The sequence below is a fragment of the Rouxiella badensis genome, assembly GCF_002093665.1.
In the GTDB taxonomy this organism is placed as follows: domain Bacteria; phylum Pseudomonadota; class Gammaproteobacteria; order Enterobacterales; family Enterobacteriaceae; genus Rouxiella; species Rouxiella badensis.
In genome coordinates, this window is record NZ_MRWE01000033.1 from 1 (window position 1) to 57,671 (window position 57,671).

The 57,671-nt window shown below is 53.6% G+C and carries 41 protein-coding genes (1 of these 41 running past the window's edge); 29 read left to right on the forward strand and 12 right to left on the reverse strand.

Annotated elements, in window-relative coordinates; all coding sequences use genetic code 11:
- Window positions 1-241 precede the first annotated feature (241 nt).
- A complete protein-coding gene (locus BS640_RS17300) occupies window positions 242-1,453 on the forward strand; it encodes a conjugal transfer protein TraF (RefSeq protein WP_051040055.1) in 1,212 nt (403 codons plus the stop codon).
- Between the two features lie 115 nt (window positions 1,454-1,568).
- Here the strand turns inward: BS640_RS17300 and BS640_RS17305 are convergent, their stop codons facing one another.
- Window positions 1,569-1,835, reverse strand: a complete 267-nt coding sequence (locus tag BS640_RS17305) for a GrxA family glutaredoxin (RefSeq protein ID WP_017491253.1) — start codon at window positions 1,833-1,835, stop codon at window positions 1,569-1,571.
- Between the two features lie 336 nt (window positions 1,836-2,171).
- Between BS640_RS17305 and nfsA the strand changes: the two genes are divergently transcribed.
- From nfsA to rlmC, 8 genes are all read left to right on the forward strand, one after another.
- The gene (nfsA, locus tag BS640_RS17310) at window positions 2,172-2,894 is read left to right on the forward strand and encodes an oxygen-insensitive NADPH nitroreductase (RefSeq protein WP_017491252.1); all 723 of its coding nucleotides are present in this window, start codon (window positions 2,172-2,174) and stop codon (window positions 2,892-2,894) included.
- Between the two features lie 18 nt (window positions 2,895-2,912).
- Window positions 2,913-3,815: a 30S ribosomal protein S6--L-glutamate ligase gene (gene rimK, locus BS640_RS17315; RefSeq protein ID WP_084912993.1), complete on the forward strand. Its 903-nt coding sequence runs from the start codon at window positions 2,913-2,915 to the stop codon at window positions 3,813-3,815.
- A 235-nt stretch (window positions 3,816-4,050) separates the two neighbouring features.
- Entirely contained in the window at window positions 4,051-4,533 is a 483-nt protein-coding gene (locus BS640_RS17320) for a type III secretion system chaperone family protein (protein ID WP_017491250.1), read from the forward strand.
- A 542-nt stretch (window positions 4,534-5,075) separates the two neighbouring features.
- Window positions 5,076-6,182, forward strand: a complete 1,107-nt coding sequence (potF, locus tag BS640_RS17325) for a spermidine/putrescine ABC transporter substrate-binding protein PotF (RefSeq protein WP_084912994.1) — start codon at window positions 5,076-5,078, stop codon at window positions 6,180-6,182.
- A gap of 223 nt (window positions 6,183-6,405) precedes the next feature.
- Window positions 6,406-7,569 carry a putrescine ABC transporter ATP-binding subunit PotG gene (potG, locus tag BS640_RS17330; RefSeq protein WP_017491248.1) on the forward strand — a complete coding sequence of 388 codons (1,164 nt, stop codon included), beginning with the start codon at window positions 6,406-6,408 and terminating at the stop codon, window positions 7,567-7,569.
- A gap of 16 nt (window positions 7,570-7,585) precedes the next feature.
- Window positions 7,586-8,539: a putrescine ABC transporter permease PotH gene (gene potH, locus BS640_RS17335; protein WP_017491247.1), complete on the forward strand. Its 954-nt coding sequence runs from the start codon at window positions 7,586-7,588 to the stop codon at window positions 8,537-8,539.
- Entirely contained in the window at window positions 8,536-9,381 is an 846-nt protein-coding gene (gene potI, locus BS640_RS17340; protein ID WP_017491246.1) for a putrescine ABC transporter permease PotI, read from the forward strand. Before potH ends, potI begins: the two co-directional genes overlap by 4 nt.
- Window positions 9,382-9,525: 144 nt before the next feature.
- Window positions 9,526-10,653, forward strand: a complete 1,128-nt coding sequence (rlmC, locus tag BS640_RS17345; protein ID WP_084912995.1) for a 23S rRNA (uracil(747)-C(5))-methyltransferase RlmC — start codon at window positions 9,526-9,528, stop codon at window positions 10,651-10,653.
- 56 nt (window positions 10,654-10,709) lie between these two features.
- On the opposite strand, the gene BS640_RS17350 is transcribed toward rlmC, so the two are convergent.
- Window positions 10,710-10,886: a GhoT/OrtT family toxin gene (locus tag BS640_RS17350; RefSeq protein ID WP_017491244.1), complete on the reverse strand. Its 177-nt coding sequence runs from the start codon at window positions 10,884-10,886 to the stop codon at window positions 10,710-10,712.
- Between the two features lie 324 nt (window positions 10,887-11,210).
- Here BS640_RS17350 and fliZ point away from each other — a divergent pair, with 324 nt between their 5' ends.
- Window positions 11,211-11,747 (forward strand): flagella biosynthesis regulatory protein FliZ, encoded by a 537-nt coding sequence (gene fliZ, locus BS640_RS17355; protein ID WP_051040054.1) that lies wholly within the window; start codon window positions 11,211-11,213, stop codon window positions 11,745-11,747.
- Window positions 11,748-11,956: 209 nt separating this feature from the next.
- On the forward strand, window positions 11,957-12,943 hold the full coding sequence (locus tag BS640_RS17360; protein WP_225741580.1) for a D-cysteine desulfhydrase: 987 nt from the start codon (window positions 11,957-11,959) through the stop codon (window positions 12,941-12,943).
- A 64-nt stretch (window positions 12,944-13,007) separates the two neighbouring features.
- On the opposite strand, the gene BS640_RS17365 is transcribed toward BS640_RS17360, so the two are convergent.
- Complete coding sequence (locus BS640_RS17365; RefSeq protein WP_017491241.1) at window positions 13,008-14,312, reverse strand: Nramp family divalent metal transporter; 1,305 nt, start codon at window positions 14,310-14,312, stop codon at window positions 13,008-13,010.
- 370 nt (window positions 14,313-14,682) lie between these two features.
- On the opposite strand from BS640_RS17365, the gene BS640_RS17370 reads away from it, so the two are divergent.
- From BS640_RS17370 to tcyN, 6 genes are all read left to right on the forward strand, one after another.
- A complete protein-coding gene (locus tag BS640_RS17370) occupies window positions 14,683-16,503 on the forward strand; it encodes a beta-glucoside-specific PTS transporter subunit IIABC (protein WP_017491240.1) in 1,821 nt (606 codons plus the stop codon).
- On the forward strand, window positions 16,503-17,966 hold the full coding sequence (locus tag BS640_RS17375) for a glycoside hydrolase family 1 protein (protein ID WP_084912996.1): 1,464 nt from the start codon (window positions 16,503-16,505) through the stop codon (window positions 17,964-17,966). Before BS640_RS17370 ends, BS640_RS17375 begins: the two co-directional genes overlap by 1 nt.
- A 27-nt stretch (window positions 17,967-17,993) precedes the next feature.
- Window positions 17,994-18,824, forward strand: a complete 831-nt coding sequence (locus BS640_RS17380; protein ID WP_084912997.1) for a PRD domain-containing protein — start codon at window positions 17,994-17,996, stop codon at window positions 18,822-18,824.
- A 202-nt stretch (window positions 18,825-19,026) separates the two neighbouring features.
- The gene (gene tcyJ, locus BS640_RS17385) at window positions 19,027-19,830 is read left to right on the forward strand and encodes a cystine ABC transporter substrate-binding protein (protein ID WP_017491237.1); all 804 of its coding nucleotides are present in this window, start codon (window positions 19,027-19,029) and stop codon (window positions 19,828-19,830) included.
- 12 nt (window positions 19,831-19,842) lie between these two features.
- Window positions 19,843-20,511 carry a cystine ABC transporter permease gene (gene tcyL / locus BS640_RS17390; protein ID WP_026110447.1) on the forward strand — a complete coding sequence of 223 codons (669 nt, stop codon included), beginning with the start codon at window positions 19,843-19,845 and terminating at the stop codon, window positions 20,509-20,511.
- Entirely contained in the window at window positions 20,508-21,260 is a 753-nt protein-coding gene (gene tcyN / locus BS640_RS17395) for an L-cystine ABC transporter ATP-binding protein TcyN (protein ID WP_017491235.1), read from the forward strand. The genes tcyL and tcyN overlap by 4 nt, the downstream gene beginning before the upstream one ends.
- A 97-nt stretch (window positions 21,261-21,357) precedes the next feature.
- Here the strand turns inward: tcyN and katG are convergent, their stop codons facing one another.
- Entirely contained in the window at window positions 21,358-23,574 is a 2,217-nt protein-coding gene (gene katG, locus BS640_RS17400; RefSeq protein ID WP_017491234.1) for a catalase/peroxidase HPI, read from the reverse strand.
- 266 nt (window positions 23,575-23,840) lie between these two features.
- Window positions 23,841-27,812 (reverse strand): trifunctional transcriptional regulator/proline dehydrogenase/L-glutamate gamma-semialdehyde dehydrogenase, encoded by a 3,972-nt coding sequence (putA, locus tag BS640_RS17405; RefSeq protein WP_026110446.1) that lies wholly within the window; start codon window positions 27,810-27,812, stop codon window positions 23,841-23,843.
- Between the two features lie 445 nt (window positions 27,813-28,257).
- Here putA and putP point away from each other — a divergent pair, with 445 nt between their 5' ends.
- Window positions 28,258-29,742, forward strand: a complete 1,485-nt coding sequence (putP, locus tag BS640_RS17410; RefSeq protein ID WP_017491232.1) for a sodium/proline symporter PutP — start codon at window positions 28,258-28,260, stop codon at window positions 29,740-29,742.
- Window positions 29,743-29,862: 120 nt separating this feature from the next.
- On the opposite strand, the gene BS640_RS17415 is transcribed toward putP, so the two are convergent.
- The 5 genes from BS640_RS17415 to BS640_RS17435 are packed head-to-tail and all read right to left on the reverse strand — an operon-like array spanning window position 29,863 to window position 36,937.
- The gene (locus tag BS640_RS17415) at window positions 29,863-31,884 is read right to left on the reverse strand and encodes a CocE/NonD family hydrolase (protein WP_084912998.1); all 2,022 of its coding nucleotides are present in this window, start codon (window positions 31,882-31,884) and stop codon (window positions 29,863-29,865) included.
- A 30-nt stretch (window positions 31,885-31,914) separates the two neighbouring features.
- Window positions 31,915-33,540 (reverse strand): ABC transporter ATP-binding protein, encoded by a 1,626-nt coding sequence (locus BS640_RS17420; RefSeq protein WP_084912999.1) that lies wholly within the window; start codon window positions 33,538-33,540, stop codon window positions 31,915-31,917.
- The gene (locus BS640_RS17425; protein ID WP_017491229.1) at window positions 33,537-34,382 is read right to left on the reverse strand and encodes an ABC transporter permease; all 846 of its coding nucleotides are present in this window, start codon (window positions 34,380-34,382) and stop codon (window positions 33,537-33,539) included. Before BS640_RS17425 ends, BS640_RS17420 begins: the two co-directional genes overlap by 4 nt.
- Before the next feature lie 21 nt (window positions 34,383-34,403).
- The gene (locus BS640_RS17430; protein WP_017491228.1) at window positions 34,404-35,351 is read right to left on the reverse strand and encodes an ABC transporter permease; all 948 of its coding nucleotides are present in this window, start codon (window positions 35,349-35,351) and stop codon (window positions 34,404-34,406) included.
- A complete protein-coding gene (locus BS640_RS17435) occupies window positions 35,351-36,937 on the reverse strand; it encodes an ABC transporter substrate-binding protein (RefSeq protein WP_017491227.1) in 1,587 nt (528 codons plus the stop codon). Before BS640_RS17435 ends, BS640_RS17430 begins: the two co-directional genes overlap by 1 nt.
- A gap of 189 nt (window positions 36,938-37,126) precedes the next feature.
- Between BS640_RS17435 and BS640_RS17440 the strand changes: the two genes are divergently transcribed.
- On the forward strand, window positions 37,127-37,405 hold the full coding sequence (locus BS640_RS17440; protein ID WP_017491226.1) for a CBU_0592 family membrane protein: 279 nt from the start codon (window positions 37,127-37,129) through the stop codon (window positions 37,403-37,405).
- A gap of 154 nt (window positions 37,406-37,559) precedes the next feature.
- Here the strand turns inward: BS640_RS17440 and BS640_RS17445 are convergent, their stop codons facing one another.
- Complete coding sequence (locus BS640_RS17445; protein ID WP_084913000.1) at window positions 37,560-38,474, reverse strand: LysR substrate-binding domain-containing protein; 915 nt, start codon at window positions 38,472-38,474, stop codon at window positions 37,560-37,562.
- Between the two features lie 1,286 nt (window positions 38,475-39,760).
- Here BS640_RS17445 and BS640_RS17450 point away from each other — a divergent pair.
- The 3 genes from BS640_RS17450 to phoH all read left to right on the forward strand — a co-directional run bounded on the left by BS640_RS17450 (window position 39,761) and on the right by phoH (window position 47,086).
- Window positions 39,761-44,218 (forward strand): hypothetical protein, encoded by a 4,458-nt coding sequence (locus tag BS640_RS17450; RefSeq protein ID WP_139802832.1) that lies wholly within the window; start codon window positions 39,761-39,763, stop codon window positions 44,216-44,218.
- A 199-nt stretch (window positions 44,219-44,417) separates the two neighbouring features.
- On the forward strand, window positions 44,418-45,605 hold the full coding sequence (locus tag BS640_RS17455; protein ID WP_084913002.1) for an N-acetylmuramoyl-L-alanine amidase: 1,188 nt from the start codon (window positions 44,418-44,420) through the stop codon (window positions 45,603-45,605).
- Between the two features lie 692 nt (window positions 45,606-46,297).
- Entirely contained in the window at window positions 46,298-47,086 is a 789-nt protein-coding gene (phoH, locus tag BS640_RS17465; protein WP_017491283.1) for a phosphate starvation-inducible protein PhoH, read from the forward strand.
- A 68-nt stretch (window positions 47,087-47,154) separates the two neighbouring features.
- On the opposite strand, the gene chaA is transcribed toward phoH, so the two are convergent.
- Entirely contained in the window at window positions 47,155-48,255 is a 1,101-nt protein-coding gene (gene chaA, locus BS640_RS17470) for a sodium-potassium/proton antiporter ChaA (RefSeq protein ID WP_017491284.1), read from the reverse strand.
- A gap of 480 nt (window positions 48,256-48,735) precedes the next feature.
- On the opposite strand from chaA, the gene chaB reads away from it, so the two are divergent.
- From chaB to pdxR, 7 genes are all read left to right on the forward strand, one after another.
- Entirely contained in the window at window positions 48,736-48,963 is a 228-nt protein-coding gene (chaB, locus tag BS640_RS17475) for a putative cation transport regulator ChaB (RefSeq protein WP_017491285.1), read from the forward strand.
- A 38-nt stretch (window positions 48,964-49,001) separates the two neighbouring features.
- Window positions 49,002-50,528 (forward strand): carboxylesterase/lipase family protein, encoded by a 1,527-nt coding sequence (locus BS640_RS17480; RefSeq protein WP_017491286.1) that lies wholly within the window; start codon window positions 49,002-49,004, stop codon window positions 50,526-50,528.
- Between the two features lie 71 nt (window positions 50,529-50,599).
- Complete coding sequence (gene uvsE / locus BS640_RS17485) at window positions 50,600-51,562, forward strand: UV DNA damage repair endonuclease UvsE (protein WP_084913003.1); 963 nt, start codon at window positions 50,600-50,602, stop codon at window positions 51,560-51,562.
- 152 nt (window positions 51,563-51,714) lie between these two features.
- Entirely contained in the window at window positions 51,715-52,245 is a 531-nt protein-coding gene (locus BS640_RS17490; protein WP_017491288.1) for a GNAT family N-acetyltransferase, read from the forward strand.
- Window positions 52,242-54,314 carry a hydantoinase/oxoprolinase family protein gene (locus BS640_RS17495; protein WP_084913004.1) on the forward strand — a complete coding sequence of 691 codons (2,073 nt, stop codon included), beginning with the start codon at window positions 52,242-52,244 and terminating at the stop codon, window positions 54,312-54,314. The genes BS640_RS17490 and BS640_RS17495 overlap by 4 nt, the downstream gene beginning before the upstream one ends.
- Window positions 54,304-56,292, forward strand: a complete 1,989-nt coding sequence (locus BS640_RS17500) for a hydantoinase B/oxoprolinase family protein (protein ID WP_084913005.1) — start codon at window positions 54,304-54,306, stop codon at window positions 56,290-56,292. The genes BS640_RS17495 and BS640_RS17500 overlap by 11 nt, the downstream gene beginning before the upstream one ends.
- Window positions 56,293-56,320: 28 nt before the next feature.
- Window positions 56,321-57,671: the 5' portion of a MocR-like pyridoxine biosynthesis transcription factor PdxR gene (gene pdxR, locus BS640_RS17505; protein WP_017491291.1), read on the forward strand. 161 nt of this gene lie beyond the right edge of the window; the window shows 1,351 of its 1,512 coding nt (coding positions 1-1,351); its start codon is at window positions 56,321-56,323; its stop codon lies off the right edge, out of view.

Sequence of the window (57,671 nt, forward strand, 5' to 3'; positions counted from 1 at the left end):
GTTATTATTGCACTGAAAGAAAATGCGTCAGGTACCTGTGTCGGAATCAGTGCGGCTCAAATAACTTACTAGTTTGAATAATTTAAAACGCATTGGAGATATTTCTTAATAAAGAGTCTCTCTTTCTTTATATTAAATGGCGCCAGGGAGAATATTATATTTTTTCACGACGGTTATTTTTCGCAATATATCGTGAAAGGCGTCTCTCTATCTAAAAATAGTGTGTTATCTAAGGGAAAGTATGAAGTTTTTTGCTAATCAGTATTCACTTATGTCTCTATCGGTTCTACTTGCTCTGTCTGGAAGTGCAAATGCAGCGGGCACATATATGGAAGCGCGCAACGACGCGATGGGAGGTACCGGTGTTGCTTCTTCCCGTTATGGAACGGCTCCATTGGCCAACCCGGCACTGATGTCCAGCTTTGGTCAGAGTGATGATTTTAGTCTGATTTTACCCTCGGTCGGGGCTCAGGTATCCGATCCTAATAATATGCAAGACGGCCTTAAACAGGTTAAAGATGCACGACAGCATTACGCAAATGAGCTTGGGACGGGCAGGATATCTGCGTCTACAGCCAAAGAATACAAAAGCAAATTGTTGGACCTTAATAATGCCAAAACGACCGGGCAAGTCAGTGCCGGAATTATTGCAGCAGTGCCGAGCCGTGTGATGCCGTTTGCGTTGGTAATAAAATCCTGGGGTACCGCTACATTAGAAGGCAAAGTCAACGGGCGTGACCTGAAATATCTTGACGGTGTTGCAAATGGCAGCATTAATCCCACTGATGCCGGTGAAAATGCACTGACATCTCATATGATAGGCCGTGCAGCCACGATAACTGATGTGGGTATTGCTTTTGCTAAAGAATTTGAAATTAATGGCGTTAAGTCTTCGATAGGTATTACGCCTAAATACCAGCGTGTCGATTTATATAACAACAACATGACGTTGAAGAACTATACCGGTAAATATTTAAGCACCAAAAATTATCTTAGCACTCAGTCAAACTTTAACAGTGACATTGGTTTTGCCTCCTATCTCACCGATCGCTGGACATTGGGGCTGGTTGCGCAAAATATCGTGCCACGCATGATGGAAAGTAAAGAAGTTAATGGTTTGAAAGAGACGTTTAAAGTGCGCACCCAGGTGACTACGGGTGTTGCCTGGCACAACGATTTCTTTACTAGCGCAGTGGATATCGATCTCACGCCAGCCAGCGGTTTTGCTACAGATGAAAAGCGTCAATTTGCCAGCGTGGGGGCAGAGCTTAATGCGTGGGATTGGGCACAACTGCGCGCCGGTTATCGCCAAAACATGATGTCGAACAGCGGTAGCGCACTCACCGCCGGTGTGGGTCTTTCACCTTTTGGCGTGATACACGTAGATGTGGCGGCTATAAAGGGCACAGACCGTACTTACGGCGCTGTGGCACAGCTCAGCTTTACCTTCTAATCGACAAAGTTGTTTGATTAACCTGCTGAGTGTTTTCAAACGATGTAAGCCTGTTACGCAAAAAGGCCCTTCTTTACAGGAGGGCCTTTACTCAATCTTTCGCTAAAAAATGTTCTTACTGCTGATAAAGCGCCAGATTTTCTTTTGCGTAAGCTTCAAAATCAGTGCAACCACCGATGTGTTTCTGGTCGAGGAAAATCTGTGGCACGGTTTCTACAGGCTTACCCACGGTTTTTTCCAAATCGGCTTTGCTGATGCCTTCCGCATGAATATCAACGTAGCGGAAATTGAAATCATCACGTTCTTCAGTCAGTTTTTCAGCCAACTCTTTTGCACGAACACAATAAGGACAGCCAGGACGCCCGAAAATTACTGCAAACATGGAGACTCCTTAGATTTTAAAATGCCTGAATTTCAGGACTTGATAAATTTGAGAATGATATCGCAGAATTTTTTTGTAATTTAGCGCATAGCTCTCAATGCTTGGGGCTACTATGCCTGTCTCTTTTGAGAAAAAAAAGTAGGAATTACCTGTCGCTTTGATGTGCTGTGCCTATCTGCGCGAAAATACAACGCAATGGTGCAGCCTTAGGCAACGTCATCTCAGGCCGTTACGTCATTTAGTGCGGCGAGGCTTGCAAAGGCCTCTGCGAACATGAATCATTGATGTCTTGAGGGTTTATCTTTTACCCATCTCATTCTTTCAAGGATTCGTATTATGACGCCAACTATTGACCTCCTTCGCGCGCACAGCTCCGTGCGTTCCTTTACCGGCCAGGCGCTGACCGATGAGCAAAGAGAGGCAATTATTGGCGCAGCTCAGGCTGCGTCAACGTCGAGTTTCTTACAGTGCTCATCCATTATTCGTATCACCAACCCACAACTGCGCGAGAAGCTGGTGGAATACACCGGCGGCCAGAAATATGTCGCTACCGCTGCCGAGTTTTGGGTGTTCTGTGCCGACTTCAACCGTAACCTGCAAATCAATCCACAGGCCGAACTGGGCCTGGCAGAACAGCTGCTGCTGGGCTGCGTGGATACTGCGCTAATGGCGCAGAATGCGATGGTCGCTGCCGAATCTCTCGGGTTGGGCGGCGTGTTTATCGGCGGTATCCGCAACAGAATCGAAGACGTGATAGCGCTGCTGAACCTGCCTAAGTTCGTGATGCCGCTGTTTGGCTTTTGCGTGGGGCATCCGGCGCAGGTTAATGCCTTCAAACCGCGTATGCCACAGAGCATGCTGGTGCATGAAAATAGCTATCAGCCGCTGGATAAAGACCAGCTGGCAGCCTACGACGCAGAGCTGGAAGATTACTATGCCCAGCGCGACAGCAACGCACGCCGCGATAACTGGAGCGACCTGATTATCCGTACGCTCAAAAAAGAGCAGCGTCCCTTTATGCTTGAAGCGCTGCACAAGCAGGGCTGGGCAACGCGTTAATCGGCAACGGAGTGTCTGATGAAAATTGCCATACTTTCTCGTGACGGCAGCCTTTATTCCTGCAAGCGCCTCAAAGAGGCAGGGGAGTCTCGCGGTCATGAAATCGACGTGATAGACCCGCTGTCGTGCTATATGAACATCAACTGCGCCGCGCCGAGTGTGCACTATCGGGGGAAGCAGCTGGACAAGTATCAGGCGGTTATCCCAAGGATAGGATCCGCGATTACGTTTTATGGCACGGCGGTGCTGCGGCAGTTCGAGATGTTAGGCAGTTTTCCATTAAACGAATCGGTCGCCATTACCCGCGCGCGCGACAAGCTGCGCTCAATGCAGATTCTGGCGCGTGAAGGCATTGACCTGCCGATTACCGGTTTTGCTCATTCGCCGGACGATACGTCCGATCTGATAGCGCTGGTCGGTGGCGCACCGCTGGTGGTGAAACTGGTCGAAGGGACGCAGGGCATCGGTGTGGTATTGGCCGAGACCCGGCAGGCGGCGGAGAGCGTGATTGACGCTTTTCGCGGTCTGAACGCGCACATTCTGGTGCAGGAATACATTCGTGAGGCCAATGGTGCAGACATCCGCTGTCTGGTTATCGGTAAAAAGGTGGTCGCCGCGATTGAACGCCAGGCCAAACCGGGTGATTTTCGCTCCAACCTGCATCGCGGCGGCACCGCGCGGAATGTGGCTATTACGCCACAGGAAAAAGACATCGCTATCAAGGCTGCGCTCACGCTGGGTCTGGACGTCGCAGGCGTGGATATTCTGCGCGCCGAGCGCGGGCCGCTGGTGATGGAGGTCAATGCCTCTCCGGGACTTGAAGGGATTGAAACGACGACCGGATTAGACATCGCGGGCATGATGATCGATTACATTGTACAGCGCGCCAAACCGGGATTTAAACTCAAGTCTGGTGGGTAAATCGATCGATAAACACACAACGCCGCCTTTTTGTGGCGGCAGTACCCATATTTTAAGCGAATAACGGTTAATGTCAGGATTGATCGTGGCGCTCAACGGGAAATTTCCGTAAGCTGTCGCACTTAACTATTCGCTTAAAATGACTGACTGCGCAAAATTGGCGTAGAGTGATTTTCGAGTTCCGATCTTTTTACGATTCATCATCGTGCTTTACCGACACACTGAGGCTGATTATATGGATTCACTCACCGTCCCTGATTTGGCGTTATTACGACGCTGGCTCGATCAGCTGGGCATTTCTTTTTTCGAGTGTGATTCTTGTCAGGCTCTTCATTTGCCGCATATGCAGAATTTTGACGGCGTTTTTGATGCCAAGGTTGACCTGGTTGACGGCGTTATCCTGTTCTCTGCGCTTGCCGAAGTTAAACCGACTGCGCTTATCCCGCTGGTTGCCGATCTGAGCCAAATCAATGCCAGCTCGTTGACCGTAAAGGCTTTTGTCGATATCCAAGACGACAATCTGCCGAAGCTAATCGTCTGTCAGTCGATTAGCGGGGTGGTCGGCATTACCCTCGACCAGTTCGCGCATTTCCTTCAGCAGGGCGAAGAGCAGATGTCGATGATAATCCTTGAGGCACATGCCAACGATCTGCTGTTTTTGGGCGATGACGATGAATCAGCGCCACCGGTCAGTGTGAATATCCCGCTGCTGCATTAATCATTAACGGGCCTAACGTTGGCCCGCTCAAAGACACTCCCGCCAGCCAGATTTTACTTCTGATGAATTCTTAACCCGCGCAGCCATTCCGATGGCTGCGCTAGCTTTGCTATGTTTCAAAAAACATTATGCTAAATATTGCGCATTGTTGCGGGTCATTTCCCTTTGTATGGACATGAATGCCACACGGCATAGACAAAATTGCATAAAAAATCGATGAATGGTGTTTTTTTTCAACAGGTATGGTGTGATTTTGATCACGGCGTTATGCTGCCCATTGTGTACTAATCGTCGGATACCTTGAAAAGCCAAACGATTATTTCATCGGTGATGCAGCAGACAAGGTGCATGCCTATGCACCGTCTCAATGCCAGGGTAGGCAACAAAAATATTCAGATCGGTAAAGTATTTACTCATCTACTTAATTACTGGTTATTTGACCTGTTTTATAACCACTGCGGGTTTACAGATAGCATCCTGCAGACAGGCGCGACGACCAGAGTCCTTTTTATTTTTATCACCCCTGTTGGAGGTAATAACGGATGTTTACCCTGCGTAAAAAGTGGTTGTCAGGCGTCATCGCGGGTGTGGCGATGGCTGCGTCAGTCGCCGCGTCTGCGGAAGATAAAACGCTGCATATCTATAACTGGTCAGATTATATTGCGCCAGACACCGTCGCTAACTTCCAAAAGGAAACCGGCATTAAGGTAGTCTACGACGTCTTCGACTCCAACGAGGTGCTGGAAGGCAAGCTGATGGCAGGGAGCACCGGCTTTGATCTGGTGGTGCCTTCGGCGAGTTTCCTCGAACGCCAAATCTCTGCGGGTGTGTTTAAGCCGCTCGACAAGAGCAAACTGCCAAACTATAAAAACCTCGACCCAGAACTGCTAAAGATGGTTGCACAGCACGATCCGGGTAACAAATACGCTATTCCTTACCTGTGGGCGACCACTGGCATCGGCTACAACGTCGATAAAGTAAAGGCCGCGCTCGGTAAAGACGCGCCGGTTAACAGCTGGGATCTGGTATTAAACCCAGACAATCTCACCAAGCTGAAGGGCTGCGGCGTTTCATTCCTCGACGCTCCGGCCGAAATCTACGCTTCGGTGTTGAACTATTTGCACCTCGACCCGAACAGCACTAAACCTGAAGATTACGCGGCTGCGACCGACCTGCTGCTCAAGCTACGTCCAAGCATCCGCTACTTCCACTCTTCTCAATACATCAATGACCTGGCGAACGGCGATATTTGCGTGGCCGTGGGTTGGGCGGGTGACGTCATTCAGGCTTCAAACCGCGCAAAAGAGGCGAAAAACGGCGTAAATATCGCCTACAGCATTCCTAAAGAGGGAGCGCTGGCGTTCTTCGACGTGTTCGCGATGCCAGCCGATGCAAAAAACACCGACGAGGCGTATCAGTTCCTCAACTATCTGATGAAGCCTGAGGTGATGGCCGGTATCAGTAATGCGGTGTTTTACGCTAACGGCAATGCGGCGGCAACCCCGCTAGTCAAGCCAGAAATCCGCAATAACCCAAGCATCTATCCACCGGCCGATGTGCGCGCCAAGCTCTTCACCCTGAAAGTTCAGGATCCGAAGATTGACCGTCTGATCACCCGCTCTTGGACCAAAGTGCAAAGCGGTAAATAATCTCGCATCAGGCCGCTCCCCTGATTTTTTCAGGATTAATTCCTGATATTTATCTGATGAGGAGCGGTAAGTTCAACGCGGCTCCGGGCAACACGACGGGGCCGCGTCGTTTTATTGATTGAGCTCTGATTTCATTACCTAAGTTCGCAATCGGCCCGGCGTTATCTGAGCGGGCTGTTATGCTTAAATTATCCTGACCCGCTTCTGACGGAGGCATCACTGAGTGAATGACGTTATTCCACGCCCTCAGCCGCAACATGCAGGCGAGCGATTTTCGGGCGAAAAAGTCCGCACAGGTTTTACTCCTCTGTTGGAAATTCGCAATTTGTCCAAGTCTTTTGACGGCCAGCTTGCCGTCGACGATGTCAGTCTAACCATCTTCAAGGGCGAGATTTTCGCGCTGCTTGGCGCGTCGGGATGCGGCAAGTCAACGCTGCTGCGCATGCTGGCCGGTTTCGAGTCGCCGACCAAGGGCGAAATCGTGCTCGACGGGCAGGACCTGTCGCAGGTACCGCCGTATCAGCGTCCTATCAATATGATGTTCCAGTCTTACGCGCTGTTCCCCCATATGACGGTTGAACAGAATATCGCCTTTGGCCTCAAGCAGGACAAACTGCCGTCCGCCGAAATCAAGGCCCGCGTGGCGGAGATGCTAACGCTGGTACATATGGAAGAGTTCGCCAGGCGCAAACCGCATCAGCTTTCAGGCGGTCAGCGTCAGCGCGTGGCGCTGGCGCGAAGCCTGGCAAAACGGCCGAAGCTGCTGCTGCTCGACGAGCCGATGGGCGCGTTGGACAAAAAGCTGCGCGACCGTATGCAGCTCGAAGTGGTCGATATTCTCGAGCGAGTCGGCGCGACCTGCGTGATGGTCACCCACGATCAGGAAGAGGCGATGACCATGGCGGGGCGCATTGCGATTATGAATCGCGGCAAGTTTGTGCAGATTGGTGAGCCGGAAGAGATTTATGAGCACCCCAACAGCCGCTTCAGCGCCGAATTTATTGGCTCGGTTAACGTGTTTGAAGGCCTGCTGGAGTCCCGCGAAGACGACGCGATAACCCTCCGTAGTCCGGGGCTGGTGCACCCGTTGAAGGTGGCCGCAGACGCCGCCGTCAGCGACGGCGTGCCGACGTTTGTGGCGCTGCGTCCCGAAAAAATCATGCTCTGTGAGGCGGTCCCGGCCGACGGATGCAACTTTGCAGTTGGCGAGGTGGTGAATATCGCCTATCTGGGCGACTTGTCGATTTATCACGTCAGGCTGCACAGCGGGCAATTGATTACCGCCCAGTTGCAGAACGGTCACCGTTTCCGCAAAGGGATGCCGACCTGGGGCGATGAAGTGCGTCTTTGCTGGGAAGCCGACAGCTGCGTCGTGTTGACCGTTTAGGGCGGGGAGAATAACCATGACTGTGATAACAAAGAGTTCCGAGGCGACGCCTGCCGGTAAATCACGCTCGCTTTTCGACAGGCTGATGCAGTCGCAGGGTAAAAAACTGGTGATCCTGCTGCCGCTGCTGTGGTTTATCCTGCTGTTTGCCTTACCGTTTCTGATTGTCCTGAAGATAAGCTTTGCCGATATGGCGCGGGCAATCCCGCCCTATACCGACTTGATGACCTGGACCGACGGCGTGCTGGATATCGCCTTAAACTTTGGTAACTACCTTCAGCTGTCGGGGGATGCGCTTTATATCGAGTCTTATCTGCAGTCGCTCGAGGTCGCCGCCATCTCAACGCTACTGTGTCTGATCATCGGCTATCCGCTAGCGTGGGCGGTCGCGCACAGCAGTCCGGCGACGCGTAATATCTTGTTGCTGCTGGTTATTCTGCCGTCGTGGACCTCTTTCCTGATCCGCGTTTATGCCTGGATGGCAATCCTTAAAGACAACGGCGTGCTGAACAATTTCCTGATGTGGACGGGGGTTATCGACCAGCCTTTAATTATTCTGCATACCAATCTGGCGGTCTATATTGGCATTGTTTATTCCTATCTGCCGTTTATGGTGTTGCCGATTTATACCGCGCTGACCCGCATGGACTATTCGCTGGTCGAGGCGTCGCTGGATCTCGGCGCCAGGCCCTTTAAAACCTTCGTGAAAGTGATTATGCCGCTGACCAAGGGTGGGATTATCGCCGGTTCGATGCTGGTATTTATTCCGGCGGTGGGCGAGTACGTTATTCCTGAGCTGCTTGGCGGGCCAGACAGCATCATGATTGGTCGTATTCTTTGGCAGGAGTTCTTCAACAACCGCGACTGGCCGGTCGCCTCGGCGGTGGCCGTGGTGATGCTATTGCTGCTGATAGTGCCTATCCTCTGGTTTCACAAGTACCAGAATAAAGAGCTGGGGGACAACGCATGAATTCATTACCGGTGGTTCGTTCGCCGTGGCGCATCGCCATTCTGGTGCTGGGCTTCGCCTTTCTCTATGCCCCCATGCTGATACTGGTCATCTATTCTTTTAACAGCTCCAAACTGGTTACCGTATGGGCCGGATGGTCGACCCAGTGGTATACGGCGCTGTTTCATGACTCGGCGATGATAAGCGCCGTGAGCATGAGTCTGACTATCGCGACTGCGGCGGCAAGTATGGCGGTGGTGGTCGGTACCTTGGCCGCGGTGGTCATGGTGCGCTATGGTCGATTCAAAGGATCGACCGGGTTTGCCTTTATGCTGACCGCACCGCTGGTGATGCCCGACGTTATCACCGGTCTGGCGCTCCTGCTGCTGTTCGTGGCAATGGGGCATACGCTGGGTTGGCCGGGCGAACGCGGCATGTTTACCATCTGGCTGGCGCACGTCACGTTTTGCAGTGCCTACGTGGCGGTGGTGGTCTCGGCACGGCTGCGTGAGCTTGACCGCTCCATCGAGGAGGCAGCGATGGACCTTGGCGCCACGCCGCTGAAGGTGTTCTTTATCATCACCATCCCGATGATTGCGCCTGCGTTGGTTTCCGGCTGGCTGCTGGCGTTTACGCTGTCGCTGGATGATTTGGTGATTGCCAGTTTTGTAGCGGGGCCGGGGTCGACGACGCTGCCGATGCTGGTATTCGCCAGCGTGCGTTTAGGAACCAACCCGGAGATAAACGCCCTGGCGACGCTGATTCTGCTGGTGGTAGGGATTATCGGCGTGATTGCCTGGGGGTTTATGCATCGCGCCGAGAAACAGCGCGCCAAAGACCGTCAGCGAGCGACGCGAATGTAGTCCGTCTGCCGGTTCTAAGGTCAGAGAACCGGCAGACGCCTTTTTCGCGGGCGTGATAAAGGAGCCTTTCCCCGCGTGCGGTGGTACACTTCGCGCCAACTTTTTAACTGTCAGAATACGCAACAGCGATAACGGTCATCATTTATGCATTGCGCACAATACACCGCCGGAACCTGCCGGTCCTGCCAGTGGCTGGATAAACCCTACGCCACTCAGCTCATCGACAAACAGCACGACCTGTCCGAATTGCTCGGCGGCCTTGAGGTGGGCGAATGGCGCGAACCTGTGGCGGGCCAGGAGCAGGCGTTTCGCAATAAAGCCAAAATGGTGGTGAGCGGCAGCGTTGAGCGCCCGCTTCTTGGCATGCTGCATCGCGACGGTACGCCGGTTGACCTCTGCGAATGCCCGCTTTATCCCGCCAGCTTCGGCGAAGTTTTTCGGCATCTTAAGACCTTTATTGCCCGTGCGGGGCTAACGCCGTATAACGTGGCGCGCAAGCGCGGCGAGCTTAAGCATCTGCTGCTGACGCAGAGCCAGCACAACGGCGGCCTGATGCTGCGTTTTGTCCTGCGCTCCGAAACCAAGCTGACGCAGCTGCGCGCGGCCTTGCCTTGGCTGATGCAGCAAGTGCCTGACCTACAGGTGGTGTCTGCCAATATCCAACCGGTGCATATGGCTATTCTGGAGGGTGAACGTGAGATTGCCCTGACCAGCCAGCAGGCGCTGGAAGAATATTTTAATCAGGTACCGCTGTTTATCAGGCCGCAGAGTTTCTTCCAGACCAATCCGCAGGTTGCCGCCGCGCTTTATGCGACCGCGCGTGACTGGGTGGCCGAACGCGATATCTCAAGTATGTGGGATCTCTTCTGCGGCGTGGGGGGGTTTGGCCTGCACTGCGCAAAGCCAGAGACGCGTCTTACCGGGATTGAAATCAGCGCCGAGGCTATTGTCTGTGCCAAAATTTCGGCCGAAAAGCTCGGGTTGAAGCACGTTGAATTTCAGGCGCTGGACTCCACGGGCTTTGCCACGGGTAATGAACAAGTGCCTGAGCTGGTATTAGTTAATCCGCCGCGTCGGGGAATTGGCAGCGAGCTTTGTCAGTATCTGGATAATATGGCGCCGGAGAGGCTGTTATATTCCAGCTGTAATGCGCAGACAATGGCTAAAGATATTCGCGAGTTGAAAAATTATCGCATCGAGCGAGTGCAGCTATTTGATATGTTTCCTCATACCGCACACTATGAGGTGCTGACGCTATTGGTCCGCGTGTAAGAGGATTATGACAGAGAGGTGATTGGCGGCCTGAGCAGACTGCCAATTATCGCAATTTAGAACAGTGAGAATAACATCACGACCGGCAGGCTCATCGGCCAGGTTAATCCAATAATACCTGATGTCAGCAAACGAATTTTAATCGTGTCGCGGCTCACCAACAGAGTGAACAACGCAGCAAGTGCTAAACCGCCCCAGTAAATTGTTTTAATGACTTCCCACCACAAATGCACGATAACCCCTGATATATTAAAAACCCTAGCCAATGGCCGGTATTCTATTCGGTTAACATTTTGCAATCAATTGGTAAGTGACTATGTTCACACATTTACAAAGTTAACAAATTGTTAATATTGAAGGGGTTGTTTTCGTTAAGGATTATTTATAACCGTTTTCACGTTAGCAGCGTAATTGTTTCCGTAATCGATTGCGAAATGCGTAATCATGACTTGTCCGACGATCCCTGACTGGTTTAAGCTGGGTGAGAGATTGAAAATCTTTGAACTAAAGGCCCAAAGAGGCCATCCGGAATTATCACTATTTGTTGGAAGTGAATTATGCCAGCGGGAAAAAAAACACGGCCACTGAGCCGTTATCTAAAAGATTATAAACATAGTCAGACGAACTGTTCACAGTGTGGGAAAGAGTTAGACAGAATGGCCCTGGTGTTTCGTGGCGAAGTCATTAATAAAGACGCGATTGCGAAAATGGACCAACCCATTGATGATGAGCTGTGGCGCGATCTCTCTAAAGAATTAACGGCGCTGTGCCGTTTTTGCAGTGAGATTTCATTTAATACCACCTCTTCTTATTTCGATATTGTTGCCTTCAAGCAGTATCTCTTTGAACAGACAGAAATGAACCACAGTACGGTGCGTGAATATGTGGTGCGATTGCGCAGGCTGGATGAAATTTTGGCCGCCAACGAGTATCCTCTTGAGAAAATTCAAGGGGAGAGCATTCACCAGCGAATAATGGATGATTTGCCGGTCGCCGCATCAGATAACTATAGGATTGCCCTAAGAAAGTACGATCAGTACCTCGCCTGGCAAAAAGAGACATCGCCAGAGAGTTTTTACATGGCGCAGGCTTGAAACCCTGCGGCGATTGCAGATAAAGTTATTCCTAATATCGACAGGCGTCTTCGGACGCCTGTTTTTAGTTTGTCCGCCTGTCTCCAATGTCAGAGGCTAATTCACTGATATAGTAGAATGACATTTGGTCAACATAACGCATCAGTTTAAAAACATAGCTTCGGGGGAACACCGTGCCTTCATCTTTGCCTGATTCATCTTCACTTTCTATTCTGAAACACCAGCTAGAGAATTATTCCCGCATTGATCTGGTCGGGAACAGTACGCCGCTAGAGCGTTTAAATCGTCTTTCAGACTACGTTGGCCGTGACATCTACATAAAACGTGACGATGTCACGCCGTTGGCGATGGGCGGTAACAAGCTGAGGAAACTGGAGTTTTTGGTGGCTGCGGCCATCGAAGAGGGCGCAGATACGCTGATCACCGCCGGTGCTATTCAGTCTAACCATGTGCGCCAAACCGCTGCCGTGGCGGCTAAGCTCGGTCTAAAATGCCTGGCCGTTCTGGAAAATCCGATAGGTACCGACGAACACAATTATCTGACCAACGGTAACCGCCTGCTGCTGGACCTGTTTAACACCGAAGTCGTGATGTGCGACTCGCTGTATGACCCGATGGCACAGATGGAAGAGCAGGCCACGCTGCTCGAAGCGCAGGGCTTCCGTCCTTACATTATCCCCGTCGGCGGCTCAAATGCCCTCGGTGCGTTGGGGTATGTGCAGTGTGCTATCGAAATCGCCGAGCAAAGCTCTGCCGGATTTGTCGATTTCAGCGCGGTGGTGGTGGCCTCGGGCAGTGCGGGTACCCACGCCGGACTGGCGGTGGCGCTGCGTGAGCTGATGCCGTCCACCAGGCTGATTGGGGTGACAGTGTCACGCAAGGCGGAGGACCAGCGTCCAAAAGTTGAGACGCTGTCCAATGAGCTGATGCAACTGCTTGAGCTGGAAGGCGAAACGCCAGAAATTGAACTGTGGGACGAGTATTTCGCACCGCGCTACGGCGAGCCGAACCAGGAAGGGCTGGCGGCTATCAAGCTGCTGGCCGAAAAGGAAGCGATGCTGCTGGATCCGGTTTATACCGGTAAAACCATGGCAGGCCTGCTCGACGGGTTGGAACGCCAGCGGTTCCCGGGTGATGGCCCGATTCTGTTTGTGCACACCGGCGGCGCGCCTGCGCTGTTCGCCTACGCGAAGTAATCTGCGCCCTGTGGCTCGGTCGTTTAAGACCGGGCCGCAGGCTGTTCTTCTATTCACGCGTTAATCATGCAAAGCCTGGTATCTGCACACCGGCAATCTGCAACAACAGCACCACGTTGAGCGCCACAATGACCACTGTCCCGACAATCGAAGAAACGGTGGTCAGACGGCTATTCACAAATTCGCCCATGATGTCGCGGCGGCGGGTAAACATCACCAACGCAATCATCGGAGCAGGCAGCGCCAGACTCAGGACGACCTGACTGTAAACCAGCGCATCGGTTGCGTTAACCCCCATTGCGACGACGATAAATGCCGGTACCATGGTGACCAGACGTCGCAGCCAGATAGGAATACGGAAACCGACAAAGCCCTGCATGATCATCTGACCGGCCATGGTGCCGACCACCGAGCTCGAAATCCCCGAGGCAATCAACGACAGCAGGAACACCCCGGCGGCGGCAATCCCCAGCAGCGGCGTCAGGGTATGATAAGCGGTTTCAATTTCGGCGACGTCGCTGTGACCGGCATGAAACGCGCTTGAGGCCATGATGACCATGGCGATGTTCACCAGTCCGGCAATTGACAGTGCAACCACCACCTCGATGTTGGAGAAACGCAAAAGTTTGCGCCGCTCGGCCGGGTTTTTAACCAACGTTCGATGCTGCGTCAGCCCTGAATGTAGAAAAATGGCGTGCGGCATCACGGTCGCCCCAATAATACCGACAGAAATGGTCAGCGCCTCGGCGTTGGGCAATTTGGGGACCAGCATCCCCATCCCTGCGGCCGCCCAGTCCACGGGCACGATGAACATCTGCACCAGATAGCAGAGCGCGATAACGGCTACCAGGCCGCCAATCATCAGCTCTACGGGGCGAAAACCGCGCTTTTCAACCATCAGCAAAGCATAGGTAATGACGGCGGTGACGCCCATCCCGGCCAGCAATGGCATGCTAAACAACAGCGAAAGGGCCAATGCGCCACCCAGGAACTCGGCAAGGTCGGTCGCCATCGCGGCAATTTCGCTCACTGCCCACATCCCCCAGACCACGGGAGGAGGAAGTTGGTCACGGCACATTTCGGCCAGATTTTTACGCGTGACAATCCCGAGTTTGGCCGACAACGCCTGAAATAGCATGGCTATCAGGTTAGCCATCACCACCACCCACAGCAGGCTGTAGCCGAATTTTGAGCCTGCCTGAATATTGGTAGCAAAGTTACCGGGATCCATATAGGCGATGGAGGCGATAACCGCGGGGCCGACGAACAGCAGTGGCGTCATCATCCCGCGTTTACGCCCGGAAAGTGCTTCGCCTATCGCCTCGTTGGTGCGTTCTGTTAACGTAGAATTTTTACTCATCTCACTCATAGCCACCCCGGTTTGTTATGGGTCGTTATTGGGTTAGGTTATCCTCTGTTCGCTAATATAGCATTGGCTATACTACATAGGTAATGCTATTTATGACTAGAAATTGGGCTAATGTGTTTCTAAATATTTTTCTGGGGTGAGATAGGCTCAATGCGCTGCCGCTAAGGTCTCCATCGTGGAGTAGGTTGCAGGTTGGCTCACAGTTTTCACTTTGCTTTAGTCATTTAGTTTGACGAAACCGGGTCAATAACCCGATAACGTAACAAAGGCGTGTTACTACGTAAGTAGGCAAGACCTGAAGCCCCATCCTCTCGAGCGAGGTGATGGGGCTTCAGGTCTTTTTTTTGGATTCGACTAGGGGGAGCTGGCGATGGACTACTTAAAAACTGCGCAGGAAATCGTGCAAAGCGTCGGCGGAGCAGAGAATATTGAACACGTTGAGCACTGCTCTACGCGCCTGCGTCTGAGTCTCTATGACAACGATAAAGTCGACAAACGCGCACTCGAAAAAGTGCCCGGCGTACTGGGCGTTCGATTGAACGTGCAGTGTCAGGTGGTGATTGGCCGTGAGGTGATCGCGATTTTTGAGGCGGTGCAGCAGCAAGTTAGCGCGGCGGAGCCTTCAGAGCGGGTGAAAAAAAACAAAACCAAACCGCTGGCGCGCGCCGTGGATTTTGTCATCAGCGTCTTTCAACCTTTGGTGCCCGCGATTGCCGGTGGCGGGGTGTTAAAGTCGCTGCTGTTGCTTCTTGACGCCTTCGGTTGGCTGAGCCGCAGTAGCTCAACCTGGAAGGTGTTGGATAATATCGGCTCTGCGCCAATCTATTTCTTGCCGATTCTGGTGGCGATTACGACGGCCACCAAATTAAAGGTTAACGTGCTGGTGGCGGTGTCTGCCGTGTCGGTGATGGTGTTGCCCAATATGGCGAAGCACCTGGCGGAGGGGGCAGAGTTTTTCTCGCTGGCGCTAAAAAATGTCGCCTATGCCTCGCAGGTGTTTCCGGCCATTCTGTGCGTGCTGTTTTATGCGCAAACGGAGAAGTTTTTCAATCGGTATTCACCCGCGTCGGTGCGTATTTTCCTTTCGCCGATGCTTTCACTGCTGGTCACTGTACCCGTCACGCTGCTGCTGCTTGGCCCCTTCGGCTATGAGCTGGGCGCAGGGTTGGCCAGCGTTATTCTCTGGCTTTATGGCCATCTGGGGTTTATTGCGACCGCGCTGCTGGCGACCGCGCTGCCGTTTATGGTCGCCGCGGGCATGCATAAACCGATGTTGCCTTATGCCATTGCCTCGATGAGTCAGTTTGGCCGCGAGGTGCTGTATCTTCCGGCGTCCCTGGCGCACAACATTGCCGAATCGGGCGCGTGTTTCGCCATTGCGCTGAAGAGCAAAGATAAAACCATCAAATCCACCGCCTTCTCTGCCGGAATCTCCGCGCTGTTTGGCATTACCGAACCGGCGATTTATGGCGTGACGCTGCTGCATAAACAGGCTTTATACAGCGTGCTGGCGGGCAGTTTCGTCGGCGGTGCGTTTATCGGCTGGCTGGGGGTGCAGGCTTTCGCGCTGGTGGGGCCGGGGCTGGCGACCATCTCGATGTTTGTTTCACCCGACAGCGGCATGAACATCGTCTATGCGCTGGCCGGAACCGCACTGTCGTTTTTAGTCTCCTTTATCTGCGCACTGGTGCTGTGGCGTGAAAAAACGCCGGCGGTTGTTCAGGCCGTGGGCGGGCTTTTTCTGGCTCAACCGATCCAGGGGCAGGTTATCCCGCTGGAGCAGGTTAATGACGAGGTTTTTTCAGCCCGCATTATGGGGGAAGGTATCGCGATTATTCCCCAGCAGGGCGTACTGAGTGCGCCAGCGGAGGGGGTTATCGTCAACGTTTTCGACACCGGGCATGCGGTCAGCATGTTGACCGACGGGGGCGTGGAGCTGATTTTTCATATCGGCATCGACACCATCAAACTGAACGGGCAGGGATTCTTCGCCAAAGTGCAGGCCGGTCAGCGGGTCGTGCTCGGCGATACGCTGGTGGAATTCGATCTCGAGGCCGTCAAACGAGCCGGTTTTGATCCGGTGGTCATCATGGTTATCACCAACAGTGAACGCTTTACGCTGGAGCGGCTACCTGCCGCGAAACACATTAACGACTGTCAAATTGTCATGAGCTTAAAGGAGTCCGTGTAATGAGCAACATATCAACGTTTCCTGAAGACTTTTTATGGGGCGGTGCTATCGCTGCCAATCAGGCTGAAGGGGCATGGAATATCGGCGGTAAAGGCCCCTCGGTGGCCGACGCTGTCGCCTGGAAACCCAAGGTATCCGTCAAGGACTACAGTGCGCACATGGCGCTCAGCGATGAGAATATCGCCGATGCGCTCAGCGGCCGCAATGACGCAAATTATCCGAAACGTCGTGGTATCGATTTTTATCACCGCTATCAGGAAGACCTGGCGCTGTTTGCCGAAATGGGCTGTAAGGTGCTGCGCGTATCGATTGCCTGGTCGCGCATTTTCCCTACCGGTGAGGACGCTGCGCCTAACGAGGAAGGGCTGACGTTTTATCATGACCTGTTTACCGAGATGCGCAGACTGAATATTGAGCCATTAGTGACGTTGTCACACTATGAAATGCCGTTGATTCTTAGCGAGAAATACAACGGTTGGGTGCATCGCAAGGTGGTAGATGCCTTTGTGCGCTTCAGCCAGGTGTGCTTCGAGCGCTATAAAGGTCTGGTGCGTTACTGGCTGACCTTTAACGAAATCGACAGCATTCACCGACACCCGTTTACCACCGCCGGTATTCGCAAAGAGAAAAGCGCCGCGGGTAAGGCCGAGCAGGATATTTATCAGGGGCTTCATCACCAGTTTGTCGCCTCAGCGCTGGTGACCCGCGACTGCCACGCCATTATTCCGGGCAGTCAGGTGGGCTGTATGTTGACCAAACTCACCACTTATCCGCGCACCTGCAAACCGGAAGACGTCGAAGCGACGCTAAAAAAGAACCTCGAAAATCTGTTCTACGCCGACGTGCAGGTATTCGGAGAGTATCCGCCGTTGATCAAGCGTGATTTGGCGCGTCGCAATATTCATCTTGAGATACAGCCGGGCGACCTGGATATTCTTAAGTCCTACACCGTCGACTTCGTGTCATTCAGCTATTACATGTCGATGACCGAATCCACCGATCCTGAGGCCGAACGTATCCCAGGCAATACGATACTCGGCGTGAAAAACCCTTATCTGGCGGCGTCGGAATGGGGCTGGCAGATCGATCCGCAGGGGTTAAAAATATCGCTGCTCGAACTCTACGACCGTTACCAGAAACCGCTGTTTATCGTTGAGAATGGCCTCGGCGCCAAAGACGAAGTGGTTGAGGGAAAGGTACAGGATAGCTATCGCATCGACTATTTCCGCGCGCACTTCGAGCAGGTCAAGGCGGCAATTGACGAAGGCGTGGAGGTGATGGGCTTCACCACCTGGGGGGCTATCGACATTATTAGCGCCGGAACCTCGCAAATGTCTAAGCGCTATGGTTTTATCTATGTCGATCAGGACGATGAGGGCAAAGGATCGCTGGCACGTCTTAAGAAAGACTCGTTTTACTGGTATCAGAAAGTCATCGCCAGCAACGGCGCGCAGATGGACTAAAGGCTAAGGTTGCCGCAGGGAAAACACGTGATTACAGTAAAAAAATCGCTCAATAACAGTATGCTGCTGGTAGAACAAGAGCAGCAGGAAATGGTGCTGTTTGGCAAAGGACTGGGATTCAACGCCAAACCGGGTACCTTGATTGATATTGCGCACGTCGAGAAGGTGTTTATACCGTTACAGGATTTGAAATCTCGACATTTTTTATCGCTGACCAGCAGTATCCCTGCGGCCTTTTTTGATCTCACCCATGACATTATTCAGCTTGCCCAGCACCGTTATGCCGAGAAGCTTAACTCAGTGCTATTTTTTACGCTGACCGAGCATCTTTATTTTGCGGTTGAGCGAAGCCAGCAAGATAACCCGTTGATTAATAAGCTAAGTTGGGAGATTAAACGCTACTATCAGAAAGAGTACGAGATAGGGTTACAGGCCAAGACCCTGGTTGAGGACCGATTCAAGGTTGCGCTTCCCGCCGATGAGGCGGTGAATATCGCCTTTCATCTTATTAACGGCAGCAGCAAGTCTGATAATGCCACTGCGCATCAGCAGGTTGAGCTGGTCAATCGCATTGCCGAAATTGTGCGCTACAAGCTCAATAAAAATATCGACATTGAATCCATCAATTATGCGCGGTTTATCACACATCTGCGTTATTTCGCCGAGCGGATCCTTAACGGCAAAATCACCGGCGGAGAGACGGAAGACTTTTACCAGGAGCTGCTGCGCCATCATCCGACCGCGATGGCGGTGTCCTGGGCTATCCGGGATTATGTGCTCGAAAAATATCAGCTAAATCTCCCCAAAGATGAGCTGACCTGGCTGAGTCTGCATATCAGCAGGCTGGAGCGTGAATAGCCTCACTGTCTATAAAACCCCCGTTCTGTCGCTTTAATCACCTCATTTTGTCGCTTTTAAAATTTTTTTACCAAAATGGCGGATTACCTATTGATGTAATAAGCTAATTTTATGCTTTTAAGTGATAAGCTTTTAAGATTATATTCCAGTGAAAATATGCTCTCGCGGGGCATAAAAACTAAAAACAAACATTGAGGTGAGTATGGCTTTTTCAACATTACGTCGTCGTTTGCTTCTGGGTGCGATGGCGGTAACTCTGTCAGCAGGCGTGGTTAGCCATTCTTTCGCAGCTTCTGAAAACTTGCTTAACACTATCAAGCAGCGCGGTACGCTAATTGTTGGCCTTGAGGGCACCTATCCCCCGTTCAGTTTCCAGGGCGATGACGGCAAGTTGACCGGTTTTGAGGTCGATTTCGCCGATTCTCTGGCGCAGCACATGGGCGTGAAAGCCAAGCTGTCGCCGACCAAATGGGACGGTATGCTGGCGGCGCTGGACTCTAAACGTATCGATGTGGTTATCAATCAGGTGACTATCTCTCCAGAGCGTGAGAAAAAATACGACTTTTCGACACCTTATACCGTTTCTGGTATTCAGGTGCTGACCAAAAAGGGTAACGAGTCCAAATTCTCGACGCCGGATGACCTGAAAGGCAAGAAAGTCGGTGTGGGCCTGGGCAGTAACTACGAGCAGTGGCTGCGCGCCAATGAGCCGGGCGTCGATATCCGTACCTATGATGATGACCCAACTAAATATCAGGATCTGCGCGTAGGCCGTCTTGACGCTATTCTGGTGGACCGTTTAGCGGCACTGGACTTGGTCAAGAAAACCGGTGATACGCTGGCCGTTGCGGGCAAACCTTTCTCTCGTCAGGAGTCTGGCGTGGCTATCCGCAAAAATAACCCTGAACTGGTCGCGGCTATTAACAAGGCGATTGCCGATATGCAGAAAGACGGCTCACTGGCGAAAATTTCCGATAAGTGGTTCGGTGCCGACGTCACCAAGTAAGGTTTAAACCTGATGCATGAGAGTCTACAACTGGTGCTGGATTCAGCACCATTTTTATTAAAAGGGACCGTCTTCACCCTCGAGTTGAGTCTCGGGGGGATGGTCTTTGGTTTATTACTGGGGTTCCTGCTGGCGCTGATGCGCCTTTCGCATTTCTGGCCGTTGTCATGGCTGTCGCGCGCCTACGTGTCGATTTTCCGCGGGACGCCGCTGATTGCCCAGCTGTTTATGATTTACTACGGTTTACCGCAGTTTGGCATCGAACTTGACCCGATTCCTTCGGCAATGATTGGTCTGTCGCTTAATACGGCGGCCTACACCTCCGAGACGCTGCGTGCGGCCATCTCCTCTATCGATAAAGGACAGTGGGAAGCGGCGGCCAGTATCGGCATGAATTCTTGGCAGACGCTGCGTCGCGTGGTTCTGCCTCAGGCTGCCCGCACTGCGCTGCCGCCGCTTGGCAACAGTTTTATTGGCCTGGTGAAAGACACCTCGCTGGCGGCGACCATTCAGGTGCCGGAGCTGTTTCGTCAGGCGCAGCTGGTGACCTCGCGCACGCTGGAAGTGTTCACCATGTATCTTGCCGCCTCGGTGATTTACTGGGTGCTTGCTACCGTGCTGTCCTTCCTGCAAAACCGTTTGGAAGACCGCGTTAACCGTCAGGATCAGGAGCCATCATGAGTACCATTGACGTGAACAAGCTGGTTAAAAAGTTCCATGGTCAGACGGTGCTACACGGTATTGACCTACAGGTAAACGCCGGGGAGGTCGTGGCGATTATTGGGCCGAGCGGCTCGGGGAAAACCACGCTTCTGCGCAGCATTAACCTGCTGGAAATACCGGACTCCGGCACGATTACCGTGGGTAATATTGAAATTGACGCCAGCGTGCCTATCAGTAAACAGAAAGAAAAGGTGCGTAAGCTTCGTCAGCAGGTGGGGTTTGTGTTCCAGAACTTTAACCTGTTCCCGCACCGCTCGGTGCTCGAGAACATTATCGAAGGTCCGGTGATTGTGAAGGGCGAGCCGCGTGCCCAGGCCGAGGCCGAGGCACGCAAGCTGTTGGCCAAGGTCGGGTTGTCGGGCAAAGAGAGCGCCTATCCGCGTCGTCTCTCTGGCGGACAGCAGCAGCGCGTGGCGATTGCCCGTGCGTTGGCGATGAATCCAGAGGTTATCCTGTTTGATGAACCGACGTCGGCGCTTGACCCTGAGCTGGTGGGCGAGGTGCTTAACACCATTAAGGCGTTGGCTCAGGAGCATCGAACCATGGTTATCGTCACCCACGAGATGAGCTTTGCTCGCGACGTGGCAGATCGCGCCATCTTTATGGATCAAGGCAAGATTGTCGAGCAGGGTCCAGCAAAAGAATTGTTCTCTGCGCCGAAGCACGAACGGACAAAACAGTTCCTGGAAAAATTCCTGCAAAATTAGAGTATTGTTTAGCTAAGCGGCCCGTCGTGCGGCAAAAAAAACCGGCACATTCAGTCAATTCTGACCGTCTGTGCCGGCTATATCACTTCAGACTGCGTTAAAGATCGAAGCGGTCCAGATTCATCACTTTGGTCCAGGCGGCAACGAAGTCTTTAACAAACTTCTCTTTGGCATCGACGCTGGCGTAAACCTCGGCGTTGGCACGCAGTATGGCGTTCGAGCCAAACACCAAATCGGCGCGGGTGGCGGTAAATCGTGTTTCACCACTTGCACGGTCTCGCCCTTCGAAGATTTCTCCCGTAGCATCGACAGGCTTCCACTCATAGCGCATATCCAGCAAATTCACGAAGAAGTCGGCGTTAAGTTCACCGACTTTATCGGTAAAGATGCCGTGATGGCTGCCGTCAAAATTGGCACCCAAGGCTCTTAAACCCCCGATCAGTACGGTTAACTCTGGCGCAGTCAGCGTCAGCTGCTGAGCCTTGTCGATAAGCAAGCTTTCCGTTGGGGTGGAGCTTTCAACGCCGCGATAATTGCGGAAACCGTCGGCCTTCGGCTGTAGCCATTCAAACGACTCAATGTCAGTCTGACTCTGACTGGCATCGACACGGCCCGGCGTGAAGGGCACGTCAATGCTGACGTTAGCCGCTTTTGCCGCCTGCTCTACGCCCACCACGCCTGCCAGCACGATCACATCGGCTAAGGAAGCCTTGTTGTACTCCTGCTGAATAGTTTCCAGCGTTGGCAGCACGCGAGCGGCAATGGCGTTAACTTCCCAATCTCTTTGCGGCAACAGCGCGAGGCGTGCGCCGTTAGCGCCACCGCGTTTGTCGCCACCGCGGAAGGTTGAGGCCGAAGCCCAGGCCACCGAAATCAGCTCACTCACGCTCAGGCCAGCAGCAGCAATCTTCTCTTTGAGGTAGGCAACGTCGGCCGTCGTCGGGTTATAAACCGGCTGCGGCAGTGGGTCTTGCCAAATCAGGTCTTCTTTTGGTACTTCGGGTCCGATATAACGCGCTTTCGGCCCCATGTCTCGGTGGGTCAGTTTGTACCAGGCGCGGGCAAAAGCCTCATTAAACGCCTGCGGGTCATTGAGGAAACGACGCGATATTTTCTCAAATTCAGGATCGTGGCGCAGCGTCAGGTCGGTAACCAGCATGGTCGGTTTGCGTTTTTTCGAGCTATCAAACGGATCGGGAATAATGTCGCCAGCATCGGAGGCTTCAAACTGAATGGCGCCTGCCGGGCTACGGGTTTGCACCCACTCATATTTGAACAGGTTTTCGAAGAAATAGTGGCTCCACTGCGTCGGCGTCTGCGACCAGATAACTTCCAGACCCGAGGTTATGGCATCCGCGCCCGCGCCGTTTCCATAACTGCTGACCCAACCCAGACCCTGGGTTTCCAGCGGCGCGGTTTCTGGATCAACGCCAACGTGGTCTGCAGGACCGGCACCGTGGGTTTTGCCCAGCGTATGTCCCCCGGCAATCAGCGCGACAATTTCTTCATCGTTCATGCCCATATTGCCGAAAGTTGCACGGATGGCCGGGGCCGCAGAGGCAGGGTCACCGCTGTGATTTGGGCCTTCCGGGTTGACGTAGATAAGCCCCATTTCGGTTGCGCCGAGCGGAGACTTGGCCAGTGCTTCAGGATGACGATGTTCCAGCCAGGTTTTTTCATCACCCCAGTTAACGTCAAGATCCGGTTCCCAGACGTCTTCGCGTCCGGCACCAAAGCCAAAGGTGCGGAAACCGGAGTTTTCGAGGGCTACGTTACCAGCAAGAATATACAGGTCAGCCCAAGAAATTTTCTGACCGTATTTTTGTTTAACCGGCCACAGTAGGCGACGTGCCTTGTCGAGGCTCACGTTATCAGGCCAAGAGTTTAGTGGCGCAAAACGCTGCTGGCCGCGACCGGAACCGCCGCGTCCATCCACGGAACGATAGGTGCCCGCGCTGTGCCAGGCCATACGAATAAACAACCCGATGTAGGTTCCCCAGTCGGCAGGCCACCACGGCTGCGACTCGGTGAGCAGGGCGCGCAGGTCAGACTTAAGCGCGGAGTAGTCTAGTTTGGAGAATTCGTGGCGATAGTTGAAATCTTCGCCCAGAGGGTTTGAACGGTTGGAATGCTGATTCAGCAGGTCAACTCTTAACTGATTAGGCCACCAGTCTCGATTATGAGTCCCGCCGCCTGCAGTTTCGTTTTTAATCGCGTGATGAAAAGGACATTTACCAACATCTGCTCCAGCTTCTCGGTCTGCTTCAACAATAGGTTTTGCAGTATTATCTGCATCATCAATAGGATTGCTCATAGGTATACTCCTTTTAATTAATTCTCACCTCTACCCTATACGCGGGCATTGATAAGTCATACCTGAATTACTCTATGGATTTGATAGCCTTTTGCCTCGGTAATAACGCACGCATAAACGCTGCTTAAACCTGCCTTTGTCACAGAAACAGTGTGGATTAAACTTTTAACTAATTCACTATAAAAAAAACGGGCTCTATCACAAAAGATAGAACCCGTAGCCGTCGATATTGCCTAAAGAGTAGGCGTTGCCTGTTACCGTATTAATTAACCGATAGTCATCAGGCTGGCGTTACCGCCTGCCGCCGCGGTGTTGACGGAGAGCGAGCGTTCAATCAGCAGACGCTCAAGCAGCAGATTGGTCTCGCCGCGCGCAAAACCCTGCACCGACACGATAGGGCCTGAACGTTTCGCCAGCGTCTGACACAGGTCACGCAGCTGATCCGCGTCACCGTGGTAAATCACCGCGTCGAACGCCAGATTACTGCTCTGCCAGTCGGCGGCAAAGTCGATGCGCTCCTGAACCGCTTTAGGCAGACGCTTGAACAGCTCGCGCTGTACGGTCGCTTCAGGCCACAATATGCGGCAGCCGGTTGCCGTTGCCGCGGCCAGCTGAATCAACGCGTCGTGCGCGTTGTCGGCCAGCGCCAGTACGCGCTCTCGTGGCAGCAGGGCGTAGGTATTACGCTCACCGGTCGGGCCAGGAAGTGTACGCAGCGTACCGCCCTGACTCCACTCGGCGAACTCGCCACAGACGGTCGCGATACCTGGCTCGTCTTTGGCCGCCCACTCGGTTAATGCCTGGTGCGGGACCAGCAGAGACTCGCGCACGGTGGCGTCGAGTGGCATCGGATTGTCGTTGCCGTTGAGCAGGGCGTTGACCGCCTCGTCAGGACGGCTTGCCAGCAGGCGATAAAGATACAGCGGACCCCCGGCTTTCGGCCCTGTCCCTGACAGGCCTTCGCCGCCGAACGGCTGTACGCCCACGACCGCGCCGACCATATTACGGTTGACGTACAGGTTGCCAACCTTGGCACGCATCGTCACGCGCTGAATAGTCTCGTCGATGCGGGTGTGGATACCCAGCGTCAGGCCGTAGCCTGCTTCGTTAATCTGATCGATTAATGCGTCGAGGTTCTGACGTGAATAGCGCACCACGTGCAGCACCGGTCCGAAGATCTCTTTCTTCATCTCATCGAAGCTGTCCAGCTCAATCAGCGTCGGCTTAATAAAGGTACCGCGTGACCACTCCTTGCTGTCGTCGGTATTGTTCTGCGCGGCCTGATACACCTTGCGGCCTTTGGCGCGCAGCGCTTCGATATGATTCTCGATATTGGCTTTCGCTTCGGCGTCGATAACCGGACCGATATCGGTAGAGAGACGTTCCGGATTGCCCATGCGGCATTCGGCCATCGCGCCGCGCAGCATTTGAAGCGTGTGGTCGGCAACGTCTTCCTGAATACACAGCACGCGCAGGGCGGAACAGCGCTGACCGGCACTGTCGAATGCTGAGGCGACCACGTCGGTCACCACCTGTTCGGTCAGAGCAGAGGAGTCGACTATCATCGCATTCAGACCGCCGGTTTCGGCAATCAGCGGCGTCGGACGCCCCTGCGAGTCAAGACGACCGGCGATATTGCGTTGCAGAATACCCGCAACGTCGGTTGAACCGGTAAACAGGACGCCGTGCACGCGTTCGTCGTTAACCAGAGCGGCACCGACGGTTTCACCCCGGCCCGGCAACAGCTGCAACACGCCCGCAGGGACACCGGCCTCAAGCAGGATGCGCACCGCTTCGGCGGCAACCAGCGGCGTTTGTTCGGCCGGTTTGGCCAGTACACTGTTACCGGCGGCAAGCGCAGCGGCGATTTGTCCGGTAAAGATAGCCAGCGGGAAGTTCCACGGACTGATACAGACCACCGGGCCAAGCGGACGGTGGCTGTCGTTGCTGAACGCTTGTTCAATCTGACCGGCGTAATAGTGCAGGAAGTCGACCGCTTCACGCACCTCGGCGATGGCGTTGTTAAAGGTTTTGCCCGCCTCACGCACCAGCACACCCAGCAGGTTCTGCATCTGTGATTCCATCAGTTCGGCGGCGCGTTGCAGGATAGCCGCACGTTCTTCAGGCGGCGTCGCGAACCAGATAGCGCCTGCGTGAGTCGCGCAGTCGAGCGCCAGGCTAATTTCTGCCTCGGTGGTTTCGCGTACCTGACCTACTACGTCGCTCGGCTCGGCCGGGTTGACCACGTTGTCGAAGGTCACGTCGGTCAGACGGTCTTCAGCCAGTTTTTCGCCCAGCATAGGCTCCGCGCGCAGCGGATGCGCGGCGCTTGCCAACAAGGCGCTGGAAAGGGACGCCAGACGGTGTTCGTTTGACATATCCAGACCCGCAGAGTTAGCGCGTTTTGCGCCATACAGATTGCGCGGTAGCGCGATACGCGGATGCGGCAGGCCAACCTGACCCTCTTCGGCGGCCAGCTGTTCCACGGCCTTGACCGGGTCAGCCACCAGCTCGTCGAGCGGCAGCGTGGCGTCGGCGATGCGGTTAACGAAGGAGGTATTGGCACCGTTTTCCAGCAGGCGACGCACCAGGTATGCCAGCAGCGTTTCATGGGTACCGACCGGGGCATAGATGCGGCAAGGGCGGTTCAGTTTGCCGTCGGCCACTTTACCCACCACCTGTTCGTACAGCGGTTCGCCCATGCCGTGCAGGCACTGGAACTCATACTGCCCCGGATAATAGTTGTTGCCCGCCAGCTGATAAATCGCCGCCAGCGTGTGGGCGTTGTGGGTGGCGAACTGCGGATAAATAAGATTTGGCACAGACAGCAGTTTGCGTGCGCAGGCCAGATAAGACACGTCGGTGTACACCTTACGGGTGTAGACCGGATAGTCTTCCAGACCGTCAACCTGAGCGCGTTTGATTTCGCTGTCCCAGTATGCGCCCTTCACCAGACGGATCATCAGGCGGCGACGGCTGCGCTGCGCCAGTTCGGTGAGATAGTCGATGACCATCGGGCAGCGTTTCTGATAGGCCTGAATAACGAACCCGATGCCGTTCCAGCCGGCCAGTTCAGGCTCGAAGCACAGTTTTTCCAGCAAATCGAGGGAGATTTCCAGACGATCGGCTTCTTCGGCATCGATATTGATGCCGATGTCGTATTTACGTGCCTGCAAAGTCAGGGCCAGAAGGCGCGGGTAAAGCTCTTCCATTACGCGCTCGTACTGCGCGCGGCTGTAGCGCGGATGCAACGCAGAAAGTTTGATGGAGATCCCTGGACCTTCATAAATACCGCGACCGTTCGAGGCTTTACCGATGGCGTGAATAGCCTGCTCATAGGACACCAGATAAGCCTGCGCGTCCTTTTCGGTCAGCGCGGCTTCACCCAGCATGTCGTAGGAGTAGCGGAAGCCTTTATCTTCATGTTTGCGGGCATTGGCCAGCGCCTGTGCAATGGTCTCACCGGTCACAAACTGCTCGCCCATCAGGCGCATCGCCATGTCCACGCCTTTGCGAATCAAAGGTTCGCCGCTCTTGCCGATAATGCGGTTCAGAGAGGAGGAGAGTTTGGCTTCATTGTGGGTAGCGACCAGACGGCCGGTAAACAGCAGGCCCCAGGTAGCGGCATTCACAAACAGTGAAGGGCTACGGCCAAGGTGCGACTGCCAGTTGCCGTTGCTGATTTTATCGCGGATTAACGCGTCACGGGTTGGTTTGTCGGGAATACGCAGCAGCGCTTCGGCGAGGCACATTAGCGCTACGCCCTCTAATGAAGAAAGCGAGAACTCCTGCAACAGGCTTTGCACCATTCCGGCGCGTCCGTTTGCACTTTTTTGGTGCCGCAGTGCATTGGCGAGGTCGTAGGCCAGCTTGTGGGCAGCGGCATCCATAGGCGCATTCAGGCGAGCCTGTTCGAGCAACATGGCGACCGATTCTGGCTCTGGGCGACGGTATGCTGCGGTGATGGCGGCACGACTCACTGACTGTGGATGGATCTGCTCCGCGAAGTCGAGGAACGGCTGGTGTTCAACGGCAACGGGCACGGCGGTATCGTCGTTGTCAGCCCCGTGTGCACCCGCTATCTCGGCAAGGCTAGCGCCCGTCTCGAGCTGCTCCAGATAGGAGTAGATAGCCTGTTTGATAAGCCAGTGCGGGGTGCGATCGATGCCCTGCGCGGCGGTCTTAATTCTGTCACGTGTGGCTTCATCAAGCTTCACGCCCATAGTCGTTGTTGCCATTACCGGGAACTCCATTTGTCAGTAAAACCTATAATAATTTCGCTACTATCTGCCATGTTGCAACTTTGTGCAACCAAGTTAAATGCAGGAAATGTGCCGACTTTAAAATTAGTGATCTAATTAACAAAATAATAACGGCATGATTGTTGCTTAATCAATTTGAGGGTTGCACTGGGTGCAACTTTGTAAGAGTGGGTAGGAAAAAAAGATGCAACCCGGCGTCACAACTTTGTGATTTTCGGGTTGGCAAGATGTATTGAAGGCGTTAAAAGTCTTGGCCTGTAACCGATGCTCCACTAGTATCCTCAGGCCGAAACAGGCGTATGAACGCAAAACAGGACGATGACGCAGTACATTACGCGGCAATCCATCGAAAACGCGGGAGGGTAACCTGACGTTTTTAGGGCGGCATAGATAATTAAATATAAATACATGGAGAACTTGCATGACGATGAACACACCCATGGTGGTGACATTTTGTGTCTATATTTCGGGCATGATTCTAATAGGGTTGTTTGCGTATCTGCGCACCAAGAACTTTGACGACTACATCCTCGGGGGCCGCAGCCTCGGTAGTTTCGTCACCGCACTGTCGGCAGGCGCATCGGACATGAGTGGCTGGTTGCTCATGGGATTGCCCGGCGCGATTTTTGTTTCGGGAATCTCAGAAAGCTGGATTGCTATCGGTTTAACTATCGGTGCCTATCTCAACTGGAAGCTGGTCGCTGGCCGCCTGAGGGTGCACACCGAGGCCAATAATAACGCGTTGACGTTACCGGATTATTTCACTCATCGCTTTGAAGACAAGAGCAAACTGCTGCGCATCATCTCGGCGCTGATCATTTTGATGTTCTTCACCGTCTACTGTGCTTCTGGCGTGGTGGCCGGTGCTCGCCTGTTTGAAAGCACCTTCGGCATGAGCTATAGCACCGCGCTGTTTGCCGGCGCGGCGGCAACCATCCTCTACACCTTTATTGGCGGCTTCCTGGCGATCAGCTGGACCGACACCGTGCAGGCCTCGCTGGTCATTTTCGCGCTGATCCTGACGCCAATTATCGTGATTCTGGCGGTGGGCGGTGTGCACACCTCGATGCTGGTTATCGACACTAAGAACCCTGAATACACTAACATGTTCAAAGGTTTGAACCTGGTGGCTATCCTCTCGCTGCTAGGCTGGGGACTCGGTTACTTCGGTCAGCCGCACATTCTGGCGCGTTTCATGGCCGCCGACTCGCATCACACCATTAAGAATGCGCGCCGTATCAGCATGACCTGGATGATCCTCTGCCTGTCTGGCACCATCGCAGTCGGCTTCTTCGGTATCGCCTACTTCTCCAGTAATCCAGGCGTGGCAGGTAATGTCGACCGCAACAGCGAACGCGTCTTTATCGAACTGGCGAAAATCCTCTTTAATCCATGGATAGCGGGCGTGCTGCTCTCCGCCATCATGGCAGCGGTGATGAGCACCTTGAGCTGCCAGCTGTTGGTGAGCTCGAGCGCGATTACCGAAGACCTGTATAAAGCCTTCCTGCGTAAAAAGGCCAGCCAAAAGGAGCTGGTGTGGGTAGGGCGCGTCATGGTTCTGCTGGTGGCGGGCGTGGCAATTTATCTGGCCTCTAACCCTGAGAACAAAGTGCTGGGTCTGGTGAGCTATGCGTGGGCCGGCTTTGGCGCCGCCTTCGGACCGGTTATCCTGATTTCACTGGTGTGGCCGCGCATGACTCGCAACGGTGCGCTGGCGGGCATGATTGTCGGTGCCGTGACCGTGGTGGTCTGGAAACAGTTCGCCTGGTTTGGCCTGTACGAAATCATTCCCGGTTTTGCCTTTGCTGCTGTTGCCATCGTGTTGTTCAGCCTGATGGGACGCAAACCCTCGGCCTCCATCGAACAGCGCTTCAATGACGCGGAAGCCCAGTATCGTACCGTTTAGTCTGCTGATTTAAACCGCTTCACACTTTCCCCTTACCGGGGATTGTCAGGGCAGAGGAACTTTCATTCCTCTGCCTTTTCTTTGCCTCAGACTCCCCCGATACGCTTTATGCGTCTGGGCCTATCGCGCAATGCGCTCATGCCAGTACTTTGTGAACTCTTCTTCACCGTTCAGGCTGACCACCATATCGCCGCTGACGATAAAGTGCGTCAGGTCGCTGCGCATCTCCAGCGTGATTTCCGCTTCAATCCACCAGCCCTCGCGGCCGATGCTCATGGTTTGTGTTAACAGATAGCGGGCCGACAGCGGGTCGCTATTGTTCACGCTGAGCTCGCGGCGCAGGTTGTGGTCGACCGTGGTATCGATATCGTCGAAACGATAGACCCCTTCACCAAACACGCCTCCGACGCCGTGAGTGACCGAGGTCCAGTTGTCCTGCAGGAAATCATAGCTCAGCGTGCGGTCAACGCGGCCCGGCGACAGCAGGGTGACCGGGGTCAGAGCAGCGGTTTCAGGCTGCGGATTCGGCCCGTCTATTGCCACCGGCTCGGCGCACACCGGCAGGGTAAGCTCTGCGCTGTGCAGGTCAAGCGTCAAGGTGGCGGCCTCGGCCATTGGCCAGACCATTGGCCAGTAGGTGGTGGCAAGCGAAATTCGCAGCCGATGGCCTGCCGCAAAGCGGTGGGCGATGCCATCGAGCTGCACGTTAACCTTGACCTTCTGGCCGGGCACCAGCGGCACCGATTTGTGCTGCCCTTCCAGGTGTGCCAGATTCATCCAACCGTGGGTAACGCGATTGACCGCGCCGTCCGGCGCGACGTCGGAAAGGCGAACATAGAGCATCGCTGCCGGTTTATCGCTCTGTAATTCGACGCTGAATTGGCTAAAGCCGAAGATTGACAGCGGTTCGGCGAGCGGCTCGCTGTCGAAGATTTCAGCCTGACCGTCGTCGACTCGCTGGTCCGGCGGAGTTTCACCGAGCACGCCAGCCCCCATCCATTCTCCGGCCATCAGCCCATGGTTCTGCGGCGAGCAGACGGAAAGCGTGGCGGGCAGAGCACTGGGTTCAAGATTTAGTTGGCCACGCGTCAGCCAGCGGCGTTGACCGTGGACGTTGCTGGCGCTCCCGGCGTCGAAACCGAGCCATTGCCCCTTGCTGGTAGGACGCTGAGCCGAAGGCGGTTGACTGTCCTGTTGCCAGGCCTGAATCATCGGGCCTTCCATCGCCGCGTTAGGGAGGTCTTTCAACCAATGGTCCCACCATTGCAGCGCCTCCTGCAGGAAGCCTATCGCCGGTTCTGGTGTGCCGTCCTGCGGATAGACATGCGCCCACGGGCCGATAATGGCACGACGCGGCACCTCAAGGTTGTCCATAAGGCGGAAAATCGCGTTGCTATAAGAATCGGCCCAGCCGCCGACCGCCATCACCGGGCACTGAATCGCCGACCCGTCCTCGCACACCGAACCGTGCTGCCAATAACGGTCGCGCAGCGGATGCTCCATCCACAGCGCCGGGAAGAACGGCATGTTTTCGAGGCGATGCAGCCACTCGTTGTACCAGCCGTCGCCGACTAAGGCCGGGTCGGCCGGGCGGCTCTGGTAGGCCAGCATGATGCCGCCCCACCAGAGGTTATCGTTCAGCAGGCAGCCGCCCTTGTAGTGAATGTCGTCGTTGTAACGATCGTCGGTCGAACAGACGGTAATGATTGCCTTGAGCGCTTTAGGGCGGCGAGCGGCGACCTGCAACGCATTGAATCCTCCCCAGGATTTGCCCATCATGCCGACCTTGCCGCTGCACCACGCCTGGGAGGCAATCCAGTCGATCACCTCCAGCGCGTCGTCCTGCTCCTGCGGCAAATACTCATCGGTCAACAGCCCGTCCGATTCGCCGCTGCCCCGCATGTCGACCCGCACCACCGCGTAGCCGTTTCCCGAGAAATAGCCGTGCATCGGTTCGTCGCGGGTGCGGGTTCCGTCGCGTTTGCGGTAGGGAATGTATTCAAGAATGGCCGGTACCGGCTGTTCGGCGGCGCTGTCCGGCAACCATAGCCGTACCGCAAGACGAGTGCCGTCGCTTAGCGGCAACCACAGGTGTTCTATCTGGGTGACGCTGTGCGGAAATTCGCTGATTATCTGTTTCATACTGCTCCGGTATGCGGTTTATCCCAAGGTCTAGGCGACGTTTTTAGTCGCCGTCTGACGCAGACTGAGAACTTCATCGAGCCAACCCGTGCGCAGTTCCGGCACTGAGGTTAGCAGCTTTTCGGTGTATTCATGCATTGGCGGGCTGAATACCTCATGGGTGTCGCCACTGGCGACAATCTTGCCGCGATACATCACGGCGACCTGATGAGCGAGTCGTTTGACGGTGCTCAGATCATGGGTGATGAACAGGTAAGAAAGCCCCAGCTGGGATTGCAGTTTGCGCAGCAGGTTAAGGACCTCCTCGGCGACCAGGGGATCGAGCGCTGACGTTGCCTCGTCGCAGATAATCAGCTCAGGGTTGGCGGCTAAAGCACGGGCAATGCACACCCGCTGTTTTTGACCTCCCGAAAGTTCGCCTGGATAGCGGTCGATAAGCTTGACCGGCAGTTCGGTGAGGCGCAGCAGCTCCTCCACGCGGGCTCTGACCTGACGTTTGTTGAGGCCGAAGTAGAAAGCGACCGGTCTGCCGATAATCTCCAGCAGTGTTTGCCGCGGGTTGAGCGCGACATCAGGCAGCTGGTAAATCATCTGCATGCGGCGCAGCGTCTCTTTGTTGCGCTGGGCGTATTTATGTGACAATGTCACACCATCGAAACTCACCTGACCGACGGTATCCGGCAACAGGCCGACCAGCGCGCGAGCCAGCGTGCTCTTGCCGCTGCCGGACTCACCGATAATCGCCAGCGTTTTACCGCGCGGCAGGCTAAGATTGACCTCATCTACCACCTTTTTACCGTTGTAACCCGTACTAAGCTGTTGAATTGTCAGCAGCGGCGTCTCGGTCTGTCTGTTGACCTGCGTTGCCTCTTCAGTCATGCCGTGAATGCGTTCAGCCACCAGCCGCTGGGTGTATTCCTGCCGTGGACGCGTGAGAATCGCCTCCGTGGTGTTGGTTTCTACCTCTTCACCGTGGCGCAATACCATGATTCTGTCCGCCAGCTGGGCGACTACCGCCAAATCGTGGGTGATATACAGAGCGGCGGTGTTGAACTCGCGCACCAGCTTGCGCAGCATCACCAGCACTTCAATCTGAGTGGTGACGTCCAGCGCGGTGGTAGGTTCGTCCATGACCAGCAGATCTGGCTGACACGACATCGCCATTGCTGCCATGGCGCGCTGAAGCTGTCCCCCTGAAAGCTGGTGCGGATAGCGTTGGCCGATATTTTCCGGGTCCGGCAGGTCGAGCGCGCGAAACAGCGTAATCGCCCATTCCCGGCTCTGCTGTTTGTTCATCAGGCCGTGACGAATAGGGCCTTCACAGACCTGACGCTCAATCGTTAGCGCGGGGTTAAAGGCTGCGGCGGCGCTCTGCGCGACATAGGCGACGCGTCGTCCGCGCCACAGGCGTTTTTCAGCCGACGCAAGTTTCATCATATCGGTGCCGTTGAGCAAAACCTCACCGGCGCTGATGCGACAGCCCTGTCGCGCGTAACCTAACGCCGCCAGTCCAATGGTGGATTTCCCCGCGCCGGACTCGCCAATCAGCCCGAGCACTTCGCCCGCGGCCAACTGAAGAGAGACGGATTTAACCAGCGGTGAGCCGTCGAGTGTATCGACGCACAGTCCGCGAATGTCGAGCGTGGTCGCTTTCATGACTGATCTCCGTGTGCAAGGCTGTTGCGTGCCAGCAGCCAGTCAACCACCAGATTGACGCCGATAGTCAGCAGAGCAATCGCCGCCGCCGGATACAGCGGCGCATACTGGCCAAAGTTAATTGCCTGCGCGTTATCGCGCACCATGCTGCCCCAGTCGGCATAAGGTGGCTGAATGCCAAGCCCGAGGAAGCTCAAACCGGCGATAAACAGGAAGGTAAAGCAGAAACGCATCCCAAACTCCGCCAGCAGCGGCGGGATGGCGTTGGGTAGAATCTCTTTGGTCAGCACCCAGCGTAAACCTTCACCTCGCAGGCGGGCGGCCTCAACGTACTCCTGACAGACAATCGCCTGCGCCACCAGTCGGGCCAGACGAAATACCCGGGTCGCGTCGAGCAGGGCGATAGTCAGCACCAGCACCGGGATTGAGGTGCCCATGACCGACAGCACCATCAGCGCAAAGATAAGCACCGGGATCGACATCAGGGTATCGACAATGCGTGACAACACCACGTCCACCCATTTACCGTAAATCGCCGCCGCAAAGCCGGTCACGATACCGATGATAAATGAGCTGATGGTAATCGCCAGGGCGATAGCAATGGTGGTGCGTGCGCCGTAAAGAATACGCGACAGCATGTCGCGCCCCAGACTGTCGGTGCCGAACGGCGTATGAATCGAAGGCAGCAGCCAGATATCGCCCACCTGTTCGGTTTCACTGTGCGGCGCGAGCCACGGCGCAAAAATCGCGCCCAGCAGGTTCACAGCGATAATAACGATCCCGACCCAGGCCGACAGGGGAATGGCGCCTAAAGAACGCCGTAGATTGATCTTTCTGTTCATCAATAGCAGGTCCTTATCAGGTTATCTGGCGTGGCGCAGGCGCGGGTTACACCAGATGGCCAGCAGATCGGCGGTGGTATTGAGCAGGATGTAGGTACCGCCAAACAGCAGCCCGCAGGCCTGTACCACCGGCAGATCGCGCTTGGTAACCGCATCGACCATGTACTGCCCAATCCCCGGATAGACGAACACGACCTCGACCAGGATAACCCCCACCACCAGATACGCCAGATTAAAGGCCACGACGTTGATAATTGGCGCGAGAGCGTTAGGCAGCGCATGCTGCACCACAATCCGCCAGCGCGGAATACCCTTCAGCACCGCGCTCTCGATATACGGGCTAGACATCACGGCGGTGACCGATGCGCGGGTCATACGCAGCATATGTGCCAGCACCACCAGCGTGAGCGTCAGCATCGGCAGGGTGCAAACGTACAGTCGAGCCGAGAACGTGGTGCTCGGGTCTACCATCGCCAGACTCGGAAACCAGGTCAGCCGGATAGCGAACACGATGACCAGCACGTAGCCGACGAAGAACTCCGGCACCGAAATGCTCAGCAGCGTCAGGGTATTGGCGAGGCGGTCAAACACCGAGCCGCGCCAGATAGCGGAGGCGATACCGAGGCCGACCGCCAGCGGAATGGCAACAATCGCCGCATAGGCCGCCAGAAACAGCGTGTTGCCGAGCCGCGGCAGCAGCTCTTCGCTAATCGGACGACCGTTGGCGAGAGAGTGCCCCAGGTCACCGTGCAGCACCGAGGCCAGCCAGTGCAGATACCGCAGCACCGGCGCCTGATCCAGACCCAGCTGCAAACGCAGCGCCGCGACGGTGTCAGGCGTGGCACTTTGGCCGAGAATGGCGGTAGCGACATCGCCCGGCAGCATCTCGGTGCCAATAAATATCAGCACCGAGACCAGCCACAGCGTGCCTATCCCCAGCAGTACGCGATAGAAAATTCGTTGTACCATCATCCCTCCAGCCAGACGCGCTCGGCTAAACGGCCACCCATAAAGTTGAACATCGGATGCGGCTTAATGCCGCCGACCTTCTTGTTGGCCGCGTCGAGATAGTCGCCAAACAGCGGGATCATCGCGCCACCATCGTCACGGACGATACTCTGAAGCTCTCCATAAATTTCAGCGCGTTTGCTCTCGTCGAGCAGCGAGCGAGCCTGAAGAAGCAGGGCGTCGAACTGGTCGTTTTTCCAGTGAGTGTCGTTCCATTTGGCCGTTGACTGGTAGGCCGTGGAGAACATCTGGTCGGCGGTGGGACGTCCGCCCCAATAGCCCATGCAGAACGGGGCTTTCATCCACACGTCGTCCCAATAACTGTCGGCAGGCTGGCGCTTGATGCTAATTTGTATTCCACCCTGTTGAGCCTCTTGCTGGTAAAGTGCGGCGGCGTCTAGCGCCCCGGCAAAAGCGGCGTCGGAGGACGAAAGCTCCAGCTTGAGCTCCGAGAGGCCGGCTTTTTTGAGATAAAACTTGGATTTGTCGGGGTCATAGGTGCGCTGTTCAAGCTGGTGGTTAAAGAATGGATCGGTTTTCGGGATAGGGTGGTCATTGCCCAGTTGCCCATAGCCGCGCAACACCGTGTCGAGGATTTTCTGCCTGTCAATGCCTTCCTTGACCGCCATACGGATATTGTTGTCTTTAAACGGGGCAACGCTACTGTCCATCAGGAAGGTAAAGTGTTGCCCACCGGAAGAGCGCACAATGTTGAGCATCGGGCTGCGTTTAAGGAAATCGACGGTCTTGAAATCGACGCGGTTGATGGCGTGCACCTGACCTGAAATCAGCGCATTGGTGCGAGCGGTAGGATCGTTGATAACGATGACTTCAACGGCGTCGACGTAGGCACGATCCGGTTTCCAGTAGTTGGGATTGCGCTTGAAATAGGAGCGCACGCCGGGTTCGTACTGGTCAAAGATATAACCGCCGGTGCCGATAGGGTGTGACCAGTCGGTGAAGCCATCGGGTACCACCACCAGATGGTAATCGGCCAGTAAATAAGGTAAATCAGCGTTGCCACCTGAAAGGGTAATAAGAATTTGTTTATCGTTCTGTTGGGTAATATTAGTAATCGGCGCCAGCTGACTTTTGATGGCGCTTCGTGATTTATCGCCACGATGCAGGTTGATTGAATAAATAATATCTTCGACTGAGAGCGTTTTGCCGTTATGGAAAGTGACACCTTCTCGCAGGGTAAATAACCACTCTGCTGCACCGGGTTTAGCTTCCCAGGAGGCGAGAAGTTCTGGCATGGCTTTATTGTTTTCGTCTATTTCAATCAGACCGTTCATCAGCATATAAGCCTGATTTAACGGCACCCAATCGCTATATAATGTTGGGTCGAGCGTATCGCTGGTGTTACCCCCTGACATCCCCAATTTTAATACGCCCCCTTTTTTAGGTTCTGCGGCAAAGGCGTTGAGCGGGGAAAGTCCGTAAGCGGTGGTCAACCCAACGGCGGCGGAACGGGTTATAAAGTCGCGACGGCTTAATCTGGCGTTGTGGATTAATTGGGACAGGTGTTTATCGTCATCATTAAACATTATTATATTATCTCCCGGTCTGAAGTGATGGCATCGTGGGTTTTGTTATCTGCCTGAACGAGTTATATCAAAGCTCTCCCTGAAACAAGTATGAAAAATTATCATGAGAGTATGCGAAAATTGCGCAGCACGACACCGTAAAAAGTTTTATTTTCCTTGCAATGAATCACAATAAAATGGGAACGATGCATGGATTTGCACACGGTAGTCGGCTTAATTGGCGTGTTTTGCTATCTGCTGGCTTATGCGCTGGTTCAAATGCGCAAACTAGAGGTTGATGCTGATATTTATGCCTATCTTAATATTATCGGTGGGGTGTTTGGCCTGTATTCGTTGAGCCATGACTTTAATCTCGCGTCCTGCATTTCGCAGTCAATGTGGCTGCTTTTTACCTTATTGGGAATGAAATCCGCTAGAAAAAGGCGCTTTCAGGATAAAACTAAAATTCCGCCGGTGGATATTAATTAAAAAAGAGTATAAGCAGCCGGATCCTTATTATCTAAGCACGCTGGGAAAGTGGGATTTTGTTATTTGATGAGCAGGTTAAAAACGTGGCATCAGCGTAAATTATCGCAGTTTTATACTTTATTGACCTAGTATGACCGTTTTGGTTGAAAATTAATCAGCCCTGCATTTGGCACTCATCGATATTGTCTTTCAGCCACTGGCTGACTCTACGGATTATGGGTCTGACGTATCTATCTTCAGGAATTAATAAATAGCATTTTCCGGCCGCCGCCAGTTTTCCTGGATGTGCGGCAACCAGTTGCCCCGAACGCATCGAGTCCTGAACCAGTCCTTCCCAGCCCAGTAAAATACCGTCGCCCTGTACCGCAGCCTGTACCAGAAAAGGGTAGCTATTGGCGCGCCAGGTGAGACGAGGCGCAAAGTGATGAACGCCCTGTGAGCTGAACCAGTCACGCCAACCGGTCCATTCACGCTGAGGATCGTCCTGGATAAGCAGCCGTTGATGGATAATCTCCTCGGCGGTGATATTAGCCGACAGCGTTTTAGCAAAGGCGGGGGAACACATTGGATAGCAAATCTCGTCAAACAGCGCTTCAGCGTGAAACCCTTCAGGCGCTTCGCGTAAATAGAAAATTGCCATGTCGAATTCTGAGGTCTTGAGTGATGAAAAGCTGTCTGAGATCTTCAGGCGTATTTGCAGGTCAGGAAGCGATTCACGCAGTCTGGAGAGGCGTGAGGAAAGCCACAGTTGCCCCATGGCGCTGGTACAGGCCAGCGTGACCTGTGGCAGACCGCTCCAGCCCATCACCTCGGCGGTCGAGTGGGAGATATCGCCCAGCGACTTACGAATCTCTGCGGCAAAGGCTTCTCCACGCGGCGTCAGGCTAACCTGACGCTGCGAGCGGGTGAAAAGTTTACACCCCAGCATCTCCTCAAGTTGGAGTATCTGGCGACTGATGGCGCTTTGCGTGAGGTTGAGCTCATCGGCGGCGCGTGAAAAGCTGCAATAACGAGCCACGCATTCGAAGGCAATCAAGGTATTGAGCGGCGGTAAAGGTTCTATCTGCACTCTGAGTTTCCTGAAAATTGACGCTTCGCCGAGCATAACGCAAAGTCAGTGCACGAGAGCATTTTTTTACATCATGATGTCATTAGGGTCAGGGTAACGTTAAGCGTATTTTTAGAGTTTCAAAGTAATTTACTCTGCTATAAAAACCCCACGAAATTTCAAGGACGGGAGGGGAGATGCCGCCGACTAATCAGGCTATTTGTAGCAGTACCGCGCCCCAGCATGTACCCCATTTGACTGAAAGCACGGCTAGCCCGGGAATAGCATCACGCTGCGTCGAGTGGGCCCGCAATACCGCGCTGTTACCCACATCCTTTTCTTGTCCCCCTTCATTGAGTGCACTCGCCTGGAGAATGGGTGATGGAGCTTTCAGGCTCGCCGTTTCCTTTTTGCGTCAGTTTGAGCAGCGCACTGAGTGGCAAGATTGCGCAGAAATGGACGCGGTCGAACATCCGCTTCTCGCCAGTCTCAACCATTTTCTTTGGCAGCAGGGCTATGGACTCCCGGCGCTACCTTTATTGGGCCCGGCAACGGCCTTTTGTAGCGTTTACTACGCCGCCAGTCTGGCATTGGGCCATGCCGCTATGGCAGAAAATGACGACGTTTTTCATCAAACATTGGCGGCTTATCTGGCGGGCGCGTGCGGATTGTCCTGCGACGTCTTTGCCACCTCCAGCGACAGGCAAACGCCAACCTGGGAAAGTGATTGCTCTATTTTAGAAACAGATCTGGAAGCAGGCAGCTCTTTTGACGAAATTCATTTGTTGGGCCTGCCCGCCACTGAGCCACTTTATGGTGCTACCGGCAGCCGCAGATATACCCTGGATCCCGCTTCATCTGCACTGTTTATCGGCCAGGTCCGCACCTCACCAATGAATTTTTGCTCTGCGCAGATACCGCTAAATCAGACCTCGATAGCGAGTGGGTTAGCGGGAGTGCAAATGGCGGTGCACTTAGCCGAGCAGCAAAATCGGGCAATTTATGCCATCAGTACCGGCGAGCATGCGGTGGCGGTAGATACCAGTCCGCTGGCCGCGTCGGTGTTGTCCCTGCCGTCGTTCGGACTCAGCGATCCACTGGTGTTTCCCACCGCGCAATCGGCCGAAATTAGCGTTAACTTACCGCCGTGGCGGCAGCTAGAGGGGCATTCAACGAGCAAAACTGTGCATAAAAGAGGCGTGATCCACGATGGCCCGCTAGCGCTGATGAAAGGGCGGTATAAGGAACCGTCGGGCTTTTTGCCGAGGCCTAACGCGCCTGCTCAACAGGAGCCCTCGCAGGCGAGTGTGCGTGAAGCACAGCTTTATGGGCTGAAGATTAACGCCGAAGATGGGCGACGTTATCCGCTGTTTGCGCCGCCGACCTCACAGATTGATTGCCTCAGTTGCCTTCCTGAGCCGTTGCCGCCGGTAAAAGCTCGCAGTCTGCTTGAGATGATAGAAAAGGTCTATTTCTGGGTCGAAGGCCTGAGTTCCCAGAGTAAACAGCGGGTCATTGAGCAATATATTCATCGTAAACCCGCTGCGGTTAGCAGTGATAGCCATAACAAAGCCCTGGAGGCCATTGTGGCTGCATGCGGTCTGCTGATGATCCACGATCCCACCCACGACAGGTGGCACAGCTCTTCTGCAGAGGTACAGACGCTCTTTTCTCTGCTGCTGATGCAGTCGCCGTTTGCTCATAACGAAGAATTAAAAATAGTGCTGGCGGCGTCTCCCGCCGGAGAGGCAATATTGGCAAAACTGCTACTCGACCAGCTGGATGCTTATCTTTCGCCGTCCTCTCAATTAATTAAAGCCAGTCATCAGCACGTCAGGGGGGTGATGACGCAGCCTGAGCCGGTGACCTATGGCCGATTGGAGGCCTGTTTAAAGGACATTCAGGACGCGTTTATCACGCGCGTCTTTTCGTCGCTGAAGGGGACGCTGGGCTTACAGCAGGATGACCTGTCGGCGGAAAAAGTCAGCAAAATTGCGCAGTGGCATCTAAGACTGATTGAATTTGACTATCCTTTCATGCTGTTGCGTGACTTAACGCCCGTAAAAGGAATGCCCTGCTTGTCGAGCACCGGTCTGCTGATGAATATCGGCGTCAGGCGGGTTCAGGATAGGCAGAAAATGAGTATGCTGACGCCACGCGATCTAACCTCTCTGGGGGAAGACCTGCTTCTGAATAACGTTCCCGAGGCGTTGATCAGGGATTTCAGCCATCTTGAGGCGTTGCACAAAGCGGCGGGAGCGGGGACGATGAGCGGGATTGAGGACGCCGCGAATAAACTGAAGCGCAAGAGCGTACTGTTGATTCAATATAGCGAAGCCAAACGTAGGCTGACGGAGGTGCTTAAGGCTCCGGGCGAGGATGCACCGAGCATTGCGGCCTTTAAATATTATCGTGATACCCAGCAGCGACTTTACGCACTGGCGCTGGAAAGTATTTCCGGGGTAGACCGGGCCAGGATGCTGGTTAACTTGCATCGTATGCATGGGATAACGCTGCAGTTTATCCAAATGGAAGACACGCAGGGAAATTCGTCGCTTTCACGTCCCCATATCGGATTTCTACTTTCCTCTGAAGGGAATATCAACCGTGCTGGTACGCAGGTCGAACCGCGTCACTACTTTATCTCTCTGATCCCGGCACAGAGCGATACAACACAGCCGCTGGTATTTCCTGTTCATTCAACCTTGCCCGACGAGCTACTCCAGCCTTTTAGTACTCAGGGAAAGAAGGAGTTTCTTGCACGTCTGTTTGACGATGCAACGGTCAATGATTCGCGCTATCAGTTTTATCTCCAGAATGAAGGCAGTCTGCATTCTGCCGTTCAAATAACGGACTGGAGAAACGTGGCCGATTCGCTGGCAAATAGCATCATTGCCCGCCAGTACTCGGCCATTGCTATGCCTGCCATTGCCCCGATGCGTCATGCCGTTGTCACTGAATCCTCTGAAAGTCAGGGCCCCGTTTCTTCATGGTTTCGCTATTTATTGAGCCAATTGATTTACCTGACCCCGATTGGCAACTGCAAAGACGCTGCCGAAGATTTGATAAAGGCAGATTTAGCGCCGTTGGTGCTCGATGGGGCTTTTTGCCTCTATGCCTTTGCCCCTGGCGCCAGCGAAGAGGAGCAGGGGATCAAGTCAGTCGCCAACATCATCAAGAATGTGTTGAAAAAGACGCTGGAAGATAATATTGCCGTCAGCGAGCAAGAGCCGGTACTCACCCGGTTGGACAAGACCCTCCAGGAGGTCGAATGCCAGCTGAAGCCGCATAATCAGGCCATTGACCGGGTACGTTACCACCTTAGTGGTAATAGAGGATTACGCCCTTGGCTCCTCTTTTCAGCCCTAAACAATGCGCTGGTGATTGGTGAAATTCCTGATGAATATAAACCCACTCTGGCCTGGCGCGAACCTTTTCACGATGTGCTCTATTTCATCCTTGCGACGCCTGGTGGGCAACGGGCCTACCGCTTTGATGAGCTTAATCAACTGCTGTTGCCTAATCCGAGCTCATCGTTGCTGACGCTGATGGCCCGAGAGGCGCATATTGACGCTCTGCCTGTGCTGGAAGAAACGCTCAGCACGGGTAATACGCATCGGTTAAGAACAGAAATCTATCAGCATGAGAGAATGCGTCATGTTGCGTACTACGGCGTATGCAACTGCGAGACGCTAGACTCTCAATATGAGGTGGTTGCTCAACAGACCGCCTTAGGAACCTATTTTTTCCCGGGGATAAAAGTACCCGCAACCGACAACCAGTACCGGCTTGTTCCATCAGGAATGCCTGAAGATCAACAGCTGGTGGTCGAGAAAAATAACGGAATACTCCGTTATTTGAGTGACAACGTGATCTATTTTAAGACCTCGTCTACCGCCTCACAGTTTATTGCTTCATCAGATGCCGCCGAGAATTTATTGAACAATCTGCAAAATATTCCTAACGGCTGGACCATGAAGGCGCTGTGGATAGAGCAGGGGGCGGGGGAGAGAATCGTGGTCGACTGGCAGGATACAGCAGGCAATTCACATCTACGTCACCCGGACAGGCAGGGGAAATGGCTAATCTGGGAAAGTCATCATCGCGGTATCTTTTGTCAACATTTATCGAGAGTAAGACGAAATGATAGCCCTGACACTTCACGTGTTGCCGGGCTTTTCTCTCCGGAGCACTGCGGCTATTTAGAAGTACCTAAAATAAACAGCCCCGGGCGCGCCGCAGCGCTTAATGTATTAACCCAGCGTGCTAAAAAACTTGCGGGACCGATTGTTTTCGAGAAAATCAACTGTGCCGATTTAGCCAAAAATATTTGTGCAGAGTTTGAGGATATCTGGGACACGATTCCTGACAGTATTCGTAAAGTTATTACGGATATTCGCGACTGGCGGATAGATGTGAAAGTGTTTAACGAGTTTGGCCGTTTTACCAACGCCCTTGCTGATTATTCCTATGCCTTAAATAACGTAGAACCATTGACTCATGACGATAAACGAGTCAAAAACCGATTCTGCCAAAAAGTATTAAACTTAATCAAAGAATATGAAAAGCTGAAGCTTAGCGTGCTGGAAAGTAAAAGGCTGAAAGAAGAGTTTCGAGACGCTAAAAAAGATTACTACGATACCTACATTGCAAGAAACCTGAAGGCCAACAACTGGCTTAATCGCTGGTTTCAACGCGTCAAGTTTACCGATAAAACCTTGGGAAACTATATCGTTAAGGCAACGACTCCAGAGCAGATCGTGCGCGATTATGAATTTCTCTATCAGGGGATTCAGGGAGCCATGACGCAACTTAATCACATGGCTGAATCCATCTCGGCACGTTTAAGTGAATCGTCAGCCGCTGGCTTCCTGAGTGGTGCATTGAAGGACTTTTTTAACGCCGATTTCACGCCGCCTCAGGTTGATGATTTTAGGGAGAAAATATCTCGTTATCTGCATAAAATCGGCGGCTTTAACATCAGTCAGGTTGTGGTTGTCGCCGACAGATTGTCTGAGGGGCGACTCGCATCAGGCTGCTACGATACGCCGATTGAAAAGCTAATTTATGGCGACGGTGCTTTCAGCTTCGTTTATAACAGCGAGAGCGATAAACATATTTATATACTGGATTATTTATCTAACCAGCAGTTTATTGAATATGCCCTAGCGCACGAACTTGGCCATTTGACCTTCGATGAGAGTAAGTATGCTTTTTCGGAGGAGATATATCTGAAGGCGAACACAGTTGTTAAAAACTTTAATGTTTCTGGCGCGTCAAAATTTGCCCGTCACCTGATGTCTGACAAGGGCTTTTTCCTCGACTATATCGCCAAGTACGACAGTTTTGGTGCCGCCTTCTATCGCCATTTTTTTGCTCATACCCGTAATCCCCATCATAGACGCGCACTGCGCAATTATCATGCTCTCTTTTTGGATAGAAGCAGTATCGGGTCGCTGTACTCCAACGATGCTAAACTCAGGAAACGTGAGCTGGCTCCGGTGGTGGACTACTTTTTTTCGGTACCCGACATACAACTGAATATTGCCTACTATAACCCGGACATTTTTTGTGGTTTATTTAACTTTATCTATGAAAGAGCCCTCGGAATCGTCAATCAGGAGGCAGAAGAGAGGCGTCGTAAAAAGCGCCAAAGTGGGGAATCGTCTAAACAAGATAACAAGGAATTTTTTAAAACGTTGTTATTTTCGGCACTGTACGAAAAACATCTTCAGGACAATGACGCACATTTAGCACATCAATGATAATAATTAAAAAACAATTCAAAGTGCAATAAAGTAATTCAAACATTTCAGATTAATGAATTTTAAACATATTGGAAATAAAAAGAGATTAAATAACCTGATTATTATTAGATTGTTACTGGTCACGGAAAAAGGCTTACGCGAAAATCTCTCCACACATCCTGACCGTTCAATGTGCTCCCTGGAGAGTGAGTAATTTATGACCATTAATCAATCCCGAAGAAAACTGCTGGTCTTTGGAATGGGCATGACTCTGGTATCGCCAAAGATATTTGCCGCACAAAAAATAGCTTTGTTGGATCTCAAATCAACCAGCGACAGTTTACATATTACTCTGCCAGCGAACGATCCGCATGCGCGGGTGTTCACGTTGGATAACCCCGACAGGGTGGTGATTGATGTTTCAATGACCGCGTTCTCGTCGTCATTAATGCACTCGCTGGTGGTGGTCAAACAAAAATTTCCGTGGATAGTCCGTGCTAAAATTGCGCACTTTAACCCGCAAACTGCGCGTATCGTTTTTGAGCTCAATCAGTCGGCGAAAATAAGCCATCAGAACGTTGAAGGGTTAAAAAGTATCAGCGTGACGGTAGCAAAAGGGGCGATGGCCGCTATTCCTGCGGTGGAAAAAGAAAATGCTCAGCCGGAGCCTGAGGCTTATAAACCTGAGGAAAAAATAAGCAACCGACCTTTGCTGGTAATGATTGACCCCGGCCACGGTGGTAAAGACCCAGGCGCTATTGGTGGCGGTGGAACCTATGAAAAACACGTGGTATTGGATATTGCCAGACATTTACAACAGCAGCTGCAACGGCAGTATAAAATACACGCAGTATTAACCCGTCAGGACGATGTATTTATTCCTCTCTATCACCGGGTGAATTTAGCACACCAGCATGAGGCAGACTTATTTATCTCTATTCATGCGGACGGTTTTAGTAACGATCAGGTCTCGGGTGCCTCTGTTTTTGCGCTGTCAGAACACGGCGCGGGCAGTGCTATGGCGCGCTATCTCTCGCAAAGTGAAAACAGCGTCGATGCTATCTATGACAATGATGTACAAACCAATGATGCCTACCTGAAACAGACGTTGTTCGACCTCGATCAGACCGAAACCATTAACCGCAGCCTCGAGTTTGGCAAACATCTGGCAACCCATATCGAGACCGTTCATCATATGCATAACCGTCATATTGAACAGGCCGGTTTTGTGGTGCTAAAATCACCGCGTATACCTTCCGTACTGGTAGAAACATCGTTTATTACCAATCATCAGGAAGAGAAATTGCTGCAACAGCCGGGCTTCCAGTTAAAAATGGCCAAGGCTCTGGCGAGCGGTATTCACGGTTATTTAAATCAGGAACGTAAAGAAAACTTGATCGCCTAGAAAGATCCTCGCGCTTAAAACCTTTCTCGTTTCATATTAGTGTCACATACCATGATGAAAACTATCCGGAAACATGGCATAAAGTCTCCGGGTGGTTTGATCAAAAAAAGGATCTGGGATCCTATTGACTCCTTCAAATATTTTTTTTACATTCAAGTAACACCGCTAGCGAAGTTTTCAGATATCGTTATACTGAAATTAACTAGCAGCAACTGCGGGGATAGCGAATGGTAAAGTCCATGTTTGGGCTAGGCTGTAAAAATAACGCTTCATCATTCTCCACTCGTTGTCCTGATTTTTCAGCAGACGAGGGTCAGACCTCCGACTCTCTGGTATTAAGCAGTTTTCTATGTAGCAATAGTAAACGTTTATTCTCTCTATCCAAGACTTCACAGCGACCACGTTCTTTAACTGACCTGGCACCCTCACTGAAACAACCCTTCTCCTCTTTTGGTTTTTTTACTGGCTTATTGACTGTTATGGTCAGTGGTTTGTCATTCATGACAATGCCTCCTCGTGAAAAGAAATGGAGAAATAGATTAATTATTAATCGACGGTCTTTATTTTCTCTTCACGTTATTCATTGGCTCAACTTGGTCTAAAAGGAGACCAAAACCTCATCTGTATGTGAAACATAATCGTGCGGGCCTCCGGCCTATAGCGTTAAGTGAAACAAACTGTAAGGTGCCACTATGGGAAGACAAAAAGCAGTGATCAAAGCTCGTCGTGAAGCGAAACGTGTAATCAGACGTGACTCACGCAGTCACCGCCAACGTGAGGAAGAATCAGTGACCTCATTAGTGAACATGGGCGGTGTGGAATCCATCGGTATGGCTCGCGATACTCGCGACACCTCCATTATCGAAGCGCGTACGGAAGCTCAAGGTCATTACTTATTAGCCATAGAGAATAAGCAGTTGATTTTTGCCACAGGCGAAGCAGGTTGTGGCAAAACGTTTATCAGCGCTGCGAAAGCGGCAGAGGCGTTAATTCACAAAGAGATAGACAGGATTATAGTGACTCGCCCGGTACTGCAGGCCGATGAAGATCTCGGTTTCTTGCCTGGGGATATTTCAGAGAAATTTGCTCCTTATTTCAGGCCAGTTTACGACATTCTCGTTCGTCGTTTGGGCTCTTCCTTTATGCAGTATTGTCTGCGACCGGAAATAGGGAAGGTAGAAATTGCGCCATTTGCCTATATGCGTGGGCGTACTTTCGAAAATGCGGTGGTGATTCTGGATGAAGCCCAGAACGTCACAGCCAGTCAGATGAAAATGTTCCTGACCCGTCTCGGTGAAAATGTGACGGTGATAGTCAACGGGGATGTCACCCAGTGCGATCTACCGCGCGGCGTGGTATCAGGGCTTAGCGATGCACTGACTCGCTTCAAAGAAGACGAGATGGTCGGCATCATTCGCTTCACTAAAGAAGACTGCGTACGTTCAGATTTGTGCCAACATGCGCTGAACGCCTACTCATAACTCACACTGAAGTTTCAATAGAAAGGCCGCCAATTCTGGCGGCCTTTATTGTTTCTAAATGCTGAGACTTACAGCATGATAATCATCATGTAGGCGCAGAATAAAGCCAGGTGCGCGGTACCGTTCAAAACGTTGGTCCTTCCGGTCGAGAAGGAAATCTGACACAGGATAAGCACGGCCAGCATGACCACAATATTGGCTGGGGCCAGGCTGAACATCAGCTCTTGTCCGGTCAGGGTGGCGATAATGGTCACTGCGGGTACCGTCAAAGAGATGGTTGCCAGCACCGAACCGAAGAACAGGTTCATCGCACGCTGCACCTGATTTTTCAGCACTGCCTTCAGTGCGCCCAGCCCCTCGGGAGAGAGGATAAGTAACGCCACTAAAAAGCCGGTGAACTGTGCCGGAGCATTAAGTTCGGTGAGCAGCGTCTCGAGCGGGTTGGCGTTGAACTTGGTGACAGCAATAACCAATACCAGATGTACGACCAGCCAGAGCGCATGAGTCAAGTTTTTATGCGACGACGGCTTACCGTGAGGCGTATCCTCGTCTTCATCTTCGTGCTCATAAACAAACAGGCTTTGGTGCGTTTTGGTCTGAATCAGCAGGAATACCCCATACATTGCCGCCGAAATAGCCGCCACAAATAGCGCCTGTAGCGTGGTGAAGTTGCCCCCTGGCAGCGCCGCGGGCAGCACCAGTACGATGATTGCCAGCGGGAAAATGGCCATTAAATATTGTTTGATACCGCCGAGATTCACGTACTGGGTGGCAAATTTGCGTCCGCCGAGCAGCAGCGCGAAGCCGACCAGGCCAGAGGTGACAATCATAATGATGGAAAACAGCGTGTCGCGCATCAGGGCGGGTGCCGCGTCGCCCGTCGCCATGAGTGCCGAGATCAGACTGACCTCGAGAATCACCACCGACAGGCTGAGAATCAGCGAGCCGTAGGGTTCACCCAAACGATGGGCCAGCACGTCAGCATGGCGAACCACGCTAAAGGCGCTGGCAAGAATACCCAACAGTGCAATCAGGTTAATGCCTATCACGAAACCAAAGTTGCTGCTGTTGCCCCACAGCATTAGAACGATAAGGGCGATAATGGGGAAGACGAGAGAATACTCTTTATGACGGGATTTATGCTTGTGTTGGTCCTGTGCTGACACCATGGTAGTAATTTTCCTTATAAATGATGCTGTTCGTCAGGCAGTAAACGAGGATTTACCTGTGCGAAAAACATGGGGCCTGTCCGGAGAGAGTTTGATACCTCTATAATTAATAACAGTAATTTCTTGTTACATTGTAGCTTATGTTTCGGGCTGATGATACTAAAAATCCTATTGATGTGGTTTTTTATTTGTAGTGCGTATTTTAAGGGGTTAACTCTGTATTTACTGTGCCTTAACTAAGGTTTTTAGAAAGATAGCGTTAAATAAAGTCATTATTTAACAATGCTTTATTTGTGTTTTTTAGGTTAATGTCTTCTTTGAAAAGATAGGTAAATTAACGTGGTGGTAAGCGTGTTTGTCTCAGGTGTAAAAAAGTTGCCCGAATTTTCACGATTATGCCCAAATCCCGTTATCTTCAAGCGTAGCAGCTAGACTGATAGATGAGGCTAAACCGCCTGATTTGAAAAGAGGAGACTGCCTATGCCTTATGAAAATAGAACCGCACTGCCGGACTCGGTAAAGCATGTTCTTCCTGCACATGCGCAGGACATCTATAAGGAAGCGTTTAACAGCGCGTGGGAAGAATATAAGAGCCTCAATGAAAGACGAGGTGACGCAGGGCGTGAAGAAACCGCGCACAAGGTGGCCTGGGCCGCCGTTAAGCACTCCTATAAAAAGGGAGATGATGACAAATGGCATCCAAAATGATTGTCGACCTGGCAACACTCTCTTAAGAAGGATTCACCATGCCCGATGAACACACCCCTTTGGTGACAACAGACGCCGGAACGGTCGCGGGGGAATGGGATGGCGGTATCGCCACCTTTAGAGGCATCCCTTTTGCTGCGCCGCCGGTCGGGCCATTGCGCTGGCGAGCGCCGCAGCCGCCAGAAAAATGGCAAGGTATAAAGGAAACTAACCGCTTCGGGCAATCGAGTTGGCAAAATCGCGAATACTGTGTGGCGGTTGGAGGCGGTGACCCCGGTACCTTCAGCGAAGACTGCCTTTATCTGAACGTATGGACGGCATCGCCGGCGGCCGACGGTAAAAAACCGGTCATGGTCTGGATCCACGGCGGCGGCTACACCATCGGCTCCGGCGGTCTTTCTCCCTACATTGGCGCGCCGTTGGCCTCACGTGGCGTGGTGCTGGTTACCCTGAATTATCGCTTAGGGCATCTCGGCTTTTTTGCGCACCCGGCGTTAGACGCGGAATATGCCGCAGGAGAGGGGGTGAATAATTTCGCCCTGCTGGACCAGATTGCCGCGCTGCAATGGGTGCAAAACAATATTGCCGCCTTTGGCGGCGACCCTGACAACGTCACGATTTTTGGCGAATCGTCCGGTGCGCGCAGCGTGCTCTCCCTGTTTGCTTCGCCGTTGGCAAAGGGGCTGTTCCATAAGGGAATTGTCCAGTCGGCCTATACCTTGCCCGACACCACGCGGCATAAGGCGCTGCATCGCGGTAAGGCGCTAGCGCAGCACTTTGGCCTGACGCAGGCCACCGCCGAACAGTTGCGCGAACTCCCCGCCGAAAGCTTCTGGCCGCTGAGCGGAAAGCTGGGCGTTGCACCGGTCCCTATCGCGGGCGACAGCGTGCTGCCACAGCCGATGATAGAGACCTTTAACGCAGGCAAACAACATCCGTTGCCGCTGATTATTGGCAGCAACAGCGATGAGGCCAGCGTGTTGAGCTATTTCAATATCGATGTTGCAGGCGTGGTAACGCGGCTAAAAAAAGAGCATCCGCTCGGCCTGCGGCTGATTAAGTGGCTTTATCCCGGCGTTAAAAGCTCCCAGGAGCTGGGGCGTCAAATCAGCCGCGACATGGCGTTTACCACCATGGGCTACGTCGCGATGCTGGGCCAACATAAAGCCGGCGCGCCGGGCTGGCGGTATTATTTCGATTACGTTTCTGAAAATGCCCGTGCGCTGTGCCCACACGGGACCTGGCACGGCAGCGAAATCCCCTACGTCATGAATAATATGCACCTGATTGACGACGCTCAGATCCTCGGCGGCGGGTTTACTCCACAGGACCGGGCCTTCGCCGACGTGGTCAGCGAATACTGGCTTAACTTTGCCCGTCACACTGCGGTGCAGAGCACGCATATAGACGGGGATATCCATTGGCCAGCGTGGAAGCCGCGCGGTGACAAGACGCTGCGCTTTGGTCATCAGGGGCACGTCGGGCTTAAAGTTGAACAGCGTTTTATGCGCATGCGGCTTCGGCTGTTCCGCCTGTTAATGAATAAATTAGTTAGTCTGGAATAAAACCTCTCTTTGCGTCCGGCGCAAATCGCCGGCCAAAGCGGTTTTATCCTCGAACTTATAAAGGACGCAGCATGAAATTAGGATTCGCGTGTAAATACTTTGACTCTGAACTGCATCAGCCATTCCCTTTCAGAGCAACGACGCGCACTCGCTTTTTGAGCCTGAATAAAGACCAGCAGACCGCGCTGCTTTATGAAATAGCCGAGTCAAATTTAAAGAATCTTTTTCTGACGTTGCAGACACTGGCTGAGCAACCGCCCGCGTTAAGGATGATGAGAATAGGCAGTGATTTGCTGCCTTTATATACCGTTGTTCAGGCGGGGGCGTGCTATGCGGAATTCTTGCCAAGTTTGTATCCACTCTTTACGCGCTGCGGCGAGTTTGCCCGCGCACATGATATCAGGCTGTCGTTTCATCCCGGGCAATATACCGTGCTGGCGTCGGATAATCCGCAGGTGGTCGAAAGAGCGCTTGAGGACGTTGAATATCACGCGCTGTGTGCAAGATTAATGGGGTATGGGCGCATATTCCAGGACTTTAAAATCAATATTCACATGAATGGGAAAAAGGGCTTCGACGGTTTCAGCGCCTCTTTTAAAAGGCTAAGCCCGGAAGCGAGGCGGATGCTAACGGTTGAAAACGATGAAATTTCCTGCTCATTGGACGACGTGCTACAGGCGGCGGAATTATGTCCGATTGTGCTGGATATTCATCATCACTGGGTGAAGGAAAATGCTTTTATTCAGCCCGCCGATCCCCGCATCGAGGCGATAAAATCATCATGGAAAGGGGTGAGGCCCGTTTTACATTACTCCATTTCTCAGGAGGGGATAATTCCTGATGGCGGTTATCCAGACCAAACGACGCTGGGTGTTTCAAAAATGAAACTCAGGGCGCATTCGGATTATTATTTTAATGACACGCTCAATGATTGGGCGCTGTCATTTAGCGACTTCGATATTATGTGTGAAGTTAAAATGAAGAATATTGCCAGAGACCGGCTTTATGATTATTTTTTGTCTAAAAAACAATAAATTGCCATCTCTTGCGCTAACCCCGCCAACTCGGGTTAACCATCCCCCCTCTCTGGCACCATCGAATGCCGCCGGCTGGCGCTAACACCACTCCGGGTTCTGTGTTTTAAATGCCTTAACGTTTTTCACAGGGCAACCACACAGGTAACGGCATGGCTTGGGTTAATGATAATAAAATTGTCGAGTGGGTTCGCGGTGGCTATGAGCTCAGCACCGACCGCGACCGGCTCGACATCGAGAAGATTCACCATTTCCTTTCCGAACAGTCTGACTGGGCCAGAGGGCAGTCGCGCGATACGCTCATGCGTTCTATTGCCCACTCTTTGGCGCTCGGGCTTTATTATCAGGGCCAGCAGATTGGTTTCGCCCGTATCGTCACCGACTTTGCCCGGTTGGCCTATGTGATGGATATCTTTATCGACGAAGCCTTTCGTGGCCGTGGGTTGGGCACCTGGCTGTCGGCGGTGGTGCGCAGTCATCCCGATTTAGTCAATGTTTCGAAATGGATGCTCACCACCCGCGATGCGCAGCCGGTTTATCAGCGCGCTGGCTGGAATCTGGTGACACATCCCGAGAGCATAATGGAAATTACCCGCGCTAATCCCGCCGCTCATTGCACGATACCGCTAGCCGAGACGCGTCTCACCGTTAAGCCATTCATAACAAAGGACGGCCCCCAATGACTTACCGAATTGGCGTAGATATCGGGGGATCGTTTACCGATTTCGCCGTTCTTGACGAGCGTGACAACAGTATTCGCACCCTGAAAGTGCTGTCGCGTCCCGATAGCCCCGGCAGCGAGATAACCCGCGGTTTAGGTCTGTTGAGAGAAAAGTTCGGCATAGAACCCGCCGAGGTGCATTACTTCACCCACGGCACCACGGTGGGGGTTAACGCGGTGATTCAGCGTAAGGGCGTCAAGCTGGCGCTGTTCACCACCGAAGCCTTCGAAGACGTGCTGGAGCTGGCGCGGCTTAAAATCCCGCATATCCATGACCTGTTTTCCCGTCGCCCCGAGCCGTTAATCAGCCGTGACCGCGTATTTGCCATCAAGGAACGCACCGACGGTCAGGGCCGCGTGCTGCAAGCTGTCGACCGAGACTCAGTGATTGCCGCAGTGGAAAAGGCGAAAGCACTGGGCTGTGAAGGCATCGTGGTGGCTTTTCTGCACGCCTACCGCAATCCCAGTAACGAGGTGCAGGTGCGCGAAATGGTCGCCGAACTGGCCCCCGAGATGCTGACTTCATGCTCGGGCGAAATTTGGCCGATCATTCGCGAATACGAACGCACCATTACCGCAACCATCAACGCTTACGTACAGCCCAAGGTCATCAATTATCTGGGCGCGTTTGAGCGCGCGCTCAGCGAGATGGGCGTGCCGGTCCCGCCGAGGATAACCAAGTCTAACGGCGGCGTGATGGGCGTCGAGCAGGCCAAGGCCGAGTGCGTACAGATGATTCTTTCAGGCACCGCTTCGGGTGTGATTGGGGCGGGCTACATCGCCGACCAGTGCGGCTACGACAAACTGCTCAGCCTGGATATAGGCGGCACCAGCGCCGACGTAGCCGTCATCGTCGAAGGCAGACCGGAATACGGCAGCGGCGAAGCGATCGGCGAATTCCAGATTTTTATCCCTTCCGTTTCCGTCACCTCGGTCGGTCAGGGCGGCGGTTCACTGGCGTGGATAGACAGCCTGGGCGTATTGCAGGTTGGCCCCGACAGCGCCGGTTCACTGCCTGGCCCGGTTTGTTACGGGCGCGGCGGTCAGCAGGCCACGGTGACCGACGCCTTTGCCGCCTGCGGGTTGCTTGGGCACGGCTCACTGGGCTACAGCGCCGTCAGCGTCGACGTTGAGGCCGCGCGCCGTGCGGTAGCGCTGCTGGCAAAACCGCTGGCTATTTCGATTGAGGAGACCGCCGAAACCCTCATTCAGCTGGCTATCTCGAGCATGTATACCGACACCAGCGGGTTGATCTCACGCTTCGGCATTGACCCGCGCGAGTTCTATTTTTTGGCCTTCGGCGGCGCTGGCCCGATGATGGGCTGCTATCTGGCCCGTGGACTGAACATGAAAGGCGTGGTGGTGCCGCCTACGCCGGGCGTGCTCTCCGCGCTGGGTGGATTGGTCGCCGACCTGAAAAACGACTTCATCCGCACGCTGTATCGCGACCTGAATACGCACAGCCTGACGGAGATGACCGAGGCGGCCGCGCAGTTGAAAGACGTCGCTGAGGCGTGGCTGCGGCGCGAGCACGGCGTTGATTTACCCTATAGCCTGCAATTTTCGGCGGATATGCGCTATCGCGGGCAGTCGTTTGAAATTGACGTTGCGCTTAACCCAGACTGGCTGGCGCAAGGCGACCTGGACGCCATCAGCCAGGCGTTTAATCAACAGCACCTGAAGCTGTTCGGTCATTGCGATGCCCGTGCCGCCATGCAAATTATTAATTTGCGTCTGGTCATCAGCTCACCAACGTCACGGCCCGACCTGATAAAACTGCCGCACAGTAACGCGGCGGTCATTCCACAATCCATTGTCAGCGCATGGGTAGACGGCGCTCAGCGCGATGTGCTTGTGGTGCGCCGCGAGACCCTGCTGGCAGGCCAGCGTTTTACCGGTCCGGCCATTGTCTCGCAGGACGACTGCACCACCTGCATACCTACCGGAATGCAGGTCGAGGTAGATACCTTCGGCAATCTGGTCATTACGCCGTTACAGACAAACACTGAAGAGGTGGAACATGGCTATTGATGGTCGTAATTTACAAATTCTGGCGAACTACTGCGCCGCCGCCGCTGATGCAATGGCCTTTACCCTGATGCGTACTGCCCACTCGACCTTCGTTAAAGAAACTGAGGATTTCTCCTGCCAGATAGTCACCCGCGAGGGGCTGGCCTTCGCCTCGCCGCGCAGTTTTGGTGCACCCTGGTACAGCGGCATCGATTATGCACCGGTTCTGACGCTTATCGAAGACTATCAGGAGGGCGATATCTGCATCACCAATGACTCTTACGCCGGAAACGTCGCCACCCATTCGCCGGATATTCACATTTGGAAACCGGTGTTTTATCAGGGGCAGATAGCATGCTTCGTGGTCGGCCACATTCACAACACCGACGTGGGCGGTGCGGTACCTGCCTCGCTGTCGCGTAGCCTGACCGAAATTGTGCAGGAAGGTTTGCGCATCCCGCCGATAAAGATCATCAGCGGCGGCCAGCTCAATGAAGATGTGGCACGGATTATGCGTCTTAATGTTCGTGCGCCGGACCAAAATTGGGGCGATTTCAACGCACAGATAGCCTCGGTAAACATCGGTGAACGCAAGGTGCAGGAGATTATTGCCCGCTTCGGCATCGACGACTTCCTGCAAGGCGTCGAAGGCATCCTCGACTACGCCGAGCAGCAGGCGCGCAACATCATCGCCACGATTCCAGACGGAGAATACTTCTATGCCGATTATGCTGATGAAGATACTGACGGGGGCTATCCCTGCCGTATCGCGGTTACGCTGCGCGTTACGGGTGAAACCCTTGAGCTGGACTACACTGGCAGCGATCCGCAGCTCACGTCCTCACTAAATATGCCCACCGGCGGGCGAGAACGTCATCCGCTGGCGCTGGTAGGCGTGACTTACGTGCTCTCGACGCTTGACAGTCGTCTGCTGCTTAACGCCGGAACGCTGCGGCCAACACGGGCGATTTTGCCTGCCGGCACGGTGATGAACTGCGAGGAACCCGCCGCGGTGGGAATGCGTTCCTTGACCTGCGCGGTCTCACAGATTGCCACGCTGGGGGCGTTTTCACTGGCGATGCCCGAAAGGCTGCCCGCCAATTCGCCGGGCGGCAACTCTATCGTCAATATTAAAACCGTGGATGCACAAAGCCGCACGGTGGTGGCCTCGATAGGTCCAGTGGGCGGCGGTGCGGGGGGGACACCGCGTCACGACGGGCCGGACGGATCGGGAGGACTCTCGGCGTTTCTGAAAAACACCCCGGTTGAAATTAACGAAGCCGAGGTACCGATCCGCGTGCGCCGCTACGGATTGTACCCGGACAGCGGGGGCGCAGGGCGCTATCGCGGCGGACTGGCAACGGTGATGGAGTTCGAAGTCACCGCACCCAATACCGTGGTCACGGCGCGTAACCGCAATCGCTCGGTGTTTGCCTCGGCGGGCGCGGCGGGCGGCAACGCCGGTAAAAACTCCCGTTTTCAGACCCATCCCGACACCGAACGGCAGGTTGAACACGGCAACATCGACGTTATCAAATGCGGCCCGGGTGACGTTGTGCGGTTGATTGGCCCTGGTGCAGGAGGCTATGGCCCGGCGCGTGAACGTTCGCCGCAAAGCGTACTGCGCGACGTGCAGTGCGGGTTTGTCACCGTCGAGGGCGCACGCCGCGACTATGGTGTCGTGATAGTCGACGGTGATATCGACGCCTTCGAGACGGAAATAACCCGCAGCGCGATGCCTGAACCGAACGGTGAACACTTTGACTATGGCAGCGCGCGCTCGGCGTTTGAGGCCGTCTGGACACGGGCACGCTATGCGATTCTAACCGAATTTCTCGCCACCATGCCGGTCGTCTGGCGACACTTCCTCAAGCATCAGGTATTTGCCGCAGTGTCCACACAGCCTACGCCGCAGGATGAACAGCAGATGGCACGGCAAATGGCCGAGATTTTGCATGGTTTAACCGACAAGTTTCCGGCCATTCGCGGACTAGGCTAAACCTTTAAAACAGTGAGGACAGGCTCGGATGATCAACTTATCGATTCCGAAGACTCTCGACAGTAAATCGCACGGCTCATTGCAGTCGAAGCTGCGTGAGAAGATTTCCGAAGCCATCGCCTGCGGGGACTTCGAAGAGGGACAGACGCTGCCCGCGACCCGCACCATGGCCGAGCAGCTGAAGATTTCCCGCAATACGGTCACGCTGGTGTATGAGGAGCTGGCGGCGGAGGGCATCCTGATTTCGGCGCAGCGACGCGGATTTTACGTCGCGCCAGATGCGATGTCTCGCCTGCCGCAGAGTCGTCCGATGGCTCAAAGCCCTGCCAGCGTCGACTGGGACAGCAAACTGGTGATTAATCCTGCCGAGATGGAGCACATTACTCATCCGCACGACTGGCGCACCAAGAAATACACCTTTATGTATGGGCAGCACGACCGATGGATTTTTCCGATCTCCAGCTGGCGTAAATGCAGCCGCGATTCGCTCTCGTTGCACGATATGTACGACTGGACCGTGGATTATGTTGATGAAGATGATCCCGTGTTGCTCGACGCGTTTCGTCGGCGGGTCTTGCCGCGTCGCGGGTTCAGTGCCGGTACTCAGGAAGTGCTGGTCACCGTCGGGGCTCAGCATGCGCTGTTTCTGGCGATTCAGTGCCTTATCCGCCCCGGCATGGTGGTAGGCATTGAGGATCCTTCGTATCCCGATGTGCGTAACTTGATGATTTTCCACGGTGCGGTGCTGAGGCCGCTGCCAGTGGATGAAGACGGACTGATTATCAGCGAGGCGCTACGCGGCTGCGATATTCTGTATGTCACGCCGAGCCATCAGTCACCGACCACCGTGACGTTGTCACCAAGCCGTCGTCGCCAGCTGCTGCAAATGGCTAAAGACTACGACTTTATTATTATTGAAGACGACTACGACACCGAGTCGCGCTTCGGCAGATACCCGTCCAGCGCGCTAAAGTCTATCGACACAGACGGACGCGTGGTCTACGTCACCAGCCTGTCAAAGCTGCTTTCACCGGGACTTCGGGTGGGGTTTTTGGTCGGTCCGGCGCCGTTCATTCGCCAGGCTCGTGCACTACGGCGCATGAGCATTCGCCACCCTGCGGCCAATAATCAGCGCACCATCGCGCTGTTTCTTAAAGGCGGTTATTACGAGTCGTTGCTCAAGCGCTTTCACGAGGAGTATGCATTGAGGTGGCGTACTTTGCAGGAAGCGCTGCGCCAGTTTATCCCCTGTGCCGAGGTGGCTAACTCAGAAGGCGGCAGCTCCGTATGGCTGCGCCTGCCTGCCGAGATAAACACCCGTGAACTCTCAAAGCGTGCCTATGCGCGCGACGTTTACATTCAGCCGGGCGAGAGCTATT

What these genes read in the sequence shown, in the direction of transcription:
- BS640_RS17300 (WP_051040055.1), top strand. Translation starts at nt 242, where the DNA reads ATGAAGTTTTTTGCTAATCAGTATTCACTTATGTCTCTATCGGTTCTA.
- BS640_RS17305 (WP_017491253.1), bottom strand. Translation starts at nt 1,835, where the DNA reads ATGTTTGCAGTAATTTTCGGGCGTCCTGGCTGTCCTTATTGTGTTCGT.
- nfsA (WP_017491252.1), top strand. Translation starts at nt 2,172, where the DNA reads ATGACGCCAACTATTGACCTCCTTCGCGCGCACAGCTCCGTGCGTTCC.
- rimK (WP_084912993.1), top strand. Translation starts at nt 2,913, where the DNA reads ATGAAAATTGCCATACTTTCTCGTGACGGCAGCCTTTATTCCTGCAAG.
- BS640_RS17320 (WP_017491250.1), top strand. Translation starts at nt 4,051, where the DNA reads ATGGATTCACTCACCGTCCCTGATTTGGCGTTATTACGACGCTGGCTC.
- potF (WP_084912994.1), top strand. Translation starts at nt 5,076, where the DNA reads ATGTTTACCCTGCGTAAAAAGTGGTTGTCAGGCGTCATCGCGGGTGTG.
- potH (WP_017491247.1), top strand. Translation starts at nt 7,586, where the DNA reads ATGACTGTGATAACAAAGAGTTCCGAGGCGACGCCTGCCGGTAAATCA.
- potI (WP_017491246.1), top strand. Translation starts at nt 8,536, where the DNA reads ATGAATTCATTACCGGTGGTTCGTTCGCCGTGGCGCATCGCCATTCTG.
- rlmC (WP_084912995.1), top strand. Translation starts at nt 9,526, where the DNA reads ATGCATTGCGCACAATACACCGCCGGAACCTGCCGGTCCTGCCAGTGG.
- fliZ (WP_051040054.1), top strand. Translation starts at nt 11,211, where the DNA reads ATGCCAGCGGGAAAAAAAACACGGCCACTGAGCCGTTATCTAAAAGAT.
- BS640_RS17365 (WP_017491241.1), bottom strand. Translation starts at nt 14,312, where the DNA reads ATGAGTGAGATGAGTAAAAATTCTACGTTAACAGAACGCACCAACGAG.
- BS640_RS17370 (WP_017491240.1), top strand. Translation starts at nt 14,683, where the DNA reads ATGGACTACTTAAAAACTGCGCAGGAAATCGTGCAAAGCGTCGGCGGA.
- BS640_RS17375 (WP_084912996.1), top strand. Translation starts at nt 16,503, where the DNA reads ATGAGCAACATATCAACGTTTCCTGAAGACTTTTTATGGGGCGGTGCT.
- tcyJ (WP_017491237.1), top strand. Translation starts at nt 19,027, where the DNA reads ATGGCTTTTTCAACATTACGTCGTCGTTTGCTTCTGGGTGCGATGGCG.
- tcyL (WP_026110447.1), top strand. Translation starts at nt 19,843, where the DNA reads ATGCATGAGAGTCTACAACTGGTGCTGGATTCAGCACCATTTTTATTA.
- tcyN (WP_017491235.1), top strand. Translation starts at nt 20,508, where the DNA reads ATGAGTACCATTGACGTGAACAAGCTGGTTAAAAAGTTCCATGGTCAG.
- katG (WP_017491234.1), bottom strand. Translation starts at nt 23,574, where the DNA reads ATGAGCAATCCTATTGATGATGCAGATAATACTGCAAAACCTATTGTT.
- putA (WP_026110446.1), bottom strand. Translation starts at nt 27,812, where the DNA reads ATGGCAACAACGACTATGGGCGTGAAGCTTGATGAAGCCACACGTGAC.
- putP (WP_017491232.1), top strand. Translation starts at nt 28,258, where the DNA reads ATGACGATGAACACACCCATGGTGGTGACATTTTGTGTCTATATTTCG.
- BS640_RS17415 (WP_084912998.1), bottom strand. Translation starts at nt 31,884, where the DNA reads ATGAAACAGATAATCAGCGAATTTCCGCACAGCGTCACCCAGATAGAA.
- BS640_RS17420 (WP_084912999.1), bottom strand. Translation starts at nt 33,540, where the DNA reads ATGAAAGCGACCACGCTCGACATTCGCGGACTGTGCGTCGATACACTC.
- BS640_RS17425 (WP_017491229.1), bottom strand. Translation starts at nt 34,382, where the DNA reads ATGAACAGAAAGATCAATCTACGGCGTTCTTTAGGCGCCATTCCCCTG.
- BS640_RS17430 (WP_017491228.1), bottom strand. Translation starts at nt 35,351, where the DNA reads ATGGTACAACGAATTTTCTATCGCGTACTGCTGGGGATAGGCACGCTG.
- BS640_RS17435 (WP_017491227.1), bottom strand. Translation starts at nt 36,937, where the DNA reads ATGTTTAATGATGACGATAAACACCTGTCCCAATTAATCCACAACGCC.
- BS640_RS17440 (WP_017491226.1), top strand. Translation starts at nt 37,127, where the DNA reads ATGGATTTGCACACGGTAGTCGGCTTAATTGGCGTGTTTTGCTATCTG.
- BS640_RS17455 (WP_084913002.1), top strand. Translation starts at nt 44,418, where the DNA reads ATGACCATTAATCAATCCCGAAGAAAACTGCTGGTCTTTGGAATGGGC.
- phoH (WP_017491283.1), top strand. Translation starts at nt 46,298, where the DNA reads ATGGGAAGACAAAAAGCAGTGATCAAAGCTCGTCGTGAAGCGAAACGT.
- chaA (WP_017491284.1), bottom strand. Translation starts at nt 48,255, where the DNA reads ATGGTGTCAGCACAGGACCAACACAAGCATAAATCCCGTCATAAAGAG.
- chaB (WP_017491285.1), top strand. Translation starts at nt 48,736, where the DNA reads ATGCCTTATGAAAATAGAACCGCACTGCCGGACTCGGTAAAGCATGTT.
- BS640_RS17480 (WP_017491286.1), top strand. Translation starts at nt 49,002, where the DNA reads ATGCCCGATGAACACACCCCTTTGGTGACAACAGACGCCGGAACGGTC.
- uvsE (WP_084913003.1), top strand. Translation starts at nt 50,600, where the DNA reads ATGAAATTAGGATTCGCGTGTAAATACTTTGACTCTGAACTGCATCAG.
- BS640_RS17490 (WP_017491288.1), top strand. Translation starts at nt 51,715, where the DNA reads ATGGCTTGGGTTAATGATAATAAAATTGTCGAGTGGGTTCGCGGTGGC.
- BS640_RS17495 (WP_084913004.1), top strand. Translation starts at nt 52,242, where the DNA reads ATGACTTACCGAATTGGCGTAGATATCGGGGGATCGTTTACCGATTTC.
- BS640_RS17500 (WP_084913005.1), top strand. Translation starts at nt 54,304, where the DNA reads ATGGCTATTGATGGTCGTAATTTACAAATTCTGGCGAACTACTGCGCC.